This window comes from uncultured Aquimarina sp., from assembly GCF_947492115.1.
Taxonomy (GTDB): Bacteria; Bacteroidota; Bacteroidia; order Flavobacteriales; family Flavobacteriaceae; genus Aquimarina.
This window is the reverse complement of record NZ_CANLMM010000001.1, coordinates 1-57,671: the sequence shown is the minus strand read 5'-3', so window position 1 is coordinate 57,671 and position 57,671 is coordinate 1. Positions and strand designations below refer to the sequence as shown.

51 protein-coding genes and 1 other RNA gene (1 of these 52 running past the window's edge) are annotated in these 57,671 nt (G+C 33.0%); 32 read left to right on the top strand and 20 right to left on the bottom strand.

Translation table 11 applies throughout. The features are described 5' to 3' along the window. The 10 genes from Q1A73_RS00260 to Q1A73_RS00215 all read left to right on the top strand — a co-directional run. Positions 1–1,572, top strand: the 3' portion of a protein-coding gene (locus Q1A73_RS00260; RefSeq protein WP_299600187.1) for a phage baseplate assembly protein V. It extends 216 nt beyond the left edge of the window; the window shows 1,572 of its 1,788 coding nt (coding positions 217–1,788); its start codon lies beyond the left edge, outside the window; the stop codon is at positions 1,570–1,572. Between the two features lie 6 nt (positions 1,573–1,578). Beyond that, the gene (locus tag Q1A73_RS00255; RefSeq protein WP_299600185.1) at positions 1,579–2,940 is read left to right on the top strand and encodes a hypothetical protein; all 1,362 of its coding nucleotides are present in this window, start codon (positions 1,579–1,581) and stop codon (positions 2,938–2,940) included. A 2-nt stretch (positions 2,941–2,942) separates the two neighbouring features. Continuing rightward, positions 2,943–7,118, top strand: a complete 4,176-nt coding sequence (locus Q1A73_RS00250) for a DUF6531 domain-containing protein (RefSeq protein ID WP_299600182.1) — start codon at positions 2,943–2,945, stop codon at positions 7,116–7,118. 10 nt (positions 7,119–7,128) lie between these two features. Beyond that, entirely contained in the window at positions 7,129–7,470 is a 342-nt protein-coding gene (locus tag Q1A73_RS00245; RefSeq protein ID WP_299600180.1) for a hypothetical protein, read from the top strand. 182 nt (positions 7,471–7,652) lie between these two features. Continuing rightward, positions 7,653–8,000 carry a hypothetical protein gene (locus tag Q1A73_RS00240; RefSeq protein WP_299600177.1) on the top strand — a complete coding sequence of 116 codons (348 nt, stop codon included), beginning with the start codon at positions 7,653–7,655 and terminating at the stop codon, positions 7,998–8,000. 11 nt (positions 8,001–8,011) lie between these two features. Beyond that, a complete protein-coding gene (locus Q1A73_RS00235) occupies positions 8,012–8,353 on the top strand; it encodes a hypothetical protein (RefSeq protein WP_299600174.1) in 342 nt (113 codons plus the stop codon). A 202-nt stretch (positions 8,354–8,555) separates the two neighbouring features. Next, on the top strand, positions 8,556–9,185 hold the full coding sequence (locus tag Q1A73_RS00230) for a hypothetical protein (protein WP_299600171.1): 630 nt from the start codon (positions 8,556–8,558) through the stop codon (positions 9,183–9,185). 178 nt (positions 9,186–9,363) lie between these two features. Then, complete coding sequence (locus tag Q1A73_RS00225) at positions 9,364–9,762, top strand: hypothetical protein (protein ID WP_299600168.1); 399 nt, start codon at positions 9,364–9,366, stop codon at positions 9,760–9,762. A gap of 232 nt (positions 9,763–9,994) precedes the next feature. Continuing rightward, the gene (locus Q1A73_RS00220) at positions 9,995–12,199 is read left to right on the top strand and encodes a PAS domain S-box protein (RefSeq protein ID WP_299600166.1); all 2,205 of its coding nucleotides are present in this window, start codon (positions 9,995–9,997) and stop codon (positions 12,197–12,199) included. Next, entirely contained in the window at positions 12,196–12,588 is a 393-nt protein-coding gene (locus Q1A73_RS00215; protein ID WP_299600163.1) for a response regulator, read from the top strand. The genes Q1A73_RS00220 and Q1A73_RS00215 overlap by 4 nt, the downstream gene beginning before the upstream one ends. 47 nt (positions 12,589–12,635) lie before the next feature. Here the strand turns inward: Q1A73_RS00215 and Q1A73_RS00210 are convergent, their stop codons facing one another. The 6 genes from Q1A73_RS00210 to Q1A73_RS00185 all read right to left on the bottom strand — a co-directional run bounded on the left by Q1A73_RS00210 (position 12,636) and on the right by Q1A73_RS00185 (position 19,901). Next, positions 12,636–13,988, bottom strand: coding sequence for a DUF5458 family protein (locus tag Q1A73_RS00210; RefSeq protein ID WP_299600160.1), 1,353 nt, complete (start codon positions 13,986–13,988; stop codon positions 12,636–12,638). A gap of 21 nt (positions 13,989–14,009) precedes the next feature. Continuing rightward, positions 14,010–14,459, bottom strand: a complete 450-nt coding sequence (locus tag Q1A73_RS00205; protein ID WP_299600158.1) for a hypothetical protein — start codon at positions 14,457–14,459, stop codon at positions 14,010–14,012. A gap of 61 nt (positions 14,460–14,520) precedes the next feature. After that, on the bottom strand, positions 14,521–16,998 hold the full coding sequence (locus Q1A73_RS00200) for an ATP-dependent Clp protease ATP-binding subunit (protein WP_299600156.1): 2,478 nt from the start codon (positions 16,996–16,998) through the stop codon (positions 14,521–14,523). A gap of 221 nt (positions 16,999–17,219) precedes the next feature. Beyond that, the gene (locus Q1A73_RS00195; RefSeq protein ID WP_299600153.1) at positions 17,220–18,329 is read right to left on the bottom strand and encodes a DEAD/DEAH box helicase; all 1,110 of its coding nucleotides are present in this window, start codon (positions 18,327–18,329) and stop codon (positions 17,220–17,222) included. Between the two features lie 82 nt (positions 18,330–18,411). Continuing rightward, positions 18,412–18,807: a hypothetical protein gene (locus Q1A73_RS00190; RefSeq protein ID WP_299600150.1), complete on the bottom strand. Its 396-nt coding sequence runs from the start codon at positions 18,805–18,807 to the stop codon at positions 18,412–18,414. 203 nt (positions 18,808–19,010) lie between these two features. Beyond that, a complete protein-coding gene (locus Q1A73_RS00185) occupies positions 19,011–19,901 on the bottom strand; it encodes a DUF72 domain-containing protein (RefSeq protein WP_299600147.1) in 891 nt (296 codons plus the stop codon). A 90-nt stretch (positions 19,902–19,991) separates the two neighbouring features. Between Q1A73_RS00185 and Q1A73_RS00180 the strand changes: the two genes are divergently transcribed. From Q1A73_RS00180 to Q1A73_RS00170, 3 genes are all read left to right on the top strand, one after another. Next, a complete protein-coding gene (locus Q1A73_RS00180; protein WP_299600144.1) occupies positions 19,992–20,729 on the top strand; it encodes an outer membrane lipoprotein-sorting protein in 738 nt (245 codons plus the stop codon). Positions 20,730–20,802: 73 nt separating this feature from the next. Further along, positions 20,803–23,871, top strand: coding sequence for a hypothetical protein (locus Q1A73_RS00175; protein ID WP_299600141.1), 3,069 nt, complete (start codon positions 20,803–20,805; stop codon positions 23,869–23,871). A gap of 143 nt (positions 23,872–24,014) precedes the next feature. Further along, positions 24,015–24,425 (top strand): glyoxalase, encoded by a 411-nt coding sequence (locus Q1A73_RS00170; protein WP_299600138.1) that lies wholly within the window; start codon positions 24,015–24,017, stop codon positions 24,423–24,425. 60 nt (positions 24,426–24,485) lie between these two features. Here the strand turns inward: Q1A73_RS00170 and Q1A73_RS00165 are convergent, their stop codons facing one another. Together Q1A73_RS00165 and gyrA are read right to left on the bottom strand one after the other, a co-directional pair. After that, positions 24,486–25,760 (bottom strand): tetratricopeptide repeat protein, encoded by a 1,275-nt coding sequence (locus tag Q1A73_RS00165; RefSeq protein WP_299600135.1) that lies wholly within the window; start codon positions 25,758–25,760, stop codon positions 24,486–24,488. 26 nt (positions 25,761–25,786) lie between these two features. Then, a complete protein-coding gene (gyrA, locus tag Q1A73_RS00160) occupies positions 25,787–28,333 on the bottom strand; it encodes a DNA gyrase subunit A (RefSeq protein ID WP_299600132.1) in 2,547 nt (848 codons plus the stop codon). Positions 28,334–28,716: 383 nt separating this feature from the next. Here gyrA and Q1A73_RS00155 point away from each other — a divergent pair, with 383 nt between their 5' ends. The 5 genes from Q1A73_RS00155 (at position 28,717) to Q1A73_RS00135 (ending at position 33,365) form a co-directional block, all read left to right on the top strand. Next, a complete protein-coding gene (locus tag Q1A73_RS00155) occupies positions 28,717–31,275 on the top strand; it encodes an ATP-dependent Clp protease ATP-binding subunit (RefSeq protein WP_299600130.1) in 2,559 nt (852 codons plus the stop codon). Between the two features lie 244 nt (positions 31,276–31,519). Further along, positions 31,520–31,894, top strand: coding sequence for a hypothetical protein (locus Q1A73_RS00150; RefSeq protein WP_299600128.1), 375 nt, complete (start codon positions 31,520–31,522; stop codon positions 31,892–31,894). Between the two features lie 132 nt (positions 31,895–32,026). Beyond that, positions 32,027–32,413 (top strand): hypothetical protein, encoded by a 387-nt coding sequence (locus tag Q1A73_RS00145; RefSeq protein WP_299600126.1) that lies wholly within the window; start codon positions 32,027–32,029, stop codon positions 32,411–32,413. Between the two features lie 110 nt (positions 32,414–32,523). Further along, complete coding sequence (locus Q1A73_RS00140; protein ID WP_299600124.1) at positions 32,524–32,895, top strand: STAS/SEC14 domain-containing protein; 372 nt, start codon at positions 32,524–32,526, stop codon at positions 32,893–32,895. 50 nt (positions 32,896–32,945) lie between these two features. Then, positions 32,946–33,365, top strand: a complete 420-nt coding sequence (locus tag Q1A73_RS00135; RefSeq protein WP_299600122.1) for a hypothetical protein — start codon at positions 32,946–32,948, stop codon at positions 33,363–33,365. 29 nt (positions 33,366–33,394) lie between these two features. Here Q1A73_RS00135 and rny read toward each other — a convergent pair whose 3' ends face one another. From rny to Q1A73_RS00115, 4 genes are all read right to left on the bottom strand, one after another. After that, a complete protein-coding gene (gene rny / locus Q1A73_RS00130; RefSeq protein ID WP_299600120.1) occupies positions 33,395–34,960 on the bottom strand; it encodes a ribonuclease Y in 1,566 nt (521 codons plus the stop codon). Positions 34,961–35,015: 55 nt separating this feature from the next. After that, positions 35,016–35,136, bottom strand: a non-coding RNA gene (gene ssrS / locus Q1A73_RS00125) — 6S RNA. A 55-nt stretch (positions 35,137–35,191) separates the two neighbouring features. Beyond that, positions 35,192–35,482: a cell division protein ZapA gene (locus tag Q1A73_RS00120; RefSeq protein WP_299600118.1), complete on the bottom strand. Its 291-nt coding sequence runs from the start codon at positions 35,480–35,482 to the stop codon at positions 35,192–35,194. A gap of 10 nt (positions 35,483–35,492) precedes the next feature. Further along, entirely contained in the window at positions 35,493–35,783 is a 291-nt protein-coding gene (locus Q1A73_RS00115; protein ID WP_299600116.1) for a hypothetical protein, read from the bottom strand. Positions 35,784–35,963: 180 nt separating this feature from the next. Between Q1A73_RS00115 and Q1A73_RS00110 the strand changes: the two genes are divergently transcribed. Together Q1A73_RS00110 and Q1A73_RS00105 are read left to right on the top strand one after the other, a co-directional pair. Then, entirely contained in the window at positions 35,964–37,652 is a 1,689-nt protein-coding gene (locus Q1A73_RS00110) for a M23 family metallopeptidase (RefSeq protein WP_299600114.1), read from the top strand. 13 nt (positions 37,653–37,665) lie between these two features. Then, positions 37,666–40,128 (top strand): carboxypeptidase-like regulatory domain-containing protein, encoded by a 2,463-nt coding sequence (locus Q1A73_RS00105; RefSeq protein WP_299600112.1) that lies wholly within the window; start codon positions 37,666–37,668, stop codon positions 40,126–40,128. Here the strand turns inward: Q1A73_RS00105 and Q1A73_RS00100 are convergent. Then, on the bottom strand, positions 40,125–41,273 hold the full coding sequence (locus tag Q1A73_RS00100) for a cysteine desulfurase family protein (protein ID WP_299600110.1): 1,149 nt from the start codon (positions 41,271–41,273) through the stop codon (positions 40,125–40,127). The two genes, Q1A73_RS00105 and Q1A73_RS00100, sit on opposite strands and share 4 nt — an antisense overlap. 284 nt (positions 41,274–41,557) lie before the next feature. Here Q1A73_RS00100 and Q1A73_RS00095 point away from each other — a divergent pair, with 284 nt between their 5' ends. Together Q1A73_RS00095 and Q1A73_RS00090 are read left to right on the top strand one after the other, a co-directional pair. Next, a complete protein-coding gene (locus tag Q1A73_RS00095; protein WP_299600108.1) occupies positions 41,558–42,691 on the top strand; it encodes a hypothetical protein in 1,134 nt (377 codons plus the stop codon). A gap of 4 nt (positions 42,692–42,695) precedes the next feature. Beyond that, positions 42,696–43,244 (top strand): hypothetical protein, encoded by a 549-nt coding sequence (locus tag Q1A73_RS00090; protein ID WP_299600106.1) that lies wholly within the window; start codon positions 42,696–42,698, stop codon positions 43,242–43,244. A 3-nt stretch (positions 43,245–43,247) separates the two neighbouring features. Here Q1A73_RS00090 and Q1A73_RS00085 read toward each other — a convergent pair whose 3' ends face one another. Both Q1A73_RS00085 and Q1A73_RS00080 read right to left on the bottom strand, forming a co-directional pair. After that, on the bottom strand, positions 43,248–43,799 hold the full coding sequence (locus Q1A73_RS00085; protein WP_299600103.1) for a DNA mismatch repair protein MutS: 552 nt from the start codon (positions 43,797–43,799) through the stop codon (positions 43,248–43,250). A gap of 6 nt (positions 43,800–43,805) precedes the next feature. Continuing rightward, entirely contained in the window at positions 43,806–44,027 is a 222-nt protein-coding gene (locus Q1A73_RS00080) for a hypothetical protein (protein ID WP_299600101.1), read from the bottom strand. A gap of 152 nt (positions 44,028–44,179) precedes the next feature. On the opposite strand from Q1A73_RS00080, the gene Q1A73_RS00075 reads away from it, so the two are divergent. Both Q1A73_RS00075 and Q1A73_RS00070 read left to right on the top strand, forming a co-directional pair. Next, positions 44,180–44,455, top strand: coding sequence for a CD225/dispanin family protein (locus Q1A73_RS00075; protein ID WP_299600099.1), 276 nt, complete (start codon positions 44,180–44,182; stop codon positions 44,453–44,455). Between the two features lie 31 nt (positions 44,456–44,486). After that, positions 44,487–44,873 (top strand): DUF2752 domain-containing protein, encoded by a 387-nt coding sequence (locus Q1A73_RS00070; protein ID WP_299600097.1) that lies wholly within the window; start codon positions 44,487–44,489, stop codon positions 44,871–44,873. Positions 44,874–44,933: 60 nt separating this feature from the next. Here Q1A73_RS00070 and rocD read toward each other — a convergent pair whose 3' ends face one another. From rocD to Q1A73_RS00055, 3 genes are all read right to left on the bottom strand, one after another. Beyond that, positions 44,934–46,211, bottom strand: a complete 1,278-nt coding sequence (gene rocD / locus Q1A73_RS00065; RefSeq protein WP_299600096.1) for an ornithine--oxo-acid transaminase — start codon at positions 46,209–46,211, stop codon at positions 44,934–44,936. A 244-nt stretch (positions 46,212–46,455) separates the two neighbouring features. Beyond that, complete coding sequence (locus tag Q1A73_RS00060; RefSeq protein WP_299600094.1) at positions 46,456–46,824, bottom strand: DUF6768 family protein; 369 nt, start codon at positions 46,822–46,824, stop codon at positions 46,456–46,458. Between the two features lies 1 nt (position 46,825). Next, complete coding sequence (locus Q1A73_RS00055; RefSeq protein WP_299600092.1) at positions 46,826–47,389, bottom strand: sigma-70 family RNA polymerase sigma factor; 564 nt, start codon at positions 47,387–47,389, stop codon at positions 46,826–46,828. 115 nt (positions 47,390–47,504) lie between these two features. Between Q1A73_RS00055 and rlmD the strand changes: the two genes are divergently transcribed. The 3 genes from rlmD to Q1A73_RS00040 are packed head-to-tail and all read left to right on the top strand — an operon-like array spanning position 47,505 to position 50,123. Next, positions 47,505–48,914, top strand: a complete 1,410-nt coding sequence (gene rlmD / locus Q1A73_RS00050) for a 23S rRNA (uracil(1939)-C(5))-methyltransferase RlmD (protein WP_299600090.1) — start codon at positions 47,505–47,507, stop codon at positions 48,912–48,914. A 2-nt stretch (positions 48,915–48,916) separates the two neighbouring features. After that, a complete protein-coding gene (locus Q1A73_RS00045; protein ID WP_299600088.1) occupies positions 48,917–49,432 on the top strand; it encodes a DUF6452 family protein in 516 nt (171 codons plus the stop codon). After that, the gene (locus Q1A73_RS00040; RefSeq protein WP_299600086.1) at positions 49,398–50,123 is read left to right on the top strand and encodes a DUF6048 family protein; all 726 of its coding nucleotides are present in this window, start codon (positions 49,398–49,400) and stop codon (positions 50,121–50,123) included. The genes Q1A73_RS00045 and Q1A73_RS00040 overlap by 35 nt, the downstream gene beginning before the upstream one ends. Before the next feature lie 12 nt (positions 50,124–50,135). On the opposite strand, the gene Q1A73_RS00035 is transcribed toward Q1A73_RS00040, so the two are convergent. Then, a complete protein-coding gene (locus Q1A73_RS00035; RefSeq protein ID WP_299602569.1) occupies positions 50,136–51,275 on the bottom strand; it encodes a class I SAM-dependent RNA methyltransferase in 1,140 nt (379 codons plus the stop codon). A gap of 71 nt (positions 51,276–51,346) precedes the next feature. Here Q1A73_RS00035 and Q1A73_RS00030 point away from each other — a divergent pair, with 71 nt between their 5' ends. The 4 genes from Q1A73_RS00030 (at position 51,347) to Q1A73_RS00015 (ending at position 54,111) form a co-directional block, all read left to right on the top strand. Next, complete coding sequence (locus tag Q1A73_RS00030) at positions 51,347–52,078, top strand: class I SAM-dependent methyltransferase (RefSeq protein WP_299600084.1); 732 nt, start codon at positions 51,347–51,349, stop codon at positions 52,076–52,078. Further along, the gene (locus Q1A73_RS00025) at positions 52,078–52,755 is read left to right on the top strand and encodes a ZIP family metal transporter (protein WP_366141400.1); all 678 of its coding nucleotides are present in this window, start codon (positions 52,078–52,080) and stop codon (positions 52,753–52,755) included. The genes Q1A73_RS00030 and Q1A73_RS00025 overlap by 1 nt, the downstream gene beginning before the upstream one ends. 1 nt (position 52,756) lies before the next feature. Beyond that, positions 52,757–53,185, top strand: coding sequence for a DUF4268 domain-containing protein (locus Q1A73_RS00020; RefSeq protein ID WP_299600082.1), 429 nt, complete (start codon positions 52,757–52,759; stop codon positions 53,183–53,185). A gap of 125 nt (positions 53,186–53,310) precedes the next feature. After that, positions 53,311–54,111 (top strand): hypothetical protein, encoded by an 801-nt coding sequence (locus Q1A73_RS00015; RefSeq protein WP_299600080.1) that lies wholly within the window; start codon positions 53,311–53,313, stop codon positions 54,109–54,111. A 64-nt stretch (positions 54,112–54,175) separates the two neighbouring features. Here Q1A73_RS00015 and Q1A73_RS00010 read toward each other — a convergent pair whose 3' ends face one another. Beyond that, a complete protein-coding gene (locus tag Q1A73_RS00010) occupies positions 54,176–54,802 on the bottom strand; it encodes a hemolysin III family protein (protein ID WP_299600078.1) in 627 nt (208 codons plus the stop codon). 197 nt (positions 54,803–54,999) lie between these two features. Here Q1A73_RS00010 and Q1A73_RS00005 point away from each other — a divergent pair, with 197 nt between their 5' ends. Beyond that, positions 55,000–57,213 carry an ATP-binding protein gene (locus tag Q1A73_RS00005; RefSeq protein ID WP_299600076.1) on the top strand — a complete coding sequence of 738 codons (2,214 nt, stop codon included), beginning with the start codon at positions 55,000–55,002 and terminating at the stop codon, positions 57,211–57,213. Positions 57,214–57,671 lie beyond the last annotated feature (458 nt).

Below are 57,671 nucleotides of genomic sequence, written 5' to 3'. Positions count from 1 at the left end.
AATGGATATAAAGAACTAGAATTTAAAGGTATTGTAACTTCGGTAAGCAATACCAAAGGGTTTCATCAGCAAAATGGTGATATGGTTTCTATCAAGGCACATTCTTGTAGCATCATTACTGATGATGGACCACATTATGATTCGCATAGCGACGTTGGACTATCTGAAATATTAGATAAAACATTTCAAGGCTACGACAAATCAAAGTTGGAAACTACAATCAGTCCTAACAATTCAGAAAGCCTTCATTACAGTGTGCAGCATAATGAAAGTGCTTTTGAATATGCTAGCCGACTGGCGGCCCAATACAGCGAATGGTTCTTTTATGATGGAAGCAAATTAGTATTCGGAAAACCAGAAGATAAAGAAACTGTAGAGTTAAATTATGGCCATGATTTACAAGAGTTTTCTATCAACCTTCGTCCAACTCCAAATAACTTCAAATATTTCACGAATGATTATCTCACAGACGAGCAACATGAAATGACTACCGCTCAGGTGAATTCTGGAGTAAATGGTTTTAATGGGTTTACCAGTCAAAAAAGTGAAGCTATTTTTGCCAAAGAAACAAGCATCTATGTAAACTCATATTACGATCCACAATTAAAAAAGAGATTAGATACACACGTAGAACAGCAAAAGAAAGCTGCTGAAATCAGACAAGTTCAGGTACAAGGAGTAAGTGATAATCCAGGTGTTAATATTGGACAAGTCATCAAAATTAAAGGAGAACAAACCGATTATGGCAGTTTTAGAATCATTAGTGTTTCTCATAGTTCTACAGAAAATGGTAAGTACCAAAATAATTTTATTGGAGTTACAGCCGATTTAGATGTCTATCCAAATACGAATATGATGGCCTTTCCAAAAAGTGAATCTCAGGTAGCCACTGTTATGGATAATTCGGATCCCGAAGGAATGAGTAGAATAAAAGTGCAGTTCCCTTGGCAAAAAGCAAGCGGAGAAGAAACGCCGTGGTTACGCGTACTAACACCTCATGCTGGTGGTGGCAAAGGATTTCAGTTTACGCCAGAAAAAGGAGAAGAAGTAATTGTTGGATTTGAAGGCGGAAATGCAGAAAGACCATATGTGATGGGAGCTCTGTTTACAGGAGGTAGTAATGCAGGAGATTGGAAAACCGAGAAAAATGATATCAAAGCTATCAAAACGAGAGGAGGTCATACCCTATCCTTTTCTGATGAAGATGGGAAAGAAACGATTACCATAACCGATAAAAATGGCAATTCTATTATTCTGGATACCTCTAAAAAAGAAATAAACATTAGCGCTCCAGAAAAAATCAATTTTTCTTCTAAAGAGATTAATATCAATGCAGAAGAAACGGTTAATATCGATGGAAAAAACAATGTAAATGTAAAGTCCAAAGAAATTCTAAACGATGGTAGTTCTAAAGTTACTATCAATAGTGCTGCAAAAGTAGAAGTAGGTGCTCCGAGTACGCTTGTAGAAGGAAAAGCAGAACTAAAACTGACGAGTAAAGGGATGACCGATATCGATGGTACTACCATGACCAATGTAAAAGGAGGATTGTTAAATCTTAATTGTGGGTAATTAATCATGAATAATGAACACAATCCCATAGCGCAATTGATCACTACCATTCAACAAAAATGGATAGATGAGGTAACTCCAAATAATCATATACAGCTGGTAAGATGGTTAATTAAACCAGATCAAGCTAGACTATATGAGGGGTTTCTGCGTTTAGAATCCACTCCCAATGGTGGTTTACCAGATGTTCCTATTGTATTATTAACAGCTTTTGAAAATAAAGAAACTCATAGTAGAAATTTGATCAAAGATTGGATTGAAACTTTTAAAAAGGATCAAGAATTACAGAAAGAACTTAATGCCAGAGATTTAAAATTCGATTGGAATATTTCTGAATATGAGACCAAACTAGAAAATGAAGATACAGATTATGATTTTCTATTGCTAGAAATGTTAAGTACGTTCCAAAAAGCGATGCCGAATCCTCAATTGCATCTAGCATTGTCTTTGTATCCATATTCTGTAGAGGAAACCAAAGATTACGGAAAATGGATTGACCATTTGATACAGCTAGGATTACCGGATAAGGTTCGGATTATGTTTTTTGATTATGTAGATGAACGATATTTTGACAATCTCGTGAAAACACATTCAGATATTGCTAAGTCTTTAGCCGTTCCTATAGATTTACAAGGAGCTATTAATAAAATCGCTGCTGCAGGAGATCCTAATGATCCCGAAGTTCAATTTAGGCAATGTATGATCGAAATGTCTAAAAGCGTTACCAAAAAGAATTTACCACGACTTCATACCTGGGGAAAGAAAGGACTAATGATCACTCAAAAATCTGGAAATAAGTCTGCATTTGCTACTGCACATGTGATTTATGCGGGTATGCTTTTTAATTTTAAAGAATATCAAGCTATCGATGAACTACTGCAAAAAGCAATGGCTATCGCAAAACAAGGACTGTCTGGTGGAGAAGATAATTGCAAACCTATTATCGTGCAAACCTATGGATATCAAGCAAGCTGTAAACAATTACAAAAACAAAAGGATCTAGCAGCAGACTTGTTTTGTAAACAGGCCGAAACTTCTATAGAATTTGGCTTTGGTCCGCAAGCATTAACCGCTTGGTGGCTAGGATATAATGTGATTAAAAAAAGAGATAAAAAACGCTATGCAACTGTTGTTACTGAAGCGTATCAATACGGAGTTTCTTTAGCTCCAGAATTAATAAAATCAACTTGTATGGCATATATCGCAGCAGATTATTACAATCTATGCGAAAAGAATAGAGATCTAAACGAATGTGAATCTGTTGATGTTTTTATGAAAGAAATCGAAGGAGAACAATGGAGAACAAATGTAGAAGCACATCGTAAAGAAATGGAAAAAAAGAGTCTTTCAATTTTAAACTGGTTTTAGGTATGTTATTAGCTAGTAAACACTTTACTCCTGTCATCGGAATTGATATACATATCACTGTACTTCCGCCAGGAATTCCTACTCCATTACCCTATCCATATGTTGGAATGGTAATAGATCCTATGGATTATGTTCCTATTATTGGGTCTACGGTAAATGTAAATTGTGTACCAAAAGGAAATAGCGGTACAGCTGGTATGATCGGTACTGTGATCCACATACCGATGGGTGGTCCCTTTGCCATGGCTCCTATGATTGGGCATGATTCTATGAACTTTTTTGGAAGTACCAAAGTAAGTGTTGAAGATTCTTACTTTACACCTGCAGGATATATGACCATGACCTGTAATGATATTGGGATGCCATTATCTGCTACTCCAGGAAAAAAGATGAAACCTGTTCCTAGTTTATACTTGCCATCGTCGATGAGTATTCCTATGCCCATGGGAAAACCTGTAAATGTTGGTGGACCCTACGCTCCTGATTTAATGGGAATGCTAATGGCTCTTGTAATGTCTTATGGTTTTGGTGCCTTGATGAAAGGGGCTGGAAAAGGTTTGAAAAAATTAAACCATAAAGTATTAAAAAAGTTCCCTGCCACACAAGGTCTTAGTAAAAAGATGTGTAAAATGGGATTCGAACCGGTAGATCTCGTTACCGGTCGGATGGTATATGAAGGTGAAGATTTTAGTATTGCCGGACCAATTCCTATTCGTTGGGAACGAAATTGGTACTCAGATTCTGCCTATGAAGGCATTATGGGATACGGAATGCATTGCAATTATGACCTTGCCTTGCACGTAGATTATGATGAAGACAGTATTGTAATGCGTTTACCAGATGGAAGAATTACTTCTTTCCCAATGCTACTTGTAGAAAATGAATCTTCTTATAACAGAACTGAAAAACTAACACTCACCTTCATCGATGGTCGTACCTATGAGGTTACAGATCATCAAACACAACAGACCTATACGTTTACAAAATTTACTAACACGCTATATAAACCAACTAGTTTAAGAAATCCTGAAGGTTTCGAAATTCAATTTGTATATAATGCAGTTTATCAGTTAGAGCAAATCATTGATACTGCAGGTAGAAGGATTGATTTAGAATTAGATGAAGACAATAGAGTTACCGAAATAACAGCAACACACCAAGGAGAAACCAGAACACTCGTTAGGTATAGCTATAACCAAGAAGGAGATTTAACTGAACTCATTGATGCATTGGATCAAAAAACGGTGATGGAATATGAAAATCATCTAATGGTTAAGAAAACAGACCGTAATGGTCAAGCGTTCTATTGGGAATATGATGGGGAAACCACGGGAGCTAAATGTATCAGAACTTGGGGAGATGGTGGCATTTTATCAGGTAGTATCGAATATCATAAAGGATACAATATTGTTACCAATTCTTTAGAACAAGAAAGTATTTATTATTTCAACAATCTAAATCTTTGTACACAAGTAACCGATCCAATGGGAGATCATATTTTTCATGAATATACTCCATATATGGAATCGTATCGAGATATTGATGAAGAAGGGAATATAACAGGATATAGTTATGACGAACGTGGAAATCTTACCGGGTTACATCAGCCAGATGGTTCCGTAATTGGTTTTGTATATGACGAAAAAGACAGATTAGTACTTACCAAAGATCCAGCTGGTGGATCGGTAGTAAAAACCTTTGAAAAGGATCGTCTACATGCTGTAATTGGATTGGATGGAGGTGTTACTTCCTTTGAATATAATGAGCAAGGATTGATCAATGAAGTAAGAGACAATGCCGGGAATAGAACTAAACTTGAGTATGACGAAGATCATAACTTACACAAGTTAACATTGCCAAATGGCGCAGAATCTCATTGGGAATACGATGCTTGGGGTCGCTGTTTACACACTAAAAATTCTGAAGATCACCAGCAGCAATTCTTCTACGATGAATTAGATCGTATCTATCAAATAAGACAAGCAGATACCAACCTGGTTAAGTTAAAATATAACGCCTATGATGAGGTAATCCAAACCATTGATCAAAAGAAACGAGAAGTTAATTTTGACTATACTCCTATGGGAAGTCTCAAAATGCGAGAAGAAAATGGCAGGAAAGTATTTTTTAAGTACGATACCGAAGAACAGTTAAACACCATTACCAACGAGCATAATGAATACTATCGCTTTTCTAGAAATGAAAAGGGAGAAATCATTAGAGAAATTGGTTTTGATGGATTGACCAGAAAATATGATCGTGATCGCGCAGGAAAAGTATTAAGAGTAAATCGCCCAGATGATAAATATACAGAGTACGAATATGATTTTAACGGACGAATTACAAGAGCAGAACATAGTGATGGTACTTGGGAAACCTATAGTTATGACCTAAACGGTAATTTAACAGAAGCTATCAACGAACATAGCCATGTACAACTCATCAGAGATTCTGCGGGACGAATCATCGCAGAAAAGCAAGACGGTCATATTGTAGAGAGTGAATACGATGCACTAAGCAATCGCACAAACATTACCAGTAGTCTAGGTGCCAATATCGCCCTCACCAGAAACAAACTAGGGCTCATAGAACAAGTACAAGCTAATAGCTTTTCCCCTTCCGAAGGGGAAACATCCGACACTGTCGGATCAAGGGGTTGGACCGCACAATTTGCGCACAACAGTTTGGGTATGGAAGTAGAACGTATACTTCCTGGTGGTATTACCAATCATATAGAATATGATCATGCTGGTAGACCTATACAACACAAAGTAACGGCTGGCAATCGAGAAATGCGCCATCGTACCTATACTTGGAATGTAAATGACCGATTGACCAAAATGGTCGATGAATTAACTCGTGGAACGGTAGCCTATAGTTATGACGAGTTTAATAATCTGGCTAGTGCTCGATACGAAAACAAGCAGTTTGATTATAAACTACCAGATGAGGTGGGTAATTTATACAGAACAGAAGGCAAAGGTGATCGAAAATACGGAACTGGTGGGCAACTCTTAGAAGCTGATGGAAATACATTTAAGTATGATGCTGAAGGAAATCTAATCACTAAGATCACCAACAAAGGAAATTGGGATTATCAATGGTACGGAAACGGAATGCTACGATCCGTAACCGACCCTAAAAACAACACTACCCAATTCGAATATGATGCTCTAGGTCGCAGAACTGCAAAAATAAATTTCCAAAAAGGCTTCTCTCCTTATCAAGGAGAGATGTCTACCACAGGTAGACAGAGAGGTTCCATCACCCGCTTTGTATGGGACGGCAACGTTCCTCTCCACGAATGGAGTTATGATCTCAAAGACAGACCCGAACTAGTAGTAGATGAATTTGGAATGCTGGCAGAAAGTAAACCCGAACCTATAGAAAACCTGATTACCTGGGTTTTTGATGAAGGTACATTTAAGCCTGCTTCTAAAATTACAGCAGAAGACTCCTACTCTATCATTACAGACTATCTGGGAACTCCCGTAGAAATGTACAATAGTAAAGGTGAAAAAACCTGGCAAGTAGAGTATGATATTTATGGAAAAGTACGTAAACTTGTAAAAGGTTCATTGAACGATTGTCCATTTAGATACCAAGGACAGTATGAAGATATAGAAACTGGTTTATACTATAATAGATTTAGATATTATACACCAGATGAAGGAAATTACATTTCTGTTGACCCAATAGGAATAGCTGGTGGTTTCCAAGTCTACAAGTACGTTAATGATCCTAATAGATTAACAGATGGTTTCGGTCTTTACGCTGGTGAGGGTGTTCGAGATTTAGGCGTTTATCATTCTTTTTATGATGCTCAATTACCAAATAGCATGCATAATGCTTCTGATGCTAAACACTTTAGAGAAGGTAACAAACAACTTTTCGAGGCCATGGAACAAGATCCAAAACTTAAACAAACTATGATGAAGAAATATCCTGGTGTTGTTGATCATGTAGCTCCTGGTCCAAGAGGAGGCCATAAATCAACCTCACCTCCAGGACTTACCTGGCATCACAACGATAAACCAGGTGTTCTTGAATTAGTTGATAGAAATGATCATAATACATTCCATAAAGTATATCACCCAGATGGAAGTGGAGGAAAGAAAAAATGGGGTGGCGGAAGAAAGAAAAAACTTAAGAGAAAAGCTAAAGTTAAATGTAAATAGAAATAGAAGTATGATAACATACAAGAAATTTGACGAGATTTATAATGAAAGAAATAAATTACCAGAAGATGGGTGGATTTATATAAAAGAAGATGATTTTCAAGATCTAGAAACAGCTACTTATTTTGTTTTAGAAAATGAAGAAGATGATCCTGATGACTATGTTGAAACTGAAGATGATGTTGTTCCTAAAATTTTATTTGACATAGATAAATCTATAACTGGTTTAGTAGAATTTCATACTTTTAAGGCTATTTATGAAAACATGGAAAAATTGAATAAAGAGTTCGATCGAGAAGAAAAAATAGAAGCTCTTTATCACTATGTGGAAGAAGATACCTTTTTGTATTAAGAAATAATCCAATATTTAAAAAGCCGTTTTCTCAAAAAGAAAATGGCTTTTTTATTAATAACGCACAGCTATATCTATTTTAAAGTTTCTACATAAAGGTCTTATCAGGTTTTGATGATGTTCCTAGACTTAAAAAACCAAGAAAAGTAGTACCAACTTGTAAATAACAATTGTAAAAAATAATGAAAGTATTTAGTTCCGCTCCTGATGGAAATGAAGCTGCAGACCTTGCTCCAGCTCGATATTTTAACTTAGCCATAAAACAAATCTTAGAAATAGAAGAATGGATGCGAACGGCTAAACAAGCCGCACAACCTCTTTTAGTTCACATAGACGCATTCGTTTATTTCAGTAAAAAATATCCTGATATGGCTAAAAGACGTATTCGAAAAATAGATATTGATCAAGTTAAAACTACCTTTGATGATTGGTATGAAAGATGTAGCTCTAAAATTCCAGCAGAATTTAGAGATGGTATAAGAGAAAATGCTGATGAATTATTCTCTGAATTACAGAATATAGCTAATTAAAATAATAAATCATGTGGGACAGTAAACCATGGGATAATGATAGAGCTGCAGATTGGTTTGCCAAACTGATGGAACAAACTGATTTACCTTCTAAAGTAAGGAAAACTTTGTTACTACATAAAGAAAAAGACCCATATGGCGACAATACACCTATCTTAAGATCAGCTGTCTATTGTGTTCTTCAGTTTTGTCGAGTTTATGTATGGCCTATTAATGATTTAGATAATGATCTTGCACTAGCTATTGATGCAACTAAAAAAATTCTTACGGATCAAGAGTACTGCTATTCTGATGAAATCGTAGATGAGATCAATGCCGAATTATTAGAATTAAAACAGAGACTTAAAACGTAAAAATCTTATTATTATATCTCTTTATTACTGAGTAAGAATATTCCTTGTTTCTAATTACTAAATAGTAACTCACAAGGAATTAAAAAAATAAACCATTTTATCGAAAGGTTATAATTCTATATTATTATACCATGACCTATTATTAATTAATTTGTATAGTTCTTAATAATATTCACTATAAAAATTTAAAAGTTGAGGTAAAATGACTTTAAAAGAAATCAGACATGTTTTTAAAAACAATCTAGGATCTTTTAATGAAAGAAAAGAACAAATTAAGTCTGTTTCATTTTCAAAAATAAATTGGAGTGATTCTTATTTAGATTTCACTCCATACAGTTCAGCAATAGATCAATTGGAACAACCTAAAGTTTACAATGAAGAAAAAACAGCTTCAATACAAAATCATTTTTTAAATAACAAACTGGTATATAGTTTCCGTAATGAAAATGAAAATTGGGGAACGGTGTTTATTGATTATGAAGATGATAATACGATTAAATGGTATTTGTATTTAGAAAACTACGATCACGATATAGTGTTACATCAAGTTAAAATAGCTTATTATAATAATGATAGAGTAGAAAAAGTTTTATCATATTTGATGGATGAAGATGAGGAAACATTTATGCTGGATTGCTACAATTACAGTGAAAAAGGAAAACTTGAAACTATAACCAGAAATGGTTTTTATGAGATGGAATCCAATATTTTACCTGAAAGAAAATTTTACTTTGAATACAACGAGCATAAAAAGGTTAAAATTCACTCACAGCAAAATATCGCTAATGAAATTAGAAGAAACTTAATATATGATGGGGAAATATTAAAATAACACTATTGGTTCTGAGAATGAATCCAGAAGAGTTTTACATTTTTCATCATAGATAATCACTCCAAATACTTTTAAAAAAACAGCATCTAATTATCACATCATCACCTTATTTTTAAAAGATATTTCATTTTCTAATCTTAGTTCGATATACTATCTTAGAAGCATTAATACACCAATCATGAAACATCTTAAAATCTACCATTTATTCTTCCTTATACTATTCCTGCCAATTACGCTGATTGCTCAAGAAGCTAGCGAACCAGAGTACATAGAAACAGAAGCAATCATCAAAGAAATTAATTTTAAAGTAAGATCTAGAAGATCTTCCGCTACCGCCAAAGTATCGTACGAAACCAAAGAAGGTGATAGCCTTACCAGTACCGTAAAACTAATGCATATCCCATTTATTGGTCCCTTAGATAGTGAAGGAGATCGAATAACTATACTCTACAATAAGGAAACTCCACTTTTATTAACTACCAAAAGTGGTTCGTTCTGGCAATCATATGGGTTATATATCCTTATCGGTTTTGGGATCATCATACTTGTATATCGTTTCATAAAACGACCCAAATAAGCTTGTTTTGTAATCTGTTTTCGTTAAAAATTTAATGCGAAAAATATTTTAACCACCTCTATATAAGAACACAACCAACAATTAATCTAGTATTTTATTAATAAAGACATGGGGAAATATTAGTTTTTATTAAATAAATCTGTGTCATTCTTGTGTTTTAATTATTCTGAAGAAAATTTCTTTATCTCAATCAATTTTGTAACTTTAAAAAAAGAACTACCATCCACTACTTATGACATTAAACACAAACGAATTTAGTTTTTTCACTGAAAAAACACTTTTGTTTCTTATGATTTTTGATCAAAAAGGAAACGTTTGTGAGGTGAATAAAAGATGTGAAATACTCTTTAAACTTCCTAAAGATGAAATCAAAGGACAATCCATCTATAATTTTCTTTTAGATGATGAAGAGTCCGTATTTAGAGATACAATTTCCCTACTCTATCAAAACCAAGAACAAATAAGCAAAACTTTTGGTTTTGCCACTTTAGCTTCAGATACTATTCTATATATTAAGTTTGATTTGATCTATAGTGAAGAAAGAATATATGCATTTGGTATTGATGTAACTCGAGAACATGAAGAACACAGGCTTCTTACAAGTTTATCAAGTTTAACCAAAACTGGAGCTTGGCATTACGATCCTATCAATGATAATGTATATTTTTCTGATGAATGTTATCACTTGCACGACCTGGAAGTCGGTACTTCTTTAAATATGCTAGAGGCACTTCATTATTATCCCGAAGCCTCTAGAGAACGTGTAAAAAACTATTGGGATAATCTCATTGATCATGGGGTTTCTTATGATTATGTAGATCAGATAATTACTAAGAAAGGAAATAAAAAGTGGATCAGAGTCATAGGAGAAGCCATAAAACATAAAGATAAAGTTATCTTCATCAATGGGTGTTTCTCGGATATTACTGAACAACAAAATTATGTAGAGCAACTCAAATATAACGAGGAAACTAAGAAACTTGCTCTTAAAGGAATACGATCTGGATTATTTGATCATGAAATAAAAACTAACATGGTTTTTTATAGTAAGGATTTTCGCAGAATGTTAGGATTACCGATAGACACTGATTTTGTTCCTGAAGCAGCCTTTAGAAAAATGATTCACCCAGAGGATGCTGAAGAGGCGATGGAAAGACATAAAGCTAATCTTCAAAAAACAGGATATCATTATTTTAATCATTATCGTCTGAAACATCTCGATGGTCAGTACAGACATTATGAAGTATATGGTTATCGCAAAAAAAACAATAAAGGTGAGACTATTCGTATGATTGGAAATCTGATTGATGTACACCAGAAAAAATTAAATGAACGTACAATCATTGAAGATAAAAGTAGATTGGCTGCTATGGTAAATAATGGTTTTTCCTATACCATTTTGCTTAACACAAGTGGCGAAATTTTAATGGCAGATGAAGACTCCATCAACATTATCAAAAGAGATTTTAACATCGATCCCACGACTACCACATGTCGCTTTATAGATGTGATGCCTGTAAATTTTAAAAGTACTTTTGCCAATGAGTTTAATGAAGCCTTAAAAGGTAATACTGCTAAAAAAGAGATAGAAAGAACAACTCGCAAAGGAGCTGTACAATGGTTAGAATCAAAATACACTCCAATAAAAGATGAAAACAATAGTATTAATGCTGTTTTAGTAAGTTTTCATGATATCACAGAACAAAAAACGGCAGAACTCGCCATTAAAGAAGCGCATCTAAAAGAACAGGAACTTAGTAATCTAAAATCAAACATTCTTTCGAATTTCAGTCATGAAATTCGCACACCACTAAATGGTATTATGACCATATGTAATATGCTATTACTAGAGGAAGAAAACCCTGGTGATCGGAAAAAGCTAAGTGCGTTTTTGGATGAAAGTAAAGAACGTTTGCTTGCTACCATCAATAATCTATCTCATTATAGCGAAATTGAAACCATACAAAAAAATCTGAATTATGTGGAAGTAGATATGAACTATACAGTAGAAACTTCATTTAGAGAATATCGTCATTTTGCGAATTCTAAAAATTTAGAGTATATTTTAAAACTCGATGAACGTTGTCCATCTGCTAATATAGATGAGGATATTTTTAGCACAGCACTTAACAATATCATTCACAATTCTATAAAATATACAGATACGGGTAAAGTGATGGTAAAGGTGAAGGATGAAAAGTCGACAGTAAAAATATCTATTAAAGATTCTGGGATAGGAATAGGGAAAGACAATCTAAAAAAGATATTTGATCCCTTTATACAAGAGAGTATTGGTTTAAGTCGAAAGTATGAAGGTACAGGTATAGGTTTAAGTTTATCTAAAAGATATATTGAAATCTTGGGAGGAAAAATTAAAGTAACTAGTAAATTAAACCAAGGAACTAAGTTTGTGATTACAATTCCGAAAAACATATGAATATACTTTACGTAGAGGATAATAAAATTAACGCAATGGTGATGAATAAGATGCTTACCAAAAATGCATCTAATGTGGTTATAGCTGAAAATGGGCCATCTGCCCTAGAAATTGTTAAGAAATCTTCTCTAGATTTAATCCTGGTAGATATAAATTTAGGACTTAATCAAATGGATGGGTGTGAGTTATTAAAACGATTCAAAAAACTAGAGTTACTTAAAAACACACCAATATATGCTGTTACTGCGTATGCTATGCCTGGTGATGCCCAAAAATTCTTAAAGCTTGGATTTGACAAATATTTTTCGAAACCCGTAAACTTCGAAAAGTTATTATCGGCTATTGCCAAAGTACAGTCAAGAATGAACAATAAAAAAAGCGAACATTAATAATAACATTCGCTTTTTAAGAAATATGATTTAGTAATATTTTCTATTTACTGCTGCTCATAATCAGCATCCCATTCCGTTCCATCATCACCTTTTTGACCATCCATTTTGATCATAAAGTTCTTAGCTGGGAAATAAGGTTTCATATGAATATCCAGATATACTCTATCTTTCTGATTCGGATCTTGTTCGAAACGCTTGATAGAAAAATCTTCAATTAACTTGTCTGGACCAGTAATACCATCCAAAAACTTCACTATTTGTCCCATAAGTTCTTTACGAGTTCTAGCATTAAAGTTTTCAAAAGCTCTTCTATTTAAGAAGTCCATTAAAACTTTGGTCACATAATCAAACACCCTAACTACAGAATATGTTTGTAATCCTAGATTATCTCCATTAAATAAAGTTTTAGCAGAAAAAGCCATTACTTTTCCATACTCATTTACCATTGGCACTAATCCAAGCTTTTCTAACTGTGCAATCTCACTCTTCTTAAGGTCAAAACGAACACCATCTACTTCATTAATTCCACCATGTTTCTTACCAGCAGCCACCTGAGACATTAATGTTCTATATACTTGACCTGCTAATGCACTTGAAGGCGGAACAAAAAGATCATCTTCCTCTCCTACCTCATCATGCTTTCCGCGTCCTACTAACCAGTTACAGGTCATCATTACATTAGATCTGTATTTATCTCCACCTGTAAGATTCGCAGCTTCAAACATTTCCATTACATCATCTGGTTCATCAAGATGCTCAAAATCTGTAATCATCATTACCTTATTCTCATGAGCAATTTTAGCCCATTTCTCTACAACCTTATTAGAACCTAAATAACCAGGTATCACAAGAATACCATAGTTATCTCTAAGATCTAAACGGTCATATCCTTGTACTAGCTCTTCCTGAACTGCATCAATAAATCTAGTATTATCCAGATCTTTCAGCTGCTCAAGCTCAGCATTCATAATATTGATATTTTTTACTTTCTGCGATTCTGTATTCTTAAAGAATAAAGCAACAGATCTATATGATTGTTCTAAATCTCTTGTCTGCTCTAAAGCAGCTCCTAAATTTCTTTCTAAAGATTTACCAGCAATTTCAGAACGCTTTTCTGATTCTTCTACCATTTCTGATAAATCATCCGAAGAAGAAAGAACATCTCTCCAAATTTCTAATGTCTTCTCTAATTTGGCTCTTTCTAATTTTTTTGTAGACTCAGTAAGAAAAATCTTTTTACGTGCCTTACGATCTGGGTTCATATTCTGAACGTCATCTATACATGACTCTAAAAGATCAAAACCACCATATCTAGCTAATTTCTCTTCATTTATTTTTAATTCCTTTGCTGGATTTTCTATTTTAACACTCTCTTGAGCTTGTTTTCCTGCTGCCATAAAATGATTTGTTTATCCTTTTTAATCTTGTTGTAACTCTGCTAATAATGATTGTATCGATCTAATTAACGCTGCTTTTGCATCTGGATCTGCCAACGCTGTTTTTAAGATCTTATTTGATTTCAGTTGTTTTACAACCTTTAGATACTGATCTTTTTCTGTATCTAAGTCATTAAGAAATTTACTTTGATTGGTTATTCCTTTTTTACCAAAATCTCCTAAATTATTGAATTTCAACATTTCTTTACTTTCAACACCATCAGCATCTTCAAACTCCACCTCTACTTCAGGTTTATAATTTTCAAATACGTGATCTATAGAAGTTAATCCACTTACTATTTGTGGTTTTATTGGTTGATCCTGAGTTAATTTCTGAACAAGAAGTGTTTTATTCTGTCCGATTTCCAATATCGCTTCACTGGCATCTGTTTTTACCTCTGTTCCTCCTAATCCATATGTGTTATTGCTCATACTTTCTCTGAATAATGATTGTGAATTATAAATATACTAATTTTATCGCAGGATACGATTTTTATTCGTATGTCCACTGCATTTTTTCATCTTTTATATCTAACTTAACGTTACTTCCTTTACCTATCTTTCCTGTAATCAACATTTTAGATAAAGGACCTCTTAAGTCATTTCTAATCACCCCACGCAATGGTCTTGCTCCATATTTGGGGGTAAATCCCTTATATGCTAAAAATTCCTGAGCTGCTTCTGTAAGCTCCAAAGTAACTTCTTGCTTATTCAATGCTTTGTGCAGATCCTTTAATTGAATATTGAAGATCTTCACGACATTCTCCTTAGTAATAGGAGCAAAAGGCACTATTTCAGTCAACCTTCCCAAAAATTCAGGTCTAAAATGTCTCGACATGATTTCTAATAAATCAGAAGATGCAGGAATTTCTCCATCCGTGAAAGATTTCACCACATGTTCACTTCCTATATTAGAAGTAAAAAGGATCACAGCATTAGAAAAATCTCCAGTTTTACCTAGCCTGTCATTTAACTTACCTTCATCCAAAATCTGAAGAAAAATATCAAATACAGAAGGATGTGCTTTTTCTATCTCATCAAACAATACTATCGAATATGGTTTTTGTCTGATCTTATTTACTAATAAACCTCCTTCTTCGTATCCAACATATCCTGGAGGTGCTCCATATAAAAGTGCTGCCGAATGTTCTTCTTTAAATTCTGACATATCGAATCTAATAATAGCATCCTCTGTCTGAAATAAGAACTCCGCTAGGGATTTGGCTAATTCCGTCTTACCAGTACCTGTTGGTCCTGTAAAAAAGAAAGAACCTATAGGAAGTCCTGGTTTGCTTAAACCTGATCTTGATTCCAGTACCGCTTCAGAAATTGTTTTAATAGCATGATCCTGACCAATCACCCTTTTCTTAAGGTGATCTTCCATATTCAATAAACGTTCCTTTTCATCTGCCTGAAGTTTCCCTACTGGAATACCTGTTTTATTAGCAATAGTAGCAGAAACATCATTCTTATCTATAAAGGTTTTTTCTTCGGAAGCTTTCTTAAAAAAGCGATCCAAAATAGAAACTACTTTAGTTTTGTAATTCTCAAAAGTTTCTTCGCCTAGTATCATCTCTTCCTCTCCTAATTCGGTAAACAAAAGATAACTGAACTTACTTTTGAGATTATTATACATCCAACTTATAGAATTTACCTTATCGGATTCTTCTGTCTTGTTCTCTCCTATCTCCTTAACTTCCTTTAACAAGGATTCTACATTATTAGCTGTAGTTTCTATCATATATCTAGAGGCAGACATGGTCCTGTCTATAAGATCTATTGCCGCATCTGGAAGACTTCTATCTTTATTAAATCTTTTAGAAAGTCTAATAGCTTCTGCAATCGTCTCGTCAATAATATCTAACCCATGATGCTTTTTATATTTATCAATGGTATTAGAAATCATAGTTAATGCATCCTGCTCTGAAGGTTCATCTAGCGCCACAATTTCAAATCTTCTGGCAAGCCCTTCATCCGTTTCAATATGCTTTCTAAAAGCATCATTCGTTGCTGTAGCAATAAAAGTAACTTCTCCTTTAGCCAATTCAGACTTTAAGATATTTACTAAACCTTGATTACCACTATTTTTATCTGTTAAATTATTGAGTTCATCAATTAATAACACTGGCTTATCAAACTCTTTCAGTGCAGCTAAAATCTTCTTAAATCGATCTTCGACTTCACTTTTATAACTAGCACCGGAAACCAGATTTATAAAATCTAATTCGTATATCTGAGCCTCTTTTAATCCTTCTGGAACATTACCATTAATAACAGCTTCCGAAAAACCATCTAAAAGAACGGTCTTACCAACTCCTGGTTCCCCCGTAATTAATACATTAGGTTTTGAATGTCTTCCAAGGATTTCAGTAATCATTTTCACTTCTGCATCTCTCCCAAATACATCGTCTAATTGTTTATTTTTAGCAGCAAAAGTTTTATCAATACAATATTCATCTAATATTCCAGCGTCAACTTTTTTCCCACCAGAACTTTCTAATCCATTTTTAACAACCTTATTTCCTGAAGTAGATTTACCTTGACTTGCAGCGATCAATACTTCATCTGCTTTCAATGGTAACGTTTTTAATTGCTCATATGAGAACCCTACTCCTGGAGTACATAAAGCGATCAAAACTGCATGTGGAGTTATCTCATCAGTTCCTAACTTAAGCTTTAATGTATCCGCTTCGTTAAAAACAGCTTCTATCGATTTATCGCCCTGTATTGTATCGGGCACATTTACTACTCTTGGAAGTGCTTCTATCCTAACCTCTGACCATTCTTCATAATAATAAATATCACCATCGATTTGATTAAAAAAATCTTTTAAACCTACATCTTTATGTAAAAGTGCTTTTAATAAATGAGCAGCATTATATTCATCATTATGATATTCTTTAGCGATCGATTGCGCTATGTGAATTGCGTTATCAACTTTTGATGACAATTTGTAGTCTAATATTTGCATGAAGTTGGTTTTTCGTAAAGTAAATAAATAACCTAATAATTAGCAAAAAATTATATCATTGCTGGCTCTAAATTACCGTATTTACGTAATACCAGTTAATATTTTGTTCAAAATTAACCGATTATTTACAATACGAATCAAAAGTAATACATAGAATAAGAAATATTTACCTCGTTTTTGGGTAAGTATTGCCCCCTGTTTTCAGGTATTTTGTAGATAATTTAACGAATTTGGGTGAATCTAATCCCTAGTTTTTTCTCAAGTTCCCTTATAGCTTTGATTTCTTGACGTACTATTAATGCTAATGATAAGCCAGTTTTACCAGCTCTGGCAGTTCTTCCACTTCGGTGTGTATAATACTCTATTTGATCTGGTAATTGATAATGCACTACAAAAGCTAGATTAGCCACATCAATTCCTCTTGCAGCCACATCAGTAGACACTAATAATTCCATAGTACCTTTTTTAAAAGCTCTCATTACCTTATCTCGGTCTTTTTGTGTCATATCACCTTCTAACAAACCAACTTCATAGTTCTTTGCGATTAACTGTTTTGATAGCTTTCGTGCTGCGGCTTTTGTTTTGGTAAAAATAATACCTCGTTGTTTTTTATGAGATTTCAAAAAATACGTTAAAGTGTCCAGTTTATTTATTTCTTCTCCTACAACAAAGTGATGATCGATACCTTTATTTACTGCATCTTGTTTATCCACCGAAACTCTAATCGCATCTCTACTTACATACGAGTTTATAATTTCGTTAAGTGCAGCAGGCATAGTTGCAGAAAAAAGCCAAACATTTCTTCGTCCTTTGGTTTTACTTAGAATTGTTGTAAGATCTTTTTTAAAGCCCATACTAAGCATTTCGTCTGCCTCGTCTAAAACGACTGTCTTAATTTTAGAAATATCAACCGCTTTACGCTCCATAAGATCTATTAATCTACCAGGAGTAGCTACAATAATATGAGTGGGTCTTTTTAATCTGGATATCTGTATTTCTATACGTTCTCCCCCATACACAGATTCGGTATAGATTTTTTCTGTATACTTAGTGAATTTAAATAACTGCTTAGCTATTTGCTGGCCTAATTCTCTGGTAGGAGCTAGAATAAGAGCTTGGACTTCTTTTTTGTTAGGATTAATTGCTGCCAATAATGGAATACCAAAGGCCGCTGTTTTTCCAGTTCCTGTTTGAGCCTTACCGATAAAATCAACATCTTCATTAATCAATACAGGTATCGCTTGTTCCTGAATTTTAGTGGGAATAATAATTCCCATCTCTTTTAGACCTTTATTCAAATTTTTAGGAACACCTAACTCGGAAAACTTCATGCTATTTTTTGACTACAAAAATAGATGAATATATTCATTGCCCAATAAAATTGAGAAAATACCTTTTAGTAAGTAAAGTATACTAACAAGAAATACTCATAAAGTAATCGAATAATTGTTTCTTAAGCGTAAGTCCTCTTTTATGGAAATGTGACTCATCCATACAGAAACCACCAGAACAGTTAAAGTCCGCTCCTTCATCTGAAGAAATAATATCTATTAATGTGAAACTATTTGAATGTAAATCACCTTCATGATGTTCATGGTGTCCATGACTGTGTACTCCATTACACTCTTTGTAGGAAAAAACTTCTTTCTGTGAAAAATTAGTAAATGGCACTAAATTGAATTCGTTTAAATCAGTTGAATGAGTTGTAAAAGTACTATTTCTTTCTTTTAAAAGATCTTCTTGAGAAAAGATATAATTAGTTGTAAATACAAAAACAAATAATAAAGTGAAGCGTAATAGTTTAGTCATAGGGGGAGATTTTGGTTCGTCAATACAAGTTCAAATTAAAGCATTACCTTAGTATTTTGTCGGAAAATCTTAACAACAATCCTTAAAAACATCGGCAAAATACACAAAAACAAGATTAAGTGCAAAAAATCTTAAAACTTTAACACTATTTTCTACAACTTTTTATCAACACAAGAAAGTGAAAACCGTAATTTTAATAAGAACTAGAATAAAGTAGCTCCCTCAGAGGAGTGATTCGGTAAGGTCAGTTGGCTTCCCAATTCTTTATTTAAAAGTTCAATAAAGTACTTAGAGAGTAATGGAGATTCTTTTTCCACATTTTGATGCACAAAAAAATGAATATCCTCTATACCTTGTTCCTTCCAGGATTTTAGTCTTTCTACCCAAACATCTAATCTTCCGTAGTCTGTCTCATGATTAGCTCCTACATAGCGAATGAAAGCCTCTTTATTTGTAAGTCTCATATGTAGTAAATCTCTTCTACCTGCAGAATCGGTAATGATGTTTGCTATGTTATTATCTTCTAAAAGTTGATATAATTCATTTGCTACCGAATCATCATTAAACCAATCGGTATGTCTAAATTCGATAGCCAAACGTAATTCTTTCGGCCATCGCTCTACAAAACTCACTACTCTATCGAAATATTTAGGTGCAAAATTACTATGCATTTGTAGAAAAATAGTTCCTAACTTTTCTTTTAAATGAATTGCACTCGCCAAATATTGATCTACATAAGGTTGTACATCATCGTTTAGCCTTTTAAGATGAGATATATTTTGAACTAATTTAGGGAAGAATTTAAAATTCTCTGGTGTTTTATCATACCATTTTTTAAACTGATCTTCAGGAAAAATTCTATAGAAAGTAGCATTCAACTCAATGGAATTAAATTGTCTTGAATAATACTGTAATTCATCTTTGGTTCCTCTCGGGTAGAAGCCTTTTAAATCTTGTTTATTCCATTTGGCACATCCCACATAAATAGAAATTTCTTTGGATATTCCTTTTTCCAAAACTGTTTTGGTATCCTTGTGATCTTTGGGTAACATAAAATTGATTTGCTCAGGATGCTCTACTTTACCAAACTTCATAATTATTTTTTTAAAATATCTTGTAAATAAGTGTAACAAAAATAGGTTTCGAATGTCTAACTTTACAGTAACAATAATAAAAATTTAACAATGAATACTTTAAAATCACTAATCGTAGCTTTAATTATTGCAATTATTGCTCCAGCAAATGCGCAAACTGCTGAGGAAATTGTTTCAAATTATCTTGAAAATACGGGTGGAAAAGAAAATTGGGAAAAATTAGAAGGAGTGGAAATGGTTGGCGTTATGAAAATGCAAGGTATGGAAATCCCATTTGAGCAAGTTTCTACAAAAGATGGAAAACAATTGGTAACCATTGAATTACAAGGTAATCGTATGATATGGTCTGCTTTTGACGGAACTACTTCATGGCAAAGAAATCAAATGACGATGGAAGCTGAAAAAAGTGATAACGAAGCAACGGAGAATATGAAAAAACAAACAAAAGATTTTCCCGATCCATTTGTAAACTATAAAGAAAAAGGATACACCGTAGAATTAGTTGGAAAAGAGACTATTGATGGTACAGAAACTTTTAAAATCAAGATGACTAAAGATCCAATCGTTGTAGATGGACAATCTACTCCAAATATTGTTCACTATTATTTTGATACTGAAAATTTTGTTCCTATTATCATGGAAACACAGGTTAATGCGGGTCCTATGAAAGGTCAAACAGTTAAAACATCTATTAGTGACTACCAGGAAGTAAACGGAATGTACTTTCCGTTCACTGTTGGTAGTGACTTTACTACAATGAGTTTCAAGGAGATCAAGTTAAACCCTGAAATTGATACTGCTAAATTTGCTTTTCCTGAGAAAAAATAATTCATAAAAAAAAATACAATCCCCATTTGTTTGGGGATTTTTTTCATTTAAACACAAATCAATCAAGAAAATTATGAATAAAAAATTTATAATTACTGGGCTTAGTATTCTATTTTCTTTAGGAATTCAGGCTCAAGATATAGTTCTAAAAGGCAAAGAACTTTTTGGTAAGTTAGAAGCGCGCCATATTGGTCCTGCGCTTATGAGTGGTAGAATCATTGATTTAGAAAACCACCCTACCAATGATAGAATCATCTATGCGGGTACTGCTGGTGGTGGAGTTTGGAAATCATCTAATGGAGGTGCCAGTTTTGCACCTATGTTCGATGATTATGCACAATCTATAGGTGTTGTATCGATAGATCCCAATGATCCTGATAATACCGTTTGGGTAGGAACAGGAGAAATATGGACAAGAAACAGTGTTTCAATTGGAGACGGTATCTACAAAACAACTGATGGAGGTGCCAATTGGAAAAAAATGGGACTTGAAAATTCTGAAAGAATTAGTAGTATTCAAATCAATCCAAAAAACTCTAATGAAATATATGTGGGTGTTCTTGGTGCGTTATGGGGAGATAGTGAAGACCGAGGTGTTTATAAAACAACCGATGGAGGAAAAACATGGAATAAAATCCTTTATGTTAATGAAAGAACTGGTGCCAATGAAGTAATTATGGATCCAAAAGATCCAAATACATTATACGCATCTATGTGGGAATTTAGAAGAACTGCCTGGAATTTTAATTCTGGTGGGTCTAATAGTGCTCTTTATAAATCTACTGACGCAGGGAAAACTTGGAATAAAATCCATAATGGTTTCCCTAAAGGAGATTTAGGAAGATTTGCTATTGCAGTAGCTCCGTCTAATCCAAAAATTGTATACGCTGTAGTAGAAAGTAAAGAAGATAAGGGTTTATATCGTTCTGATGATGCTGGAGCTAGTTGGAAGCTGCTTAATGGAGATTTTGGACTAGTAGTAAGACCTTTTTATTTTGCTAGAATTGTAGTTGACCCGAAGAATCCGGATATTGTAGTTAAAGGTGGATTATCAGGTTCTATATCCAGAGATGGAGGAAAAACCTTTAAAAATCTTGGTAATATGCATTCCGATATTCATGATATTACTTTTGATATCAACAATTCAGATCGAATGTATGTAGGAACTGACGGGGGTGTTTATAGAAGTTGGGATGGTGGCGCTACTTTAGATATAGTAGACAACTTACCGCTATCACAATTTTATCAAATCAGTGTTGATAATGAAGAACCCTATAATATTTATGGAGGATTACAAGATAATGGTTCCTGGTATGGGCCTTCATCTTCTCCTGGTGGTATAGAAGCTCGTGATTGGAAACGTGTTGGAGTTGGAGACGGTTTTAGAGTTTTAAGACATCCAACTAAAAAAATCATCTATTCAGAAATGCAAGGCGCTCAGAACGTTTGGAGATATGATATCGATAAAAACAGCACTAAAAATGTAAAACCACTAGAAGTGAAAGGAAAAGCTGACTTGCGATTTAATTGGAATGCTCCTATCGCGATTAGTGATCACCAACCGGATAGATTATACATAGGTAGTCAATTTTTACATATAAGTGAGGATATGGGAGATAATTGGAAAATCATTTCTCCTGATCTTACTACTAACGACCCTACTAAACAAGATAAAGAATCAGGTGGTATTTCTACCGATAAATCTGGTGCAGAAACTCATACGACAATATTTACCATCGCAGAATCTCCGTTGGATGAAAAAATTATCTGGGTAGGAACCGATGATGGTAATGTACAAGTTACACAAGATGGCGGAAAGACTTGGACCAATACAACTCCTAACCTGCAAGGAGTACCTAAGAATACTTGGGTATACCATATAGAAGCTAGTAGTCATACTAAAGGAACTGCTTATGTTGTTTTTGATGGTCACGCTCAAAACGATATGAAACCTTATGTTTACAAAACATCAGATTTTGGCAAGACTTGGAAATCATTAGTTACTGATGACATTATAGGCTTTGCAAGAAATATACAAGAAGACTATGAAAATGAAGATCTTCTTTATTTAGGTACCGAATTTGGATTATTTATAACAATAGATGGGGGAAAGAATTGGTCTCGATTTACTAATAATATGCCTGCAACTGCAGTTCATTTTATAGATTTACAGAAAAAAACAAATGATCTAGTATTAGGGACTCATGGAAGAGGTGTTATTATTATTGATGACATCTCACCATTAAGGCAGATTAATCAGGAGGTTCTTAAAAAAGATGTACATTTCTTTACTACAAAACCAGGTATTATAAAAGAAGAAGGTGGTTTTGGTGGTGGAAGTACAGAACTACAATTTGTGGGAAGCAATCCATCTTCAGCTGGACAGATTATATATTATTTAAAGAAAAGACATACGTTTGGAAAAATGACCTTGTCTATCCAAGATAATCAAGGGAATGAAATCGTTTCCCTTGTGCCTGGTAAATCTAAAGGAATTAACATTGTAAATTGGAACTACAGAACTAAAGCTCCGAAGGTAGCAGCGGGTAAATCTTATACTGCTGGGGGATTTACTGCCCCAAGAGCTTCTGCAGGAACTTACAAGATAGTACTTAAAAAAGGTAAAAACTCCTATGAAAGTTCTATAACGGTTAAAAATGATCCAAATTCTGAAGTAAGTGATACCGATCGTGCTGCTCAGGCTAAAACTACAAAAGAACTTTACAATGATATGGAAGAACTTGCATACGTAGTATATCAGATTAATCAGACAATTAACAAAGCTGAAAAGGTTAAAAAAGATGATCCTAAATCAACTAAAGTTTCCGATGCTTTAATCAAAGAGTTAACTACTCTTAAAGAATCTCTGGTAGTAACAACTGGTGATAATTACGTTGCTGAAGCTGAACCTCAATTAAGAGAAAAGCTTGCACTATTATATAGTGAAGTTGCAAATTTGTATGAAAAGCCTTCTTCATCTCAAATTGAGAATAAAGGTGTATTAGAAAAAAGATTAAATGATGCTAACGCAACCTATCAAAAAATAGAAAGCAAACAATTGGCTAAATTCAATAAGTATTTAGAAAAAAATAGTATAAAGCCAGTTGAAATGAAAACTAAAAAAGAATTCATTAGCAAATAATATCATTTATCTATCGAATTACAAGAGAGCTCCACAATGGAGCTCTTTCTTATTTATAAATGTTCATAAATGGTTTAAAACTCTACATATACTTCTTAATTTTGGATAAAACTATTCAGTATTTTTAGTAAACGCTCTTTATTATGGAAAACAGGGAATCAAATTTACTGGCGATTAGGCCTCAAATTTTAAATGCCAGAGTGACTGAAAATATGTCAGAAGACGAACAATTTCAGAACAAGACTATTCGGCCCATTATTAAATTACAAAATGAATTATTAATTGAAGTGTTTAGAAATTACATCAAAAAAAGAAAAAACACTTTTTATGAATTATCTGTTGAAAAAAGACTGCTTTACATTGAAAATGCAGTTCAAAAAGATATGAAATTCAGAAATAGCCTTAAAGGAATGATCATTGGTCAATTTACTGTCGATGAATATTTGATTTACATTAAAAATTCATCCGCATTGAATAAAAGAATGATGAATATTGTTAGAGAAAGATTGCAAAGTAATCTTCAGTTACTAGAAAAACCTCTAGCGGTACATTAATAAAAAAAAGAGCGAATCTAATTGATTCGCTCTTTTTTTATCTATAAAAACTAGAAGGATTTAGTTGCCTCCCTCTAAAGCTTTTAACTTATTTTTCATATCCTCTGCCTTAGGATCATCTAATTGGTAGAAGATTTGCATTAGCGTTCTAACCGCTTCTACATTATCAGGCTTAGATTGTAGAGCTCCTTCTAAATAAGGAACAGCTTTTCTATATAAATCTTGTTTTTGTTTCTTAAGAACATCAAATCTTTTATAATCTGCTGCAGAACCACCAAGACTATTCATTTCTTCATTTAATGCAGTTTCTCCACTTAAAATAATCGCAGCAATATTAATTTGCGCAGAACTATAATCAGGCTTAATCTCCAATGCCTTTTCATAGTACTTAATTGCTTGCTCATTATCTCCTAAACGAGAAGCACTAACTCCTAAGTTATATAAAAGGTTTGGATTTTCAGGATCATTAGCAACAATTGCTTGCATTAACTCCTGATACTTTTCTAAATTACCTAACTTATAGAACATGTTCGCTTCTTCTTGCATTAAAGCAGGATCGTTAGGATTCTGAGCCTTTGCAGCTTCCATAGCTTTTATTGCTTCCTCATCTTTACCTTGTGTAATGTAGATAAGTGCAATGTTTTTAGTAATCTCTGCTTGTCTCGACTTCGTCTTTGTTACTTCTGGCTTAATATGTGTACCAGCTTTTACAGAAAAATCTCTTAACTCTTTAGATTCAAAAGGATCTACCTCACCAGTTTCTTTATTCACTGCTGTGTATTTGTTCTCAATACCTTTATAACCAACCTCAATTAACTCGTTATAGTATTTTAAAGCATTGTCATAATCCTTTCCATTTACAGCATTAGAAGCCGCAAAGTAAAGATATGCTGTATCTTTTTTCTGAGTCTTATACCCTAAGTATAGCTTTTCTGCAGCGGCTAAATTATCTCCTGCATTCTGGTCTGCTACTGCCTGCTCTACTAGAGATTGGCGTAAGGTTTGCAATGCAGTATTCGCTTGAGCTGAAAATTTCTTTCCTCCTGAAGCTTCTTCAATCTCTACCACTTTAGCGTAAGCATTAGCTGCTTCTTCAAATTTAGTTAGAGACTTATCTGGAGAAGCTGCAGTAGCTTGTCCTTTTAATAAATAATATTGCGCTTTAAGCTTATCTTCTGCAGTTTCTATTTGCCCTTCTGCTGCTTTAAGTGCCTCATTGGCAACTTCTAAGTTACCAGACTTTAGTGCCTTCTTTGCAGCATTTAAAGCTTTCTTTTGTGAAAATCCTAGTGCACTAACTGTTAAAAAAAGTGCCAAGATAAATTTAGTTCTCATTACTCGTTTTTTTATGGGATTCTTTGTTATTCTTCTTTTGTTTCATCAATTGCTGTGCCATCATTGGCATCATTTCCATTTTGCAAAGATATATCAATTTCTTCAATATTCTCATCTATATTATCAACATCCTCTTCTTCTTGCATAACTTTTGCTACTGCAGCAATAGAATCTTTCCCCTTCAGATTTATTAATCGAACCCCTTGAGTAGCTCTTCCCATAACTCTCAGATCTTCTACAGAAAGTCTTATAGCAATTCCTGATTTATTGATAATCATAAGGTCGTCAGCGTCTGTTACATTTTTAATAGCAACTAGTTTTCCAGTTTTATCAGTAACGGATATTGTTTTAACCCCTTTTCCTCCTCTATTCGTAATTCTATAATCTTCTAAACTAGAACGCTTTCCGTAACCGTTTTCAGAAACAACAAGAATATTACTTTCCATATCATTTACAGCTACCATACCAATTACTTCGTCATTATCATCCGCCAAGCGAATTCCTCTAACTCCAGAAGCACCTCTACCCATAGGTCTAGTTTTCTCTTCTTCGAAACGTATAGCTTTACCAGATTTTACAGCAAGCATTACCTGGCTTTTACCATTTGTTAATTTCGCTTCAAGTAATTCGTCATCGTCCTTAATGGTAATTGCATTAATACCATTAGTTCTTGGCCTAGAATATTGCTCTAACAAGGTCTTTTTAACTTGACCTTTTTTAGTAGCCATGATGACATAATGGGAATTAATATACTCCTCATCTTTAAGATCCTGAGTACAAATAAAGGCTTTAACCTTATCATCATTTTCAATATTGATAAGATTTTGGATAGCTCTACCTTTAGAAGTTTTACTTCCTTCTGGTATTTCGTAAACACGCATCCAGAAACATTTTCCTTTTTGAGTAAAGAATAACATATACTGGTGATTCGTACCAACAAAAAGATGCTCTAAGAAATCTTCATTACGCGTAGTACTACCTTTTTGACCTACTCCTCCTCTATTTTGTTTCTTATATTCAGTAAGAGACGTTCTTTTTATATATCCTGCATGAGAAATCGTAATTACCACTTTCTCATTAGGAATCATATCTTCAATACTAAGATCTCCTCCAGCGTATTCTATTTGAGAACGACGATCATCACCATACTTTTCTTTCACTTCGAGAAGCTCTTCTTTGATGATATCCATTCGACGTTCTTTCTTATCAAGAATATCTTTAAGATCTTCGATAGTCTTCATTAATTCTTCATACTCTGCGCGCAGCTTGTCTTGCTCTAATCCTGTCAGTTGACGTAAACGCATTTCAACAATCGCTTTAGCCTGAATTTCAGTAAGCTTGAATCGTTTAATCAACTTCTCTCTCGCTTCGTCTGCATTTGAAGATGCCCTAATTAATTTAATTACCTCATCGATATTATCTGAAGCAATTATTAATCCTTCCAGTATATGAGCTCTCTCTTCTGCCTTTCTTAATTCATATTTTGTTCTTCGCACAACCACATCGTGTCTGTGTTCTACGAAATAATGAATCATATCTTTTACATTCAATAACTGAGGTCTTCCTTGAACTAGTGCAATATTATTTACACTAAATGAAGATTGTAAGGCAGTATATTTATATAGAAGATTCAATACAATATTAGGAATCGCATCTCTTTTAAGGATGTATACAATTCGCATCCCTTTTCTATCAGATTCATCTCTAATAGAGGAAATTCCATCAATTTTCTTATCGTTGATAAGGTCTGCTGTTTTCTTAATCATGTCTGCCTTATTTACCTGATAAGGTATTTCAGACACAATAATACATTCTCTTCCATTTACCTCTTCAAAACTTGCTTTGGCTCGCATTACGATTCTACCTCTACCAGTTTTAAAAGCCTCTCTTACTCCATCATAACCATATATAATTCCACCGGTAGGAAAATCTGGTGCTTTTATATGTTGTATGAGTTCATCAATCTCAATATCGTTATTATCGATATAAGCGATTGTTCCGTCTACAACCTCGCTTAGGTTATGAGGAGGCATATTAGTTGCCATACCTACTGCAATACCCGAAGCCCCGTTAATTAATAATCCAGGAACTCTACTTGGTAATACAGTTGGTTCTTGCAAAGTATCATCGAAGTTGAACGTATGATCTACTGTTTCCTTTTCGATATCTGCAAGCATATCTTCAGAAATCTTTCGCATTCTAGCCTCTGTATATCGCATTGCTGCTGGGCTATCTCCATCGACGGATCCAAAGTTACCTTGACCATCTACTAACATGTATCGTAAACTCCATTCCTGAGCCATACGAACCATTGTGTCATATACCGAAGTATCACCATGTGGGTGATATTTACCTAGTACTTCCCCTACTATTCTGGCTGACTTTTTATGAGCACTATTTGCTCTTACACCTAACTCATACATACCGTAGAGAACTCTCCTGTGTACAGGCTTGAGTCCATCTCTAACATCCGGAAGTGCTCGTGATACGATCACAGACATTGAATAATCAATGTAAGCAGACTTCATCTCATCTTCTATGTTGATAGGTATTAGCTTTTCTCCTTCTGCCATAAAAATTATTTTATTCTAAAATTGATTTTATTAAACGCGCTAATTTAAGTAAATTAAGACGGTTTTAACAGCATATAGTCTTTGTAATATACGTAATTTATTAACAACTTAAACGACCCAAATGGTTAATAAGTCAATATATATACATTTTGATTATTAATCCTTTTTTCGTCTATTTACTCGGAAAACAAAAAAGTTTTTTGTCATTTTCTAAAACTTGACATATTTAAATATCTTTTTTTGAAAAAAGTATGACACAAGTTGGATATTATGTCAGCTTATTTGTAAAGTATGGTTAAAAGGAATAGTTTTTGACAAAGTAATTTTAAAAATTACTATATTTAGTAATAAAGAACACAGAGAAAAAGAAAGAAGCTAATTATATGGATGATAATTTTTCACCAAGAGTAAAAGATGTTATCGCTTACAGTAAAGAAGAAGCCTTAAGATTAGGGCACGACTTTATTGGCACGGAACATCTTATGTTAGGACTGTTGCGAGATGGAAGTGGAAAAGCAATTAGTATACTTGATGCGTTAGATATAGATTTAACGAATTTGAGAAGAAAAGTTGAAATTCTAAGCCCCGCAAACCCCAATGTAGCAATTGCTACTAACGAAAAAAAGAACTTACATTTAACAAGACAAGCCGAAAGAGCTTTAAAAACAACTTTTTTGGAAGCAAAGTTATTCCAAAGCTCATCGATTAATACCGCTCACTTGTTATTATGTATATTAAGAAACGAAAACGACCCTACTACTAAGTTACTTAACAAACTTAAAGTAGATTATGATAATGTTAAAGATCAATTTAAATTTATGATTGCTAACGAAGATGAATACACAGAAGGTCCAAAAGCTGAATCATTTTCTGATGATGATGATGATATGGCGGGAGATGCTTCAAAAGAAAATCCTTTTAATTCACCAACTGGTGGTGCTAAAACCAATAAAAAATCTAAGACACCTGTATTAGATAATTTTGGAAGAGACCTTACTGCTATGGCAGAAGAAGGAAAATTAGATCCTGTTGTTGGTAGAACGAAGGAAATTGAAAGAGTTTCTCAAATACTCAGTAGAAGAAAGAAAAACAACCCTCTTCTTATTGGAGAACCTGGTGTTGGAAAATCAGCTATAGCTGAGGGACTGGCGCTACGAATAGTTAAGAGAAAAGTTTCTCGAATCCTTTTCGATAAGCGTGTTGTTACTCTAGATTTAGCCAGTTTAGTTGCTGGCACCAAGTATAGAGGACAGTTTGAAGAACGTATGAAAGCTGTTATGAATGAATTAGAGAAGAATGATGATATTATTCTTTTCATAGATGAAATTCATACGATCGTTGGTGCAGGAGGCGCTACTGGAAGCCTTGACGCGTCCAATATGTTCAAACCTGCTCTAGCTAGAGGAGAAATACAATGTATTGGTGCAACAACCTTAGATGAGTATAGACAATACATCGAAAAAGATGGTGCCTTAGAAAGACGTTTCCAAAAAGTTATAGTTGAACCTACTAACATCGAGGAAACCATAGAAATACTTAATAACATTAAGGAAAAATATGAAGAGCATCATAATGTAAGTTATACGGACAGTGCCATTGAAGCTTGTGTAAAACTTACGAATAGATATATGACTGATCGCTTCCTACCAGACAAAGCAATTGATGCTTTAGATGAGGCTGGTTCTAGAGTTCATATTACTAATATCGATGTTCCTAAAAAGATTTTAGATCTAGAAAAAAAGCTGGAAGAGGTTAGAGAGCTTAAGAATAGCGTTGTCAAAAAACAAAAATATGAAGAAGCTGCTAAGCTAAGGGATGATGAAAAAAATCTCGAAAAAGAATTAGCACAAGCGCAAGAGCAATGGGAAAAAGACTCCAAACTTCATAAAGAAACTGTAGATGAAGAAAATGTAGCAGATGTAGTTTCTATGATGACTGGAATTCCTGTAAATAGAATAGCGCAAACAGAAAGCAACAAACTTGCTGAATTACCAAATCTAATAAAAGGTAAAGTAATTGGTCAAGACGAAGCAGTTTCTAAAGTTGTAAAAGCTATCCAGCGTAATCGTGCTGGCTTAAAAGACCCTAACAAACCAATAGGTTCATTTATTTTCTTAGGTCAAACAGGAGTAGGAAAAACACAATTAGCAAAAGTATTAGCCAAAGAGCTTTTTGATAGTGAAGACACACTAATCAGAATAGACATGAGTGAATACATGGAGAAATTCGCAGTTTCCAGGCTTATTGGTGCTCCTCCAGGATATGTAGGATACGAAGAAGGTGGACAACTTACAGAAAAAGTGAGAAGAAAACCTTATGCCGTTGTATTACTTGATGAAATCGAGAAAGCGCATCCTGATGTTTTCAATATGATGTTGCAAGTTCTTGATGATGGATATTTAACTGATAGTCTTGGACGTAAAATTGATTTTAGAAATGCGATCATTATCATGACCTCAAATATCGGAGCTCGTAAACTTAAAGATTTTGGTCAAGGTGTTGGTTTTGGAACTACAGCTAAGAAAACGCAATCTGATAGTTATGCAAAAGGAGTTATTGAAAATGCTTTGAAAAAAGCTTTTGCACCAGAGTTCTTAAATAGAGTTGACGATGTAATCGTATTCAATGCTCTTGAAAGAGAAGATATCCATAAAATCATCGATATAGAATTACAGAAACTTTATGGAAGAATTAAAGGATTAGGATATGATTTATCTCTAAGCGAAAAAGCTAAGGATTATATCACCGAAAAAGGTTTTGATAAGCAATATGGTGCGAGACCATTAAAAAGAGCTATCCAAAAATACATTGAAGATGCATTGGCTGAAGAAATTATCAATGCACAACTACAGGAAGGAGATAGTATCTTTATGGATTTAGACGATGATTCTAATGAATTAACCATAAGAATCGATAAAACCGAAGAATCTACCGAATCTTAAAACCATATCTATCTAGAAAAAGGAAAGAATTAAAATAGTATAAATGATACTAATAAAAAGACCTCTTTTAATCAAGAGGTCTTTTTTCTTGGTTGATCATCGCCAAAACTTGCAATTCACTTCAGGCTAGCATTTCTAGCAACCTAAACACTTCTTAAAATTTAAGAATACTCTTCGAATTACGGAAAAAACTTACTTTTTCATACTTTAAAAACATATCTTTACTTGAAACAAACAAAAACTAATGATTACCTTTTATAAAACAGATTTTGGTCTGGCAGAGATATATGATAACTACATGAGAGTAGTCATCAACGAAGGAATCACAGTATCCCCTGAAGACAATAATACACTTTTAGAAATGGTCGAAAATCATTTCAAAAACAAACCTTTTGTATATATTTCTCATAGAATACACTCCTACGCTATCAATCCAACCGTATATTTTGAAACAGCAAAAATTAAAACATTAGTTGGCCTTGCTGTAGTCTCCGATAGCCCTCTTCAAATAAATCAAACGCAAATAGAAAAAACATTCTTTAATAAAGAACTTAAACACTTTCATGATATGGAATCTGCATTAATCTGGAAAGAGGAACTTCTTAAAAGACAAGATTAAAGCATTTGAAACTACCGTAAAAGTGACTCATAAACAAAGAATACAAACAAGGGAAAAATCCCAAAATTTTATTTAAAAAACTATAGTTTTTAAATCCTAAACTATATATTTGCTCCACCTAAAATACCCCTAATGATTGCCACTTATCGACTAAATTTTGGGCTTATCGAAATTTATGATGATTATATCAAATCTATTATAAACGAAGGAATAACCATAACCCCAAAACACAACAATGTTTTACTAGAAATGGTAGAAAAGCATTTCAAAAACAAACCATTTTTATATATTACTCATCGTATTAATTCTTATGCTGTAGATCCTACCATATACTTAGAAACTACAAAGATCTGCAACTTATTGGGATTTGCTGTGGTATCTAAAGATCCTTTACAAGAAAAACAAATCAAACTTGAGCAAGCTTTTTTTAGTAAAGAATTAAAAAGGTTTGATGATATGGAATCAGCTTTAATATGGAAGGATGAATTACTACAAGATTACTCCAATTCATTAGTTTGAAAATTCCCCTAAATCTCAAAACAAAGAAAATTTCAAATTTTCATAAGTAATAGTTTTGTTGTAAATTATACTAAATTAACCATACTTAAATAATAGTTTTGAAATGAAATATGACAAAATACTATGATTTAGGTTTCGCTAAAGTAGAAATACACCAAGATTATCTTAAAAACACAATTTCAGAAGGCTTTTTGGTCATGCCTGAACACAACAATCTACTATTAGAATTTGTTATAAAATATTTTAACAACAAACCTTTTATTTACATTTCTAACAGGATAAATAATTATGCAGTAGACCCTACTGTCTATCATGAAACTACAAAAATTGACACCTTAAAAGGTATTGCAATCGTGTCAAAAAACCATAGGCAAAAAAAACTGACAGAACTGGAAAGTAAATTTTTTAATAAAGAAATAGCATACTTCAATAACCTAAAAGAAGCTTTGAAATGGAAAAACAAAATATTAAATAGTTTATGAATTAATAAAATAATTCATTTATTTTATACAACATTGAGAAAACTCCCCACATGATTAGATCTTATGAATTAGATTTTTGCGACTTAGAAATACATGATGATTATGTATTAGCCACAATGCACGAAGGGATTGTGGTTTCGGTCGAAAATAACGCTATCCTAATAAGAATAGCTGAGAAGCATTTTAAAAACACCCCTTTTGTCTATATAACAAATAGAATCAATTCGTATTCAGTAGATCCAATTGTATATATCAAAACCGCAAAAATTCCTTCTCTTTTAGGGTTTGCAGTGGTATCAAATGATCCAATTCAAAAAACCCTAACCAAATACGAAAAGAAGTTCTTTAAAAAAGAATTTAAGAGATTTGATGATTTGGAATCAGCTTTAACTTGGAAAGATCAATTGATAAAAAAACATCCTTATAAAACAATAACTCCAAAGGAAAAACAAAAAAAGAGCATCAAATGACGCCCTTTTTATAAAAATTTTGTGTTTTTTTACTTTGCTATATTTACAGCCCTGGTTTCTCTTATCACTGTAATTTTAACTTGTCCTGGATAGGTCATATCCGTTTGTATTTTCTGAGAAATTTCAAATGACAGACTAGCAGCCCTTTCATCATTTACTTTTTCGCTTTCAACAATTACACGCAATTCTCGACCAGCTTGTATCGCATAAGCTTTCTTAACTCCACTAAATCCAAATGCGATGTCTTCCAGATCTTTTAATCGTTGGATATAGGAATCTAACACCTGTCTACGTGCACCTGGCCTAGCACCACTAATAGCATCACACACCTGAACAATTGGTGATATTAATGCTGTCATTTCGATTTCATCATGGTGAGCACCTATCGCATTGCATACATCAGGTTTTTCCCCATACTTCTCTGCCCATTGCATTCCTAAAATAGCATGAGGTACTTCTGTTTCTGTATCTGGCACTTTACCTATGTCATGCAACAAACCAGCTCGCTTTGCTAATTTAGGATTAAGCCCTAACTCCGCAGCCATCACCCCACAAAGCTTAGCCACTTCTCTAGAGTGTTGCAGTAGATTCTGGCCATACGAGGAGCGGTATTTCATTCTCCCCACAGTTTTTATAAGCTCAGGATGCAATCCATGAATACCAAGATCGATAACGGTTCTCTTACCTACTTCGATAATTTCTTCATCGATCTGCTTTCTTGTCTTTTTTACTATTTCTTCAATTCTAGCAGGATGTATTCTACCATCCGTAACTAATTTATGTAAAGAAAGTCTAGCAACTTCTCTTCGCACAGAATCAAAACATGATAAAATAATCGCTTCCGGTGTATCGTCCACAATAATTTCTACACCTGTAGCAGCCTCAATAGCTCTAATATTCCGACCTTCACGTCCAATAATACGTCCTTTTACATCATCACTTTCAATATTAAATACAGATACACAATTTTCAATAGCTTCTTCTGTACCGATTCTTTGGATCGTATTAATAATAACTTTCTTAGCTTCTTGTTGTGCAGTAAGCTTAGCCTCTTCTATTGTATCTTGAATTAATGCCATAGAATCTGTTTTGGCTTGTTCTTTTAACGATTCTATAAGCTGATCTTTTGCTTCATCAGCAGACAGCCCTGATATTACTTCTAATTGCTGTACCTGACTCTTATGAAGCTTTTTTAATTCTCCTTGCTTCTTCTCAAGATAGTCATTCCTATGATTATAATCTTTAATCTTCTGCTCTAATTCTGCGTTTAACTTCTTGCCTTTGGAAAGTTCATTAGAAACCTGTGATTCTTTATCTCTTGTCCTTTTTTCGGCTTCTGCCATCTTCTTATCTCGAGATAAAATTACTTTTTCATGCTCCGATTTAAGCTCTATAAACTTCTCCTTTGCCTGAAGAATTTTATCTTTCTTAATTGTTTCTCCTTCGCTTTTAGCATCTCTTATAATACTCTGCGAAGTCTTTTTTGCGTTTTTGACAATTTCTGAGGCTTTGTTGCGCTCCAATACTTTAGCGATAATAAAACCTATCACTAAACCTGCAACCGCAGCAATAATCAAAAATATAATGTTATCCATAATTCTAGTTAGTGTTTATATATAAAAAAAGCCTGCACTAGTTTGGGTTTTGTATAAACTCTGTAAAAACAGGTTTAGGGCTAACAAGCTGGTCAAGGATCCGTGAAACTGAAAAAATCAGCACGGCTTGCTTTTACAACTTAAACTCACCCTTTTTAAAATAATTCTTGTTGAGTTTATCAAAAAATAACAACTAGTGCAGGCAGTAACCTTATTTATTTTAATGAACGTTTATGATAGATGATCTTGCAACAAATCATTTAAGGCATTAAGCCTTCCTGTTACATTTATTTCATCACTATCTTTATCTATAACCTTTTGTTCTACTTGTGCAGCAAACTGTAAAGCACACATTGCCAATACATCTTGCTTATCTCTAACAGCATAACTTTGCTCAAATTGCTTAATCATGGCTTCAATCTTCTTAGCAGCCTTACGCAAGCCTTCTTCTTGATCTGGCTTGATCGTTAATGGATATACTCTATCCGCAACTGATAATTTGATTTTTAATTTGTCTGCCATGTTTTTTTTATCACTCCGACAGCTGTGCTATACAGACATCTATCTCTCTTATTAAGGCATTTATTTTGAGCTTGGTTTCCCTTTTATATTCGTCACTGCCGAGCATTGCGTTTGCATTTTTGAGTGCACTGAATTTTTCTTCCCATTGCTTTAATTGATCGTTTTGAATTTCAGAATTAGATTCTAAATTCTTTATTTTTTCCTTAAGATCGGCATTTTGCTGCTTCATCAAATCATATTTATGGAGCAGTTTACTAATCCTATTCTCAAGAGAATCAACAATTTCAATCAAATTACTCATTATAATTTTACGCAATACTTCGTTACACAAAGTTAACATACCAATTGAAAAAACCCAATAGTTTTTAAACTAATTTTAAAGCTAAAAGATCTAACCAATCAAGTAATTAATTTATAGACTTTTAGTTTTTCATCGACCATCACTTTAATTTTAACCTCTAAATATTTACATTTACCTTCTATGCGAGTTTTTACATTATTATTACTCAGTTTTACTATTATTGGGTATGGTCAAAAGAACGTTCCTACTGATTATTTTTCAAATCCTTTGGATATCCCTCTGGCAGTATCTGGAACATACGGAGAATTAAGATCTAATCATTTTCATTCTGGTTTAGATTTAAAAACTAACGGAGAAGAAGGTTTACCTGTATATGCAGCTGCTAGTGGTAATGTAAGCAGAATAAAAATCTCTCATTTTGGATATGGAAAAGCTATCTATATTTCGCATCCGAATGGATACACAACCGTATATGCCCATCTTCAGAAATTCGCACCAGAAATAGAAGCATACATAAAGAAACGACAATACGCAAAAGAATCCTATGAAATTGAGCTTTTTCCTAAAGCTGGCGCCTTATCGGTAACCAAAGGAGAAATAATTGCGTATAGCGGAAATACGGGAGGAAGTGGCGGTCCGCATCTTCATTTTGAAATAAGGGATACCAAGGCAAGACCAATGAACCCCCTTACTTTTGGTATCGAAGTAAAGGATACCAAAAAACCTATAATCAACAGCGTATGGCTGTACAGTTTAGAAGAAAAATCACATATTAACGGAAACCAAAATCCTTCGAAACTTAGATTGATTCCATTAGACAACGGAAATTTTAAAGCTGAAGGTGTTACCGCTATCGGGAAAATTGGCATTGGAGTATCTACTATCGACCAACAAAATCTTGCTGCTAATAAAAATGGTGTTTACAAAATCACTACCGAAATCAATGGTCAGGAAAATTTTTCTATGGAGATGAAACGATTTTCATTTTCCGAAACACGTTATATAAATAGATTGATCGATTATGCTCATTATAAGAAAAACCGCAGTAGAATTACCAAGTTGTTTATTGAAAAAAATAATCCTCTCAGCATCTATAAAAATACAGTTGACAAAGGTATTTTCAACATCGAAGATAGCTTATCTTATACTGCAAAAGTTTTTGTAAAAGATTTTAATAATAACACTACAGAAATAAGTATTCCTATTCAAGGAAAAAACATTGAAAAAATCACTAAAAAAGAAATTGTCAAAACACCCTATTTCATACAACCTTCAGAAAACTTCACTTATAATTCAGGAATATTTGATTTATACATCCCTAAAGGAAGTCTTTATGAAAATGCTTACCTAGATATTGCTGCAAATGGTGATACCATTAAAATTCATGAAGACGAAATTCCGTTGCATAAAAACATGACCGTTGTTTTTGACGTAGCTAATTATAGCGAAACAGACAAGAAAAAATTATATATAGGAAGACTTGGTTATAACGATAAACATTATCACGTAAAAACGAATAAGAAAGGGAATCGTTTTTCTACCAGAACAAGAACTTTAGGAAGTTATTCTTTATTCACAGATAACGAAAAACCAACTATCGTACCTATTAACGTTTCTAGTAAGAAATGGATGTCAAAAGCCAATTTCTTAAAAATTAAAATTGACGATACAGATTCTGGAATTAAAAGTTATCGTGCTACGATCAATGGAAAATTCGTATTAATGGAGTATGACTATAAAACTGGAATGCTTGTTTATGATTTTAATGATAAAATAATTTCAGAAACAGAAAATAAATTCAAACTTATCGTGTTAGATAAAGTAGGAAATAGTACTACTTTTGAAACAACATTCTTTAGAAAACCGTAAATACACATACTCTTTGAAAAATCTACCCGTTCTTTTTGTTTTTCTTCTTGTTATTTTAAGTCACTCGATTATTGCTCAAGAAGCAGTTGTAAAAGGTGTGGTTCTAGACGAATCCAACAGGCCTGTTGCTAACGCAAATGTATCTTATGAAACCTCTGGCACTAAAACGGATGAAAATGGTGTTTATGTATTAAGCATCCCTGCCAATAAAGACATTACTATTAAAATTAGCCATGTTGGACTAAAGGACATTACCTTTACAATTAACTTACAAGAAAATCAGGAATACGAATTAAATCCAGTATTAAAGACGGAATTTGAACAGATAAGTGAAGTAATTATTACCGGAAGAGAACGAAAAGCCGTTGAAGGAATCACAACTTTGGATCCCGAAACCATTCGGATTACCCCTTCGGCCAATGCGGGTGTGGAAGGATTACTTAAAACTTTACCTGGAGTAAGCTCCAATAATGAATTAAGTACGCAATATGCCGTACGAGGAGGTAATTTTGACGAAAACCTAGTGTACGTTAATGAAATTGAAGTATATAGACCGTTTCTAATTAGGTCTGGACAACAAGAAGGGCTAAGCTTTGTAAATACCGATCTAGTAAGAAATGTAGATTTTTCTGCTGGTGGCTTCCAATCAAAATATGGTGATAAATTATCATCAGTATTAGATATTACTTATAGAAGACCTACACGATTTGATTTATCTGCCGATTTAAGCTTACTTGGAGGAAGCATTTCCGCTGGGGGTATCACAAAAGACAAGAAGTTTGCTGGTGTAGTTGGTGTTAGATACAGAGATAATAGTTTACTCGTGGATGCCAGACAAACCGAAACTAATTTTAGACCTCGATTTGCAGATGTACAAACCTATCTTTCTTATAACTTTTCAAAGAAATTTGAACTTGGATTCCTTGGAAACATCGCTATCAATAGATATGACTACGAACCACTTACCAGGAGAACCAACTTTGGGCCTATCACCGATCCAATTGCATTAACTGTTTTTTATGACGGACAAGAAAGAGATCGTTATCAAACATATTTTGGAGCTTTAAAAGGAGCCTACCAAGCGAATGAGAATTTGACCCTTAAATTAATAGGATCAGCATACCATACACAAGAACAAGAGTATTTCGACATATTTGCAGCTTATTTTCTTGGTACAGTAAATACTGATATTGGAGGTGAAGATCTGGGAGAAGCCGAATTTAATCAAGGTGTTGGATCACAGCTAACGCATGCTAGAAATGATCTGGATGCGCTTATCTTTAATATAGAACATAAAGGTACTTACATAGCTGATGAGCATCAATTTGATTGGGGTGTAAAATATACCTCTGAAGATATTCGAGATAGAATTCAAGAATTTGAAGTGATAGATTCCGCAGGGTTTTCAATCCGTCCACCAGGAACTTTTGTAAATGATCAACCTTATAATCCAAATGCAAGTCCAATTGTACCTTTTAACAGTGTACGAGCAACTAATATGGTAAACATTGATCGTTTTTCTGGATATGCTCAATATAGTTTACGTACAAATATTAAGGATCACGAAGTTTGGGCAAATGTAGGAGTTAGAGCTCATAATTGGAATGTATCAGGAGAAGGAATAAGTAATTCTTCTCAAACCGTTTTTAGTCCTCGAGCACAAGTTGCTATCAAACCCGATTGGAAATCAGACATGGTATTTCGCCTTTCTGGAGGATGGTATCATCAACCTCCGTTTTATAGAGAATTAAGAGATCTGCAAGGAACTGTACAACCTGATGTAAAGGCTCAGCAATCGATTCATATAGTTGCAGGAAATGATTACAGTTTTAATTTATGGAAACGACCTTTTAAGCTTACAACAGAACTCTACTATAAGAAATTAACCGACGTTAATTCTTATACTATAGAAAACGTTCGTATTAGATATAGAGCAAATAATAATGCTGAAGCTTATGCAGCTGGTTTTGATCTAAGACTAAACGGAGAATTTGTTCCTGGAACAGAAAGTTGGTTTAGCCTAGGTTTATTAAAAACTGAGGAAAACTTAGACAATAGAGGTTATATAGCTAGACCAACAGATCAAAGGATTAAGATTGGAGCATTATTTCAGGATTATGTTCCAACCATTCCAAATCTGAAAATGTATCTTAACCTTGTTTATCAAACTGGAGTGCCAGGTGGTTCTCCCACCAACGCAGATCCTTATGATTTCCAAACACGTTTAAGAGATTATAGAAGAGCGGATTTAGGTATTTCTTATATTGTAGTGGATAATAAAATTAGAAGAAAAGAAGGTAGCTTTTTCAACAACTTTAAAGATTTGAGTATCGGATTTGAAATCTTTAACCTTTTTGACAACCTAAATTCAATAACAAATACATTTGTTAGGGATGCGGCTTCCCAGAGACAATTTTCGATTCCAAACTTTTTAACACAACGAGTTTTTAATGTGCGTTTAGGAATGAGATTTTAGTTTTCTACAAACTCTTTTAAGACCTCAATTACGTAATCAACTTCTTCTTTTGTATTATACTTGGAAAAAGAAAACCTAACAGAAGGCTTTTGCATGTCTTCGTCAGATAAAATCTCTGCCAAGACATGAGATCCTTTACCACTTCCACTTTGACAAGCGCTTCCTTTAGAACAAGCGATTCCTTTAATATCCAACTGAAACAATAAAATTCCAGCTTTTTCCTGTGAAATTGGTAGGCAGACGTTAATCAAGGTATATGTACTATGTCCCAAATCGCAACAATTCGCATTAAACTTTACACCATCTATTTGCGTCTTCAATTGATCAACAAAGTATTGTTTTAGATTTGAAACATACAGCTTCTCTTCATCCATATGCTCATAAGCTAACCTTAATGCTTCATCCATTCCAACAATATTGTGAACACCTTCTGTTCCTCCTCTATATCCTCGCTCCTGCTCCCCTCCGTAGATCAATGGTTTAAGTCCTGAGTTCTTTTTTATGTATGCAAAACCTACGCCTTTCGGACCGTGAAATTTATGTGCACTTACTGCAGTAAAATCTACTTCTAATTCATTTAGATTTACATCTAAATGACCAATAGATTGCACCATATCACTATGAAAAAGCGCTTCGTGAGATTTACACAATGTACCTACCCTTTCAATATCCAAAATAGTCCCCACCTCGTTATTTACATGCATTAAACTTACCAATGTTTTAGCACTAGAATCTTCTAAAAGTTTCTCTAAATGTTTATAATCAATAGCTCCATTTGATTCTATATCTACATAACAAACATCAATATCTGTATGTGATTGAATTTCTTGCACCGTATGCAGGACTGCATGATGTTCTATCTTAGAAGTGATAATCCTTCGAACACCTAAATCTCTAACTGCACTATTTAATGCTAGATTATCAGCTTCTGTACCTCCAGAGGTAAAAATAATTTCGGAAGCTTTTACACCAAGATACTTAGCAATATTTTTTCTAGCTTGCTCAATATGATTCTTTGCAGATCTACCAAATCCATGTGTCGAAGAAGGATTTCCATAATCTTCTCTTAGCACAGTAGTCATTTTCTCAATTACTTCGGGGCGTAATTGTGTCGTAGCAGCACTATCGAAATAAACCTTTTGCATTAAATTCAAAAATTTAGTTAATGACTCTTAGAAAAATATGATAACCACAGAAATAAGAAAAACATATTATCATATTCTTATTTTTAGTAGCGCAAATCTAATTCAAATAAAATTATTTTCCACACTGCACGTTATAATCTTTCAATTCCTTTATTTTTGTTCAGATTTGTAAAAAATTACCAAAATGGTGAACATCTGACTATTTTAATCGTCTTTAAAGCAGGTTCTCTAATTACATTTGGTATTAAGGACGTTTTATAGAGTTATTAATCAAAATATTTTAAGTGAAAAAAATTCTGTCCACTTTTATCTTTTTAATCATACTTTCCTGTGATGATGGTGATATCATTGTTACTAGTTTTGAATTTGACGATGTTGATCTACAACTTTGTGAAGGTTCAATAACTGATGAATTTGTTTTTTTTAAAATAAACACTTCTGTTAATGAGACGATTGCTTACCGGTTTATAAGCGATACTTATTCTCAAACATCAGAAACGGAAAACGATATTATCATCGACCTAAACACTGATCCAGATAATAATCTTATTTACAGACAATTTAACTCTGCCATTACTACAGATTACTATTGTAGCAATATCCCTGATAGTAGTATTGGCGTTACCGATGAACTTATCGGAATCGGTGGACAAGCTGTTATAACTAATGTTATTGTTAGCGAAGATGATAATGATGGAGTAGAATCAACTCTAGAAAGTCCTAATGAAATTGATCCAGAAGCGGATCCTGATGGAGATGGAGTACCAAATTATTTGGACGACGACATGAGTGACCCGACAATTGGGAATGAAGATGCTACTGCAGATTCATTGGGCATTGAAGCAGGTTATAATTCTGATGAAGATCAAATTCCAGACTTTAGAGATCAAGATGATGATAATGATAATATATTAACAAGTGTGGAGTTACCAAATAGCGATCCCAATGATAGTAGCTTTGCAGATACTGATGGTGATGGAACACCAAACTATTTAGACAAAGATGATGACGATGATGGAATTAATACCATTGATGAGGATGTGGATGGAAATGGAAACCCTAGAGATGATGATACCGATAGGGACGGTGAACCAAATTACTTAGATATGGACGATGATAATGATGGAATAAATACTATTGATGAAGACACCGATGGTGATGGGGATCCTTTAAATGATGATGATGATGGCGATGGAATTCCTAATTACCTAGATGCTAACAATCCCATGAATGATGTATCTAATGCAAACGAAGTGAATCCGTCTATATTGGACAATACTGTTATTACAATTTTTAGAACTACTGTTACCATTACCAATTTGATTCTTAATGAGGAAAATGATCAATTTACTGATGATAATTTTTCTTTTGGTTTCAGAGATGAAACAGTATCGATTACTACTCCAAAAAATGACTAGCCCCATGATTAATAGAATCTATATAATAGTTTTAGTGCTTTTTTTTGCAAGTTGTAGTGAAGGAGACATTCTTGAAATTCCTTTAGACATTTTTAGTGATGACGAGCTCCAAAATTGCTCAAATGAAAATGATAATACATTTGTTTTTTTCGTAATAGATCAGGACACCAACAGATCTCTATCTGTAAATTTCACAGATTCTAGTTTCGAAATCGAACCTGCAACCGTTGCAGATGTTTCTGTAGATGAGCCCGTAGTTATAACTTTAAACACAACTACAAATCAACTATTATATAGAGAGTTCGACACTTCAATTAATGGTGATGATTATTTTTGCAATAGTGTACCAATAAGCAATGTTAATGTTACCCAAGAATTAGTTAGTTCTAATGGGACTGTAGAGATTAGCTATGTTCTTCAAAACACAACTGCTACAGAAACCACATACGAAAGAACAGTTACTTTAAATGACGTTACTTTAGAAGGCAATGGCATTGGAATTCGCAGAGAACTTTTAGTATTGGGAACTGACACTGTAACAGTAACCAACTAAACACTATTTTTTAGGATTTTGAACAATATAAACTTCCATCGCACCTAAACCATATTTTTTATAATCTGCGTCGGAAATTCTAAGATTATCATATCGCCCAAACAAATAACGTAGCTCTTCTTTTAATACTCCTTGCCCTACTCCATGAATAAATATTACATTTGGGATACGTTTGCTAATAGCAAAATCTAATTGTCGTTTCGCTGTATCTAATTGCAAGGTGACCATATCATGGTTAGACATTCCTTCAGTTGATTTCACCAATTTATGAATATGCAAATCGACTTCCATTGCTGGAACATTTTTTTCTTTAGGTTTTGCTATTGGTCTTTTAGGCTTTTTTCTATAAACTTCTTTATGTTGAAGATTTTTTTGAACCTCTTCATAAGACGGTACTAAAGAATTACCAGATTCCTCCCTTACCAACTCATTTTTCATAAAATGCATATTAAACCCATCATTAGAAGCTATTGTAATCTCATCTCCATTAATTGAAATGACCTTACCACTAATAGGCTCATCTAAAACTGATACAAAATCACCAACTTTTATCATAGTATTTTATTCTTCTTCCTCCGATACTTTGGATAATGCAGGATCTATTTCTTCAGACTTGCTAGAAACAGAAGTGTTCACAATAAACAAACCAGTCATTAAACATACAATCCCTATAGCTTGCAAATAATAGTTCTTTGCAGGAGAGGCTAATTCTAAAATTAAAAGAATAGCTCCTGCAAGAATCAACACAATACTAAAAATTCTCTTGAGTTTTGTTTTATCCATATCGCAAAAGTATCAAATATTAGATTTTTTATACACATTAATTTATAGAATACTCAAATTGTGTATATTGTAGGTCTGAAATAATTAACACCCCTATATTCTAACGTTTGTCGTTTCAATAAATACTAATTATTAATTAAGTTTATATATATATGGAAGCTAATCAACCAAGACCTAACAATCACCTAGCGTTGGCAATCATTTCTACAATTTTATGTTGCATGATCACAGGTATTGTAAGTATTATTTATTCAACTCAAGTAAATACAAAATATGATGCTGGAGACTACGAAGGCGCCGTCACTGCCTCTAAAAATGCAAAACTATGGGGTCTGATAGGTATCGGAGTAAGTCTTATTGGCTGGGTGCTATACTTTATCTTTTTTGGAATAGCAATCTTTTCTGGAATGAGTCAAAGTGCATTTTAAATTACCAAATAAATATTTAAAGTATGGGTACTTGTTAGCGCTAGTACCTATATTTTTTTTAGTTCAGTACTACTACTTACATGATCCAGAATCTCAAACTGGTGATGGTTTTTTTCCTAGTTGTATTTTTCACTCTCTTACGGGGTATCATTGTCCTGGCTGTGGAAGTCAACGTGCAGTACACGATTTATTACATGGTCGCATTTTACAAGCATTACAACACAACCTTCTTTTTGTAATCTTAACATTTGTATTGGGCATTAAGGGATATAAGTATATTGCTAAAACGTTTTTTAATAAAACGGTCACAGATTGGACTTACAACAAGTATTTTACAATTGCCATATTTTTAATAATTATCTTTTATTGGATCTTAAGAAACATAACTACTCCTCCGTTTTGTCATTTGGCTCCATAAAAAAGAGCGGAACAATCGCCCCACTCTTTTATAATTTACATTCTAGTAAAAAAGGTATTTCTATTCAAACTCTTTAAGTGTATTCTTAATGATATCTACACACTCCAGCAATTGCTCTTTATTCATTACTAACGGAGGTGCAAAACGAATAATATTGCCATGAGTAGGTTTTGCTAATAAACCATTTTCTTTAAGTGCTACACAAATATTCCATGCAGTTTCACTTTCCTCATGATCGTTAATTACGATCGCATTTAATAATCCTTTACCTCTAACTAAAGTAACTATATTTGATGTTTTGATATACTCGTTCATTTCAGCCCTGAATAATTCACCTAACTCAAAAGCATTCTCCGCGAGTTTCTCATCTCTAACCACTTCTAAAGCCGCTATAGCTACTGCTGCAGCCACAGGATTACCACCAAAAGTACTACCATGATTACCTGGTCGTATAACCTCCATAATAGCATCGTTAGCCAGTACACCTGAAACAGGATACGCTCCTCCACTAAGAGCTTTCCCTAAAATCAAAATATCTGGTTTTACATTTGGAGTACCGGAACAATTTTTATCACTACAAGAACAATTACCGCACGTTGCCAATAACCTTCCTGTTCTTGCGATACCCGTCTGTACTTCATCTGCTATGAACAAAACATTGTGTTTTTCACATAACGCTTTAGCTTTAGCTAAATAATCTTCTGACGGTACGTAAACTCCTGCTTCTCCTTGTATAGGTTCTACTAAAAAACCAGCTACATTTTTATTAGCCTCCAAAGCTTCTTCTAATTGCTTCAGATTATCATACTCTATCTTTATAAAACCTGATGTATAAGGTCCGAAATTTTTTCTTGCTACCGGATCATTAGAAAATGATATGATGGTAGTAGTTCTACCGTGAAAATTATTCTCACAAACTATTATTTGTGCTTCATTTTCATGAATACCTTTTTTCTCATAAGCCCACTTCCTACATATCTTTAGAGCAGTTTCGACAGCTTCAGCACCTGTATTCATAGGTAATAGTTTGTCAAAACCAAAAAACTCTGATGCAAATTTTTCATATGCACCTAATTTATCATTATAAAATGCTCTTGATGTAAGTGTAAGTGTTTGTGCTTGTTCCATCATTGCACCCACAATTTTTGGGTGACAATGTCCCTGATTTACTGCAGAATACGCACTTAAAAAATCATAATATTTCTTTCCTTCAACATCCCATACATATACCCCTTCACCTTTACTTAATACCACTGGTAAAGGATGGTAATTATGAGCTCCATACTTGTTTTCTAAATCGATTGCTTGTTGAGAAGTTAATTTTTCTAAAACAGCCATTTTTAATAATTTAAATTGATAAAATAACCATTCCTTCTGTACCTTTATCCTTTCGCAAATTCCGATAAATATCGGAACGAAAATTCAGCGTGGGAGAGAAATCATCCCTAAGAGAAGCGCAAATTACTAAATCTTTACGGATTATTTAATTTTCATAACTATACAGCTTACAATTTTTAATTATTCAAAATAATAGACGATTTCCATGATTATTCTTTAACATCATCTTTTTCAGAAAGACTATTCATTTCTTACTAGCTAAAGAAGAAATCTGTAGTTCTAATCTTTTAATTTCTCTAATCAAGGCATTCTTGTCTATTTGTAACCAGGAATATATTTTAAGCATTGATGCAACCATAATACTCAACAAACCAGCTACACTCCATTTTATAAGCTCGTTAGTATTTTCTGTTTCTAAAAACTTTACAATACAATAAATAAATAGACCAAATGCAATTAAGTTAACGATATTCATAATGACTATGATCCACCTATTTTTGGTCTTATATAATCCTCCTATCATTTCAAAAATAGTTTGTTCGTCTAAATCATCATAGAATTTAGCTTCTTCTTCAGTTAGTGTTTCTTTTATTAATTTATCAATATCTTCCATATCAGTATTTATTGTTTTTGGTTTTTAAAATTGATTTTAATTTTTCTCTTGCAGTAAACAAGCGGGATTTTACAGTTCCTAAAGAGACCCCTACAATCGTACTTATCTCCTTTATACTATACTCTTCTTTGTAAAAAAGATTTAAAATCATCTGTTGCTCGATAGATAACTTTCTAATTGCCTTTTTCAATAATTGCTTCCTATTTTCAGATTCATCAATTATCTCATATTCCAAAATTGGAGGATTTATTTCTTTCAAATAGGAATCTAATACTTCTTTCTCTTTCCTATTTTTACGAAGCCAATCAATAGATTTCCTATTTACTATAGACAATGCCCAGCTACCAAAGCTATTGGTATTCTTAAGATCTGATATTTTTAAAAAAATCGTATTCCAACAATCTTGGGTAATGTCTCTAGAAATATGCATATCTTTTACATACCAATTTGCTTGCTTACACAATTTTTTATGCCACCTTTTTACAAGAATTGTAGCCGCCTTCTTATCTCCCGATTGGCATCTCAAAACCAATAAGGAATCAAATATTTTATCAGCATCTTTCATGGTAACCTTTATACTATAGACGTAGAAATAAATTTTAGGTTCATTTTTTTCAATCTTTTTATAAGATATGTTGAATATTTAATAAGTATATGGTTTCTATTCTTATTTTTGCGCTATGGCCAGAAAGAATAGAAAGAAGGTTTTTGAAAACATAGAAGTGATCGATGCTGGTGCTAAAGGAAAAAGCATCGCCAAAGCTCCAGACGGGAAGATTATATTTTTAAACAATGCAGTTCCTGGAGATATAGTCGATATTCAGACTATTAAAAAACGAAAAGCTTATTATGAAGGATCTGCTACAGTTTTTCATAAAAAATCTGAAAAAAGGGTAACTCCTGCTTGTAAACATTTTGGAACTTGTGGTGGATGTAAATGGCAATTTATGGCATATGAACATCAATTAGCCTATAAAGAACAGGAAGTAGTTAATAACCTAACAAGATTAGGAAAAATCCAACTACCAGAAGTTACTCCTATTTTAGGGTCTGAAGATCATTTTTTTTATAGAAACAAAATGGAATTCTCTTTTAGTGATAGCAGATGGTTAACATTAGAAGAAATACAAAGTGATACGGAAATTGGAAATCGAAACGCATTAGGGTTTCATATTCCTGGAATGTGGGACAAAATCTTAGATATTGATAAATGTCATCTACAAGAAGACCCAAGTAATGCTATAAGAAATAAGATTAAAGCTTTTGCTACACAAAATGACCTAGCATTTTATAATGCCCGAAATCAAAAAGGGTTTTTGAGAACCCTGATGATGCGTATTGTTTCAACTGGTGAAATAATGGTATTGATTCAGTTTTTTCATGAGGATGTTGAAAAGAGAACCTTATTATTGGATTACATTATTTCAGAATTTCCAGAAATCACATCCCTGCAATATGTAATCAATTCTAAAGGCAATGATACTATTTACGATCAGGAAGTGATTTGTTATCACGGAAAAGATCATATCGAAGAAGAGATGGAAGGGCTTCGTTTTAAAATAAATCCTAAATCATTTTATCAAACGAATTCCAAACAAGCCTATGAACTCTATAAAATTACCCGAGATTTTGCAGGTCTTAGCGGAGAAGAATTAGTTTATGATTTATATACGGGGACTGGGACTATAGCTCAGTTTGTAGCGAAAAAAGCGAAAAAAGTCATTGGTGTAGAAGCAGTGCCTGAAGCAATCGAAGATGCAAAAGCAAATGCTAAACATAATGGAATAGATAATGTGGAGTTTTATGTAGGTGATATGAAAAAAGTATTTACAGCTCAGTTTATTGCAACGCATGGACAACCAGAAGTTGTGATCACCGATCCTCCTAGAGATGGAATGCACAAGGATGTCGTAGGACAATTACTCAACATATCACCAAACAAAATTGTATATGTAAGCTGCAATAGTGCAACACAGGCAAGAGATCTGTCGTTATTAGATAGCATGTATAAGGTTACCAAAGTACAACCTGTAGATATGTTTCCACAAACACATCATGTAGAAAACGTGGTTTTATTAGAAAAAAGATAGGAATGAAATTATATAAAACTCTTACCATACTATTTTGCTGCCTGAGTATTATGTATATAAGTACAGGGTGTGAACGTGACGATATCTGCGCAGAAGACACACCCACTACCCCATTATTAATAATCAAATTTATTGATGATGAAACAGGTGCTGACATAAAACAACCTAATGAATTACAAGTGAGTGCAATTGGTTTTCTCAATATCATTGATTATGAAACTAACCAAGATTCAATTATGATTCCACTTAGAACTAGAGGTTTGTTAACTAATTTTCAATTTACTGTCGATTCCGATACCACCGATGATGAAGTAGTACCTAATATAGATGAGGTTAGTTTTCAGTATACTCCTGTTGAAGAGTATGTAAGTAGTGCTTGTGGTTTTAAAGTGAATTACAACGGACTTACAGCCAGTTTCGAAAATGAAGAAGATGGCGGAAACTGGATAAAAAGAATTACTATAGAAGAAGATAACATTACTGATGAAACAGCTGCGCACGTACTTATTTTTCACTAGCATCCTAATTTCAGGCATTATTTATTCTCAGGAAGAGCCTAATCTTACTGAAAGAGATACACTACCTCCATCGGAGAAATATGGATTAAGGTTTGGTGTAGATATTGCAAGATTTATAAGAACTGCTGTAAATGATGACTATTCAGGGTTCGAGATTAATGCTGACTATCGAGTCTATAAAAATTATTATATCGCTGCCGAAATTGGTAATGAATCCCTCGTTCGAGATGAGACCAATATTAATGTGGAAGGATCTGGAAGCTATGTAAGATTAGGAATTGACTATAATACTTACAAGAATTGGTATGGAATGCAGAATAGCATTTTTGCGGGACTTAGGTATGGATTTTCTAATTTTGATCAAAAACTAAATAGCTATAGTATTTTTACAGGAACTGACTTTTTTGATTTGGATAATAATCCTGATAACTTCAGAAATCAAGCAAGAGAATCTACAGGCTTAACCGCTGGTTGGATAGAACTAGTATTAGGCCTTAAAGTAGAACTATTTAAAAATATCTATTTAGGTGCGAGCGTGTCTTTACGAAGAATTGTAAACGAACAAGATCCTGCAGGATTTGAAAATTTATTCATTCCTGGATTTGGGAAAACTAACGATTTTAGTGAATTTAATGTTGGATACACCTATACGGTAAGTTACTTAATCCCTTTTTATAAAAAGAAAAGATAATCTAGTTTAAATCTATTTTTGGAATTTTGCTTTTTTACTTCCTGAGTACATTTCGTATTTCACCAATCGAGATTCTAGTTTACCATTAAATACCTTTATTTTTCTAGAAGGTCGAAGCCCTACATATTTAAGAGCTTCGAGATTAGAAGTAATAAACCAAGCGTTGGTATTTGGGTATTCTTGTTTTAATGTATCTCCTATTTTACCATAAAATTCTTCTTCATTAAGTTCTAAACGTTCTCCATAAGGTGGATTAAAAACCATATGTAATTTACCTTCTACTTCTTTAGAACTTTCAAAAAAGTTTTGATGTTCGATCGTAACAAAATCCGAAAGATTGGCATTTTCTACATTTTTTTTCGCTTTTCTTATTGCAGAAGGCGCCTTATCAAAACCTACAATTTTATGTTGAAACTCTCTGGTCTTATTCAGGCAAGCAGCTTCTATTTTTTCAAACAAATCCATATCCCAATCTAACCACTTTTCGAAAGCGAACTCTTTACGATTTAGATTAGCAGGAATATTACAGGCTATCATAGCAGCTTCTATAGCGAGTGTCCCACTACCACACATAGGATCTAGAAAATCAGATCTTCCATCCCATCCAGATAGCAATAACAAACCTGCTGCCAAAACCTCATTAATAGGCGCTATATTTGTTGCCGTTCTATATCCTCTATGGTGTAATGACCCTCCAGAACTGTCTAATGACACAGTACATAAATCCTGCTGTATGTGTATATTGATAGTTAAATCTGGATAATCTGTATTTACATTAGGTCGTTTGCCTTTTTCCTTTCTAAATTTATCTACAATTGCATCTTTCGACTTTAGGGAAACAAATTGCGAATGTCGAAAAATCGTTGAATTCACTGTAGTATAAATTGCAAAGCTTTCATTTTCATTCAAATACTCTTCCCAACGAATAGATTGTATAAAATTATACAAATCTCTCTCGTTCCGAATTTTTTTCGTGCCAATTGGTTTTAAAATCTTTAATGCAGTTCTCATACAAAGGTTAGCCTTATACATAAATCCTTTATCTCCATAAAAACTAACCATCCTATTCCCTACTTGCACTTTTAGGGCACCTAAATTCCTAAGCTCTTGTGCTAATATTTCTTCAAAACCAAAGAAGGTTTTGGCCACCATTTTAAATGAATTGCTCACTATCTTCTAATTCGCTATTATTAAACGGCAAAAATACATTAATTTTGCGCCCTATGCTAAAAGATTCTACAATGTGGTATGCATCTTGGTTTGATACACCATATTATCATATATTATATAAAGATAGAGGTCATGAAGAAGCGCAGCAATTCATGGACAACTTAAGTAATTATTTAAATCTAGAACCTGGAGAAAAATTACTTGATCTTGCTTGTGGAAAAGGAAGACATAGTATTTATCTTAATCAATTGGGTTTTGATGTTACAGGAGTGGATTTATCGAAAAACAGCATAAAATATGCTTCTCAATTTGAAAACGAAACACTGAGATTTAGAGTACATGATATGTCTAAACCTTATCATGAAAAGTTTTCTGGAGTTTTTAATCTATTTACGAGTTTTGGATATTTTGAAAAAGAAGAATGCAACCTAAGTACAATTAAAGCTATAAAATCAAATTTAAACGAAACTGGATTTGGAGTAATTGATTTTATGAATGTAGATTATGTTATTGATCATCTTGTACCAGAAGAAACTAAGGAAGTATCAGGAATTACCTTTCACATAAAAAGATATGTAAAAGAAGGATACATCCATAAAGAAATTAGATTCGAAGACAATAATGAAGACTATTTCTTTACAGAGAAAGTAAAAGCAATAACATTAGAAGATTTTAAAGCATACTTTAACGAAGCTAAAGCAGATTTAATTGACATTTTTGGAAATTACCAACTCCAAAAATTTCACAAAACCAATTCTTCTAGACTCATTCTTATTTTTAAATAGTGTATCACCACATTTTTTCCATATTAGCAGTTTTCGTAGGATCTTTAATTGTATATATATTTAAGCCTAGCAATCAGAAAAACCTAAAATTACTTTTAGCATTTAGTGGTGCTTTTTTATTAGCAATTACTATATTCAATTTATTACCCGAAGTTTTCGAAGATCATCCGCACGCCAAACAAACAGGTGTTTGGATTATGATTGGAATTCTTCTGCAAAAGATATTAGAGTATTTTTCGAAAGGTGCAGAACACGGACATATTCACCTTCAGAAAAAGACAACAAGAATCCCTAAATTGTTATTTATAAGTTTAGGTATTCATGCGCTTTTAGAAGGTTTTCCTATTCATCATACAGAAGGAATACTTGTGGGAATTATAGTTCATAAAATTCCTATTGCTATGATTCTAACAACATTTTTAATTAATACTCAAATAAAAAGAACAACCATACTTGGTTTACTTTTCATTTTTGCTTTAATGACTCCTTTGGGAACATTGATTTCGGAACATTTTGAAGCCGTACAAAAATATTATAAGGAAATCACAGCTCTTGTAATTGGTATTTTTTTGCATGTATCTACAACCATATTATTTGAAAGCAACGAAGGCCATAAATTTAATATTACTAAATTGATGGTTATTCTAGCGGCCACAGCATGTGCTTATATTATATAGTATGTTTAGCAAAGAGGAATCGAAAAAAATAAGACAGGAATTTTGGACCAATTTTGGGATTGAGTATCCAAGAAAATGGTTGTTGTATAACACCAAAATTAAAGATGTTACACTTAAGTTTACGTTTACTACCAAAATTGCTCAAGTATCTATTGATATTGAACCCCATGATAATCTTATTCGAGCATATTATTATGATAAATTTTTAAGTCTGAAGAATATTCTTAAAGAAGAATATATTAGTGACATTATCTTTGATGAACAATATATTCTAGAAAACGGTAAAGTAATTTCTAAAATATATATCGAGTTACCAGATGTAAGTATTCATAACAAAAAAACATGGGAAACAACGATGAAGTTTCTAAACACTTACATGGACAAACTTGAAAACTTCTTTTTAGAATACAAAGACATTATCCAAGATTAACATTATGGCATTTTTAAATATTTTTTTATAACAATTTTTTAATTTTAGCACTAAAATTTTAATAAATTCTCATTTTTAGTAGTTTTTCTTATCTTACAAGTAACTAAAACACAAACTCAGTAATTATGAAAAACTATGTTAACTCCATAGCAATTGTGCTATGCGCACTTTTATGTCTTCAATGTACTAAAGAAAATAGCTCTCCCGAAGCTCAAGAAATCGGTCTAGAAATACAAAATGAAGATATGCTATCTGGTAAGTTAGACACTAATAATAGCACTATCGAGTATTCTGTAAAAGCAATATCTGAGCTTGAATTTAAAGTATCAATATCTATTGATAAACGGAACATTGATGCTCTCATTGATTTTAGTAAAGAAAAAATGAGCATTGATGGACATGACAATAATTTTTCTGAACCTCAAAAAGAAGCATTACTTAATACAGGAAAAATCATCTCAGACTACCTACTAGATTCTAAAAAGGGAGAAATCTCAATGGCAGAATATACTTTGCTAACATTAATGGAATATTGGGGTAAATCACCTGTTGGGTACATCTACGCAAAAAGGAGTATTCAATCACCATCAAATTCTATAAATCTAAAAAGTAGAAATGAAGGAATTACATGTATACGAAAAAACACGTACGTAACAGCAGAATATGATGATTCTAGCGGTAATCATAGAGATCGTGTAAAAGTTGGAAGTAAACCAAGAAGAAATTATGGTTGTATGGGAAGATGTGGTGCTGATTGCGGAAGATGGTGGATTCCTAGTGCCTGGACAAAAGATTGTATGGATCATGATCAATGTAGTAATGTGAATAATGCAAGTGGCGGAAGCAGTGATCGTAATTGTGGTGATGAGTTTAATGAAGCAGCCGATGATTATGTATTTGGTGTCATTCGTGGATGCCGAGGATAAACTTCAATTATAAAGTACTACTTACTATATCAGGCAAATTTCACTAGCCTGATATAGTATTATCTTAAATAACAAACTTCCAAATAAATATGAAGTGAAAAACACTTCCTGCCAGAACAAAAAAATGCCAAATCACATGATTAAAATTTAGCTTTTTAACCGCATAAAAAATAATCCCAACAGTATAAGCTAAACCTCCATAAATCAAATACATGATTGCATTTTTACCAACTGTTTCTGTAAGTTGCGAAAAATCTATCACAATTAACCATCCCATTAATAAATAAAGAAGAACCGACACAACTTCGTATTTACCAGTGAAAAACAACTTCAAAATTGAACCTAAGAGTGCTAACGACCAAACTAAGATAAAAAGCAACCATCCCTTACTATGTACTAAAGCTATTAGGGTTACAGGAGTATAAGTTCCTGCAATTAATATATATATCCCTACATGATCCATGATTCTTAATTTATTCTTTAAATTAAGATCTCTTGTATAATGATATAGTGCAGAAGAAAAATATAAAACAATTAAAGATACTCCATATATGCAAATTGAAAATTTGCTGAAAGGTGTTTTGCCATTATCATAAAATATCAATACAAATAGACCTAATATTGACATGATAAATCCTAAACCATGACTTAACCAATTCCACTTTTCTTCTAAATCAGATTGTTGTTTCATTAAACACAAAAATAAAAAAGTGATTTGTACTTACTCAAATATATTACTTGTAAATATCAATTAATTACGTAAGAATAAACTTATTTTAAATATCATAAAACGTAAAAAATTACACTTTAACCGTATTTAATAAGTATTTAAACCGTTATTTTGTTTTTTTTAACTATATTTGATTGCCCTAAAATCTGTCATAAACAATGAAAAGTACTAAAATAGCCCAGTATTTTATATGTTTCGTATGTATTAATCTATTTCATTCTACCATATACGCAAATCAATATGAAGAAATGTCATTTTCGGAACTTACCTGTACAATTACAGATACCGAAGAACATTTAAACTCCATTGGAAGAGCTAATGGTGTTATGATAATTGAAAGGATTATTGATGTTTCTTCTAAATTCAATAGTCAACAAGAATATTATATTAAGGGGTATGCATACAATTTACTAGGTAATATTTATTATTCAAACAAAGAATACAAAAAAGCCCTAAAAGAATATAAAGTTGCTGAATTATTTATAAAAGAACTGAAGGATAATTCTGAACTTACCATAGATGTAAACAACAATCTTGCATTAGTATATCTAGAAGGCTTTAATAAACCTGGAAGAGCTTTAAAAAGAATCAAAGAAATCTACAAATATTCTGAAGATTTAGACATGCATTCCTTGCATGTAGTGGAACTTAATTTGGCAAACATTTATTTAAAAACAAGAAATTATAGAAAAGCATATTCTTTATTAGAGAAATGTCAAAAATATTTCAGAAACAATTCACAATACCCAGTTAATCTATTAAACACTTATACTAGGTTTGGAGAATACTTTGTGATTCACAAAAACTATAGCAATGCTATACGGTATTTCGAAATGGCTGCCTCAATTGCAGAAAAAAACAAAATGTTCAGACAAGCTATGACTGTTTACAAAAAGTATGAAGATTTGCTTGTTAAACTAGGAAGGCAAGATAGAGCCTATGCCATTTTAAAAAAATACACAACACATCATGAAACTGCACTAGAAATAGAAAAATTAGAAAATAATGAGTTTAAAGAAAAACTAGTTGTTAGTAATAAGAATAATACTATACAAACAGAAAAAGCAAAACAGTCACAAAAAATTTCAATTTTCACATTATCCTTATTAGTATTATGTTTGATTCTGTTTTGTTTCTTTATTTATAATCATAGAAAAACAAAAATTCTAGGTGAATCTTTAGCCATTAGGAATAAAGAACTTAAAATTTCCAAAGAAAAGTCCGACAGATTAGCTGCTGTTAAAACAAAGTTCATTTCTACTGTAAGTCATGAGCTTAGAACTCCGTTATATGGAGTAGTTGGTTTATCTTCTATCCTTATGGAAAGAATTAAAGATGAAGAAAATCATAAATTTATAAAACTAATGAAATTCTCTGCGGATCATCTACTAAACCTTATTAATGACGTATTACAAGTAACAAAAATGGAATCTTACGAGATTACATTAGATAAAACTAGTTACAATATAAAAGGATTGGCAGATGATATCAAAAACTCATTTGAATATCAAGCAGACAAAAATGGAAATACATTACACTTAAATTTTGATGAAAAAATTCCACATCACTTGATTGGAGACCAAGTAAGATTATCTCAAATTTTTATTAATCTTATTAGTAACGCAAATAAATTTACCAAAAATGGAAACATATGGCTGAATTTTATCAATCCAATTGTAAAAAACAACAAAGTAGAAATCACATTTGAAATAAAAGATGATGGAAGAGGTATTCCATTAGACAAACAAGAAATAATATTTGAAAAATTTTCTCAAGCGGATGCCAAAGATCACACTACAGGAACAGGTTTAGGTTTACATATTGTAAAAAATTTAGTAAATCTTCATGGAGGCGATATAAAAATCAACAGTACTCCAGGTAAAGGAACTACATTCTATTTTACGGTAGATTTTGAGATTGATACAACTAAAGAAAATAGTAGTCCTATTAACAAACAAAAAGAATGTATTCCTCTTTTAAATAAAGAAGACTATAAAATACTTATTGTTGAAGACAATAAAATAAATCAAATCGTAACTAAGAATGTTCTAAAAACTAAAGGTTATCCTTCAGAAATCGCTGATGATGGTCTAATAGCTACGCAAATGGTTAAGGAAAATCATTACGATCTAATTCTTATGGATCTGAACATGCCAAATATGGGAGGTATGGAAGCAACTAAAATAATTAGAACATTTAACCCCACAGTTCCTATCATAGCATTAACAGCATCTGACACACAAGATACTGTACAAGCAATTTTAGACCCGAACTCAGGTTTCAATGATTTCTTAAGAAAACCCTATAAGAACGAAGAATTCTTTAACAAAATTGAAACAAATCTAAATGGAGAAATTTCTAAGGCCTCCTAGATTTATATTATTTACCGCATTAAAGATATTAGCTACTGGTTAATATTCTCTTTTAAAAGTCCAAATTTCATTTTTAATTTGGGCTTTTATTTTTAAGATATAGCAATTTATAACACTTACCCCGTACCAATCAACAATCATCGAAAGTATTAATTAATTACACAAAGAAGAGCAATCAAGTATAAACGGTGGTTATCCATCGAGTTGTCCATCCAATGGCAGTGGTGCTACTGGTCATAGTTGTAGTGTTGCTTCTCAATGTAGACCCATTCTTCCTGGTTTTCCAGTAGCGCGTATTCGTGGTTGTTCTCTGAGTGCTTTTTAGTTCTTTGCTGCTATTAGCAGTAAGTGGTATGTATTCTATACAGCTTCAGTTTACTACATAAAAAAACCCTTCATTGTCATAATGAAGGGTTTTCAAGGAAGGCGGCGACCTACTCTCCCACGATTGTAGTACC

What these genes read in the sequence shown, in the direction of transcription:
- Q1A73_RS00255 (WP_299600185.1), top strand. Translation starts at nt 1,579, where the DNA reads ATGAATAATGAACACAATCCCATAGCGCAATTGATCACTACCATTCAA.
- Q1A73_RS00250 (WP_299600182.1), top strand. Translation starts at nt 2,943, where the DNA reads ATGTTATTAGCTAGTAAACACTTTACTCCTGTCATCGGAATTGATATA.
- Q1A73_RS00245 (WP_299600180.1), top strand. Translation starts at nt 7,129, where the DNA reads ATGATAACATACAAGAAATTTGACGAGATTTATAATGAAAGAAATAAA.
- Q1A73_RS00240 (WP_299600177.1), top strand. Translation starts at nt 7,653, where the DNA reads ATGAAAGTATTTAGTTCCGCTCCTGATGGAAATGAAGCTGCAGACCTT.
- Q1A73_RS00235 (WP_299600174.1), top strand. Translation starts at nt 8,012, where the DNA reads ATGTGGGACAGTAAACCATGGGATAATGATAGAGCTGCAGATTGGTTT.
- Q1A73_RS00230 (WP_299600171.1), top strand. Translation starts at nt 8,556, where the DNA reads ATGACTTTAAAAGAAATCAGACATGTTTTTAAAAACAATCTAGGATCT.
- Q1A73_RS00225 (WP_299600168.1), top strand. Translation starts at nt 9,364, where the DNA reads ATGAAACATCTTAAAATCTACCATTTATTCTTCCTTATACTATTCCTG.
- Q1A73_RS00220 (WP_299600166.1), top strand. Translation starts at nt 9,995, where the DNA reads ATGACATTAAACACAAACGAATTTAGTTTTTTCACTGAAAAAACACTT.
- Q1A73_RS00215 (WP_299600163.1), top strand. Translation starts at nt 12,196, where the DNA reads ATGAATATACTTTACGTAGAGGATAATAAAATTAACGCAATGGTGATG.
- Q1A73_RS00210 (WP_299600160.1), bottom strand. Translation starts at nt 13,988, where the DNA reads ATGGCAGCAGGAAAACAAGCTCAAGAGAGTGTTAAAATAGAAAATCCA.
- Q1A73_RS00205 (WP_299600158.1), bottom strand. Translation starts at nt 14,459, where the DNA reads ATGAGCAATAACACATATGGATTAGGAGGAACAGAGGTAAAAACAGAT.
- Q1A73_RS00200 (WP_299600156.1), bottom strand. Translation starts at nt 16,998, where the DNA reads ATGCAAATATTAGACTACAAATTGTCATCAAAAGTTGATAACGCAATT.
- Q1A73_RS00195 (WP_299600153.1), bottom strand. Translation starts at nt 18,329, where the DNA reads ATGAAGTTTTCCGAGTTAGGTGTTCCTAAAAATTTGAATAAAGGTCTA.
- Q1A73_RS00190 (WP_299600150.1), bottom strand. Translation starts at nt 18,807, where the DNA reads ATGACTAAACTATTACGCTTCACTTTATTATTTGTTTTTGTATTTACA.
- Q1A73_RS00185 (WP_299600147.1), bottom strand. Translation starts at nt 19,901, where the DNA reads ATGAAGTTTGGTAAAGTAGAGCATCCTGAGCAAATCAATTTTATGTTA.
- Q1A73_RS00180 (WP_299600144.1), top strand. Translation starts at nt 19,992, where the DNA reads ATGAATACTTTAAAATCACTAATCGTAGCTTTAATTATTGCAATTATT.
- Q1A73_RS00175 (WP_299600141.1), top strand. Translation starts at nt 20,803, where the DNA reads ATGAATAAAAAATTTATAATTACTGGGCTTAGTATTCTATTTTCTTTA.
- Q1A73_RS00170 (WP_299600138.1), top strand. Translation starts at nt 24,015, where the DNA reads ATGGAAAACAGGGAATCAAATTTACTGGCGATTAGGCCTCAAATTTTA.
- Q1A73_RS00165 (WP_299600135.1), bottom strand. Translation starts at nt 25,760, where the DNA reads ATGAGAACTAAATTTATCTTGGCACTTTTTTTAACAGTTAGTGCACTA.
- gyrA (WP_299600132.1), bottom strand. Translation starts at nt 28,333, where the DNA reads ATGGCAGAAGGAGAAAAGCTAATACCTATCAACATAGAAGATGAGATG.
- Q1A73_RS00155 (WP_299600130.1), top strand. Translation starts at nt 28,717, where the DNA reads ATGGATGATAATTTTTCACCAAGAGTAAAAGATGTTATCGCTTACAGT.
- Q1A73_RS00150 (WP_299600128.1), top strand. Translation starts at nt 31,520, where the DNA reads ATGATTACCTTTTATAAAACAGATTTTGGTCTGGCAGAGATATATGAT.
- Q1A73_RS00145 (WP_299600126.1), top strand. Translation starts at nt 32,027, where the DNA reads ATGATTGCCACTTATCGACTAAATTTTGGGCTTATCGAAATTTATGAT.
- Q1A73_RS00140 (WP_299600124.1), top strand. Translation starts at nt 32,524, where the DNA reads ATGACAAAATACTATGATTTAGGTTTCGCTAAAGTAGAAATACACCAA.
- Q1A73_RS00135 (WP_299600122.1), top strand. Translation starts at nt 32,946, where the DNA reads ATGATTAGATCTTATGAATTAGATTTTTGCGACTTAGAAATACATGAT.
- rny (WP_299600120.1), bottom strand. Translation starts at nt 34,960, where the DNA reads ATGGATAACATTATATTTTTGATTATTGCTGCGGTTGCAGGTTTAGTG.
- Q1A73_RS00120 (WP_299600118.1), bottom strand. Translation starts at nt 35,482, where the DNA reads ATGGCAGACAAATTAAAAATCAAATTATCAGTTGCGGATAGAGTATAT.
- Q1A73_RS00115 (WP_299600116.1), bottom strand. Translation starts at nt 35,783, where the DNA reads ATGAGTAATTTGATTGAAATTGTTGATTCTCTTGAGAATAGGATTAGT.
- Q1A73_RS00110 (WP_299600114.1), top strand. Translation starts at nt 35,964, where the DNA reads ATGCGAGTTTTTACATTATTATTACTCAGTTTTACTATTATTGGGTAT.
- Q1A73_RS00100 (WP_299600110.1), bottom strand. Translation starts at nt 41,273, where the DNA reads ATGCAAAAGGTTTATTTCGATAGTGCTGCTACGACACAATTACGCCCC.
- Q1A73_RS00090 (WP_299600106.1), top strand. Translation starts at nt 42,696, where the DNA reads ATGATTAATAGAATCTATATAATAGTTTTAGTGCTTTTTTTTGCAAGT.
- Q1A73_RS00085 (WP_299600103.1), bottom strand. Translation starts at nt 43,799, where the DNA reads ATGATAAAAGTTGGTGATTTTGTATCAGTTTTAGATGAGCCTATTAGT.
- Q1A73_RS00080 (WP_299600101.1), bottom strand. Translation starts at nt 44,027, where the DNA reads ATGGATAAAACAAAACTCAAGAGAATTTTTAGTATTGTGTTGATTCTT.
- Q1A73_RS00075 (WP_299600099.1), top strand. Translation starts at nt 44,180, where the DNA reads ATGGAAGCTAATCAACCAAGACCTAACAATCACCTAGCGTTGGCAATC.
- rocD (WP_299600096.1), bottom strand. Translation starts at nt 46,211, where the DNA reads ATGGCTGTTTTAGAAAAATTAACTTCTCAACAAGCAATCGATTTAGAA.
- Q1A73_RS00060 (WP_299600094.1), bottom strand. Translation starts at nt 46,824, where the DNA reads ATGGAAGATATTGATAAATTAATAAAAGAAACACTAACTGAAGAAGAA.
- Q1A73_RS00055 (WP_299600092.1), bottom strand. Translation starts at nt 47,389, where the DNA reads ATGAAAGATGCTGATAAAATATTTGATTCCTTATTGGTTTTGAGATGC.
- rlmD (WP_299600090.1), top strand. Translation starts at nt 47,505, where the DNA reads ATGGCCAGAAAGAATAGAAAGAAGGTTTTTGAAAACATAGAAGTGATC.
- Q1A73_RS00045 (WP_299600088.1), top strand. Translation starts at nt 48,917, where the DNA reads ATGAAATTATATAAAACTCTTACCATACTATTTTGCTGCCTGAGTATT.
- Q1A73_RS00040 (WP_299600086.1), top strand. Translation starts at nt 49,398, where the DNA reads ATGAAACAGCTGCGCACGTACTTATTTTTCACTAGCATCCTAATTTCA.
- Q1A73_RS00035 (WP_299602569.1), bottom strand. Translation starts at nt 51,275, where the DNA reads ATGGTGGCCAAAACCTTCTTTGGTTTTGAAGAAATATTAGCACAAGAG.
- Q1A73_RS00030 (WP_299600084.1), top strand. Translation starts at nt 51,347, where the DNA reads ATGCTAAAAGATTCTACAATGTGGTATGCATCTTGGTTTGATACACCA.
- Q1A73_RS00020 (WP_299600082.1), top strand. Translation starts at nt 52,757, where the DNA reads ATGTTTAGCAAAGAGGAATCGAAAAAAATAAGACAGGAATTTTGGACC.
- Q1A73_RS00015 (WP_299600080.1), top strand. Translation starts at nt 53,311, where the DNA reads ATGAAAAACTATGTTAACTCCATAGCAATTGTGCTATGCGCACTTTTA.
- Q1A73_RS00010 (WP_299600078.1), bottom strand. Translation starts at nt 54,802, where the DNA reads ATGAAACAACAATCTGATTTAGAAGAAAAGTGGAATTGGTTAAGTCAT.
- Q1A73_RS00005 (WP_299600076.1), top strand. Translation starts at nt 55,000, where the DNA reads ATGAAAAGTACTAAAATAGCCCAGTATTTTATATGTTTCGTATGTATT.